Source organism: Pseudomonadota bacterium (genome assembly GCA_016719885.1).
GTDB lineage: Bacteria > Pseudomonadota > Gammaproteobacteria.
On the sequence record JADJYF010000014.1, the window covers coordinates 57,672 to 100,000 of the forward strand.

At 63.4% G+C, this 42,329-nt stretch carries 32 protein-coding genes, 2 rRNA genes and 2 pseudogenes (2 of these 36 cut by a window edge); 5 read left to right on the forward strand and 31 right to left on the reverse strand.

What is annotated here, in order from left to right:
* Positions 1–100: the 3' portion of a GFA family protein gene (locus tag IPM80_15385; protein ID MBK8959760.1), read on the forward strand. It extends 377 nt beyond the left edge of the window; only the last 100 of its 477 coding nucleotides appear in the window; the start codon falls outside the window, past its left edge; it ends in the stop codon at positions 98–100.
* 59 nt (positions 101–159) lie between these two features.
* Here IPM80_15385 and IPM80_15390 read toward each other — a convergent pair whose 3' ends face one another.
* The 7 genes from IPM80_15390 to IPM80_15420 form a co-directional block, all read right to left on the reverse strand.
* Positions 160–765 (reverse strand): class I SAM-dependent methyltransferase, encoded by a 606-nt coding sequence (locus IPM80_15390; GenBank protein MBK8959761.1) that lies wholly within the window; start codon positions 763–765, stop codon positions 160–162.
* Positions 766–796: 31 nt separating this feature from the next.
* Entirely contained in the window at positions 797–1,246 is a 450-nt protein-coding gene (locus IPM80_15395; GenBank protein ID MBK8959762.1) for a hypothetical protein, read from the reverse strand.
* A gap of 152 nt (positions 1,247–1,398) precedes the next feature.
* The gene (locus IPM80_15400; protein MBK8959763.1) at positions 1,399–1,821 is read right to left on the reverse strand and encodes an MAPEG family protein; all 423 of its coding nucleotides are present in this window, start codon (positions 1,819–1,821) and stop codon (positions 1,399–1,401) included.
* 1,296 nt (positions 1,822–3,117) lie between these two features.
* Positions 3,118–4,092, reverse strand: coding sequence for a DUF2034 domain-containing protein (locus IPM80_15405; GenBank protein ID MBK8959764.1), 975 nt, complete (start codon positions 4,090–4,092; stop codon positions 3,118–3,120).
* A gap of 195 nt (positions 4,093–4,287) precedes the next feature.
* Positions 4,288–5,784, reverse strand: coding sequence for a hypothetical protein (locus tag IPM80_15410; GenBank protein ID MBK8959765.1), 1,497 nt, complete (start codon positions 5,782–5,784; stop codon positions 4,288–4,290).
* Between the two features lie 402 nt (positions 5,785–6,186).
* A complete protein-coding gene (locus tag IPM80_15415) occupies positions 6,187–6,714 on the reverse strand; it encodes a hypothetical protein (protein MBK8959766.1) in 528 nt (175 codons plus the stop codon).
* Between the two features lie 62 nt (positions 6,715–6,776).
* Complete coding sequence (locus IPM80_15420; GenBank protein ID MBK8959767.1) at positions 6,777–7,625, reverse strand: LLM class F420-dependent oxidoreductase; 849 nt, start codon at positions 7,623–7,625, stop codon at positions 6,777–6,779.
* 170 nt (positions 7,626–7,795) lie between these two features.
* On the opposite strand from IPM80_15420, the pseudogene IPM80_15425 reads away from it, so the two are divergent.
* Positions 7,796–8,870 (forward strand): annotated as a pseudogene (locus tag IPM80_15425) (NADH:flavin oxidoreductase).
* A gap of 77 nt (positions 8,871–8,947) precedes the next feature.
* Here the strand turns inward: IPM80_15425 and IPM80_15430 are convergent.
* A complete protein-coding gene (locus IPM80_15430; protein MBK8959768.1) occupies positions 8,948–9,349 on the reverse strand; it encodes a DUF4399 domain-containing protein in 402 nt (133 codons plus the stop codon).
* Between the two features lie 185 nt (positions 9,350–9,534).
* Between IPM80_15430 and IPM80_15435 the strand changes: the two genes are divergently transcribed.
* Positions 9,535–10,191, forward strand: coding sequence for a VPLPA-CTERM sorting domain-containing protein (locus IPM80_15435; GenBank protein MBK8959769.1), 657 nt, complete (start codon positions 9,535–9,537; stop codon positions 10,189–10,191).
* A gap of 15 nt (positions 10,192–10,206) precedes the next feature.
* Here IPM80_15435 and IPM80_15440 read toward each other — a convergent pair whose 3' ends face one another.
* From IPM80_15440 to IPM80_15520, 17 genes are all read right to left on the reverse strand, one after another.
* Positions 10,207–11,325, reverse strand: coding sequence for a hypothetical protein (locus IPM80_15440; GenBank protein MBK8959770.1), 1,119 nt, complete (start codon positions 11,323–11,325; stop codon positions 10,207–10,209).
* 1 nt (position 11,326) lies between these two features.
* Entirely contained in the window at positions 11,327–12,937 is a 1,611-nt protein-coding gene (locus IPM80_15445; GenBank protein ID MBK8959771.1) for a secretin N-terminal domain-containing protein, read from the reverse strand.
* Positions 12,938–13,051: 114 nt separating this feature from the next.
* Entirely contained in the window at positions 13,052–13,597 is a 546-nt protein-coding gene (locus IPM80_15450; protein MBK8959772.1) for a hypothetical protein, read from the reverse strand.
* On the reverse strand, positions 13,594–14,352 hold the full coding sequence (locus IPM80_15455) for a hypothetical protein (GenBank protein ID MBK8959773.1): 759 nt from the start codon (positions 14,350–14,352) through the stop codon (positions 13,594–13,596). Before IPM80_15455 ends, IPM80_15450 begins: the two co-directional genes overlap by 4 nt.
* Positions 14,349–15,734, reverse strand: a complete 1,386-nt coding sequence (locus IPM80_15460) for a hypothetical protein (GenBank protein MBK8959774.1) — start codon at positions 15,732–15,734, stop codon at positions 14,349–14,351. The genes IPM80_15455 and IPM80_15460 overlap by 4 nt, the downstream gene beginning before the upstream one ends.
* Positions 15,731–16,537 carry a prepilin-type N-terminal cleavage/methylation domain-containing protein gene (locus tag IPM80_15465; protein ID MBK8959775.1) on the reverse strand — a complete coding sequence of 269 codons (807 nt, stop codon included), beginning with the start codon at positions 16,535–16,537 and terminating at the stop codon, positions 15,731–15,733. The genes IPM80_15460 and IPM80_15465 overlap by 4 nt, the downstream gene beginning before the upstream one ends.
* Positions 16,534–17,736, reverse strand: a complete 1,203-nt coding sequence (locus IPM80_15470) for a type II secretion system F family protein (GenBank protein MBK8959776.1) — start codon at positions 17,734–17,736, stop codon at positions 16,534–16,536. The genes IPM80_15465 and IPM80_15470 overlap by 4 nt, the downstream gene beginning before the upstream one ends.
* A 17-nt stretch (positions 17,737–17,753) precedes the next feature.
* A complete protein-coding gene (gene tadA / locus IPM80_15475) occupies positions 17,754–19,448 on the reverse strand; it encodes a Flp pilus assembly complex ATPase component TadA (GenBank protein MBK8959777.1) in 1,695 nt (564 codons plus the stop codon).
* 19 nt (positions 19,449–19,467) lie between these two features.
* Positions 19,468–20,061 (reverse strand): prepilin-type N-terminal cleavage/methylation domain-containing protein, encoded by a 594-nt coding sequence (locus IPM80_15480; GenBank protein MBK8959778.1) that lies wholly within the window; start codon positions 20,059–20,061, stop codon positions 19,468–19,470.
* A 348-nt stretch (positions 20,062–20,409) separates the two neighbouring features.
* Positions 20,410–21,621, reverse strand: coding sequence for an LLM class flavin-dependent oxidoreductase (locus IPM80_15485; GenBank protein ID MBK8959779.1), 1,212 nt, complete (start codon positions 21,619–21,621; stop codon positions 20,410–20,412).
* Between the two features lie 274 nt (positions 21,622–21,895).
* Entirely contained in the window at positions 21,896–23,413 is a 1,518-nt protein-coding gene (locus IPM80_15490; GenBank protein ID MBK8959780.1) for an AAA family ATPase, read from the reverse strand.
* Between the two features lie 109 nt (positions 23,414–23,522).
* Positions 23,523–24,347 (reverse strand): enoyl-CoA hydratase/isomerase family protein, encoded by an 825-nt coding sequence (locus IPM80_15495; protein MBK8959781.1) that lies wholly within the window; start codon positions 24,345–24,347, stop codon positions 23,523–23,525.
* 77 nt (positions 24,348–24,424) lie between these two features.
* Positions 24,425–27,502, reverse strand: coding sequence for a hypothetical protein (locus IPM80_15500; GenBank protein ID MBK8959782.1), 3,078 nt, complete (start codon positions 27,500–27,502; stop codon positions 24,425–24,427).
* Positions 27,503–27,817: 315 nt separating this feature from the next.
* Positions 27,818–28,969 (reverse strand): enoyl-CoA hydratase/isomerase family protein, encoded by a 1,152-nt coding sequence (locus IPM80_15505; protein MBK8959783.1) that lies wholly within the window; start codon positions 28,967–28,969, stop codon positions 27,818–27,820.
* A 176-nt stretch (positions 28,970–29,145) separates the two neighbouring features.
* Positions 29,146–30,432 carry an MFS transporter gene (locus tag IPM80_15510; protein MBK8959784.1) on the reverse strand — a complete coding sequence of 429 codons (1,287 nt, stop codon included), beginning with the start codon at positions 30,430–30,432 and terminating at the stop codon, positions 29,146–29,148.
* A 94-nt stretch (positions 30,433–30,526) separates the two neighbouring features.
* Complete coding sequence (locus IPM80_15515; protein ID MBK8959785.1) at positions 30,527–31,516, reverse strand: cyclase family protein; 990 nt, start codon at positions 31,514–31,516, stop codon at positions 30,527–30,529.
* Between the two features lie 90 nt (positions 31,517–31,606).
* Positions 31,607–33,598: a DUF3574 domain-containing protein gene (locus IPM80_15520; protein MBK8959786.1), complete on the reverse strand. Its 1,992-nt coding sequence runs from the start codon at positions 33,596–33,598 to the stop codon at positions 31,607–31,609.
* A gap of 126 nt (positions 33,599–33,724) precedes the next feature.
* Between IPM80_15520 and IPM80_15525 the strand changes: the two are divergent.
* Positions 33,725–34,812: pseudogene (locus IPM80_15525) on the forward strand (ionic transporter y4hA).
* Between the two features lie 12 nt (positions 34,813–34,824).
* Here the strand turns inward: IPM80_15525 and IPM80_15530 are convergent.
* The 4 genes from IPM80_15530 to IPM80_15545 all read right to left on the reverse strand — a co-directional run bounded on the left by IPM80_15530 (position 34,825) and on the right by IPM80_15545 (position 38,540).
* Positions 34,825–35,322: a cupin domain-containing protein gene (locus tag IPM80_15530; protein ID MBK8959787.1), complete on the reverse strand. Its 498-nt coding sequence runs from the start codon at positions 35,320–35,322 to the stop codon at positions 34,825–34,827.
* Between the two features lie 49 nt (positions 35,323–35,371).
* Positions 35,372–36,622 (reverse strand): acyl-CoA dehydrogenase family protein, encoded by a 1,251-nt coding sequence (locus IPM80_15535; protein MBK8959788.1) that lies wholly within the window; start codon positions 36,620–36,622, stop codon positions 35,372–35,374.
* 91 nt (positions 36,623–36,713) lie between these two features.
* Entirely contained in the window at positions 36,714–37,394 is a 681-nt protein-coding gene (locus IPM80_15540; protein MBK8959789.1) for an NUDIX hydrolase, read from the reverse strand.
* A gap of 66 nt (positions 37,395–37,460) precedes the next feature.
* Complete coding sequence (locus IPM80_15545; GenBank protein ID MBK8959790.1) at positions 37,461–38,540, reverse strand: radical SAM protein; 1,080 nt, start codon at positions 38,538–38,540, stop codon at positions 37,461–37,463.
* A gap of 215 nt (positions 38,541–38,755) precedes the next feature.
* On the opposite strand from IPM80_15545, the gene IPM80_15550 reads away from it, so the two are divergent.
* Positions 38,756–39,766 (forward strand): NAD(P)-dependent alcohol dehydrogenase, encoded by a 1,011-nt coding sequence (locus IPM80_15550; GenBank protein ID MBK8959791.1) that lies wholly within the window; start codon positions 38,756–38,758, stop codon positions 39,764–39,766.
* A gap of 179 nt (positions 39,767–39,945) precedes the next feature.
* Here IPM80_15550 and rrf read toward each other — a convergent pair.
* Positions 39,946–40,060, reverse strand: a 5S ribosomal RNA gene (gene rrf / locus IPM80_15555).
* 138 nt (positions 40,061–40,198) lie between these two features.
* A 23S ribosomal RNA gene (locus IPM80_15560) occupies positions 40,199–42,329 on the reverse strand (it continues 759 nt past the right edge of the window).

A 42,329-nucleotide genomic window follows, 5' to 3' on the forward strand; every position in this document is an offset into this window, starting at 1 on the left:
GGCGCCGAGCAAGCACATGCATTGCGCGGAGAGCCTGATGGACGTCTCGCTGATCAACGACGGGCTGCCCAAGCTGCCGAAGGGCGGCGACGGCGGCTGAGCTGCATGACTTCAGGATGCTCTGATTAAGCGTAGCGGTGACGGCCGTGCCCCGCTGGTCTAGCCGCCACGCTGGGCGATGACCACGAGGTGCTTCTCCGGCAGCTGGTCGAATTCGAGATGCCGGCAAATGCACTGGCCCTGCGCGATGACCTCGAGCAGGGCCGGAATGCCGAGGGATGCGTAGTAAAGCTCGGGGCCCATGTACACATCGTGATGTTCGGCCGGGCCGTCCAGCCCGCCGGCGGTGAACAGCAGCACGCCACCCGGCGCGAGCGCGCCCATCAGTTTCAACAGCAGTGCCCGCTGCGCGTTTAGGGCGACGTGCCAAATGCTGTCCCACGCGCTGATGAAGGCATAGGGCCGCGGCATCGGCCAGGTGCAGATATCCGCGTGATGAATCGGCACGCTGCTATCAGCGGCCCGCGCGAGCTCCACCATGCGCGCCGAAAGGTCTATGCCTTCCGGGCTCAAGCCATGCTCGCGCAGCAGGGCGTTGAAGCGCGTATTGCACCCGCAGCCGACATTGAGCGCCGCGCCGCCACGCGCGCCGAGCAGGGCCAGCGCCTGGCGGTGATGGGCAATGCCATTGTGTTGAGGGAACTCGCCATCGCGCCACCTTTCGGCAAGCGCGTCGTAGGCGGCGGCGACCTGCGTGTGATCCACGTCGGCGGCCTCGGGCGCCGCCGGCGGGTGTTCAGGCGTCACCAATCTTCAGCCTTCGCACACCGTTGCTCGCAAACTCTTCGGAGTATTTCTCTTCGATAGGCGCGGCCAGTTCCCAAAATTCTTCCGGCGTCGCCGGCTCCTTGGGCAGGTTGGAGATCATCGCCGTCATGTCGCGCTCGACCAGGCGCTCGATGAGCTCTTCCCAGAAGGATTCGGCGTTGTAAACGCCGATGGCTTCGCGAACGCTTTCCAGCTCTTCCAATTTCGGCGTGGGAACGAAGGCGCGCAGGCTCTTGTCGTTCGTGATCAGGCTTTCACAGCCCATGGCCTTGGCGCTTGCGTAGATTTTCTGACACAGGAGGTAGAAGCGCTCCTTGTTCGGATCCGGCGCTTCGTCGTAGGCGGTGAGCATCCATTCGGCGAGGTAGAGGAGCTCAATCAGTGCCCGGTACTCGGGCTTGGAGAATTCAATCTTCATGTCGGGTGGGTCTCAATGGGTCGGAAGTCTTCATCTCGCCGCGCGAGCCGCACGCTCGTTACGGCGAATGGTGTGGTGATCATCGCAAGCAGCGCCGTCGAACGCCAAGGCCCTAAACGCAGAGAACCCCTGGGCGAAGTTGCGACCGCCGCCTAGGCGACGGGCAAATGACGCCAGATCACCACCCACAGCGTCACGAGGATCACGTTGCCGGCGCCGAACAGCAGGCCGCGATGCGCGACCTTGTTATAGCTCAAATGCACAATGCTATGCAGCACCCGCGCCACCACGAACGCCCAGGCGAGCTGCACCATGAGGGGCGTGGGCTGCGTGGCCGTGTAAGCCACGAGACAGCCCACGTAGAACAGCACCGGGAACTCCAACAGGTTCATGTAATTCCGGTTCGGAAGACTGGTCTCGGGCGGCACCGCGCCCGACTCACCGAAGGCAAAATCCTCCACCGTCACCTGCCCCTTCATGGCGGCGCGCACGCGCGCGATGGGAATGAGCACTTGCACGAAGGCCGTCCAGGCCGCGAGGGCGAACATCGGGGTGAGGAGCGCGGTGGCGGGCATGAAATGTTTCCTCTAGTTCGTATTGTCGAGTTCGCTGCATCCCGGGACGACCGTGGGCGATCGTCGCACCCAGCGTGCAGCGCGCTGCCCCGAGATCTCAGGTCTCATTGACGCGCACGTTAACCGGGACGATGGTTGAGCCGTCGGTCGCCGGATTGTACTTGGGGCACGCGCAAGTTGGCACAAATTCGCCAGCTTCGAAGTCACGCCCGCTCAGCCCCCGCGTTCAGCACCGCGCCTGAAATGACGAAAGACCAGTAGTGCAGCGCCACCCACGGCCGCGACGAAGCAGGACAAATTCAACGCATCGATGGAGACGAGCCTCAGCAAAGGGTTGGCCTCGGACAGGGGCGCCCATGGACGCATCGAGGAATACATGAGTGACGGCGACGACGGGCACCCCGCAAATCACGTGGCGGACGCTAACCCGCCGTTGACCGGCACTGAAGCGCGCATCACGGAGGCGCCCCGTCACGGCTGGTTAGGCGTCGATTCGTCTACTCGCTATTTGCCTACGTGAATCATGAGGCCACAATGCGGACAGTAGAACTCATGGTCGCGTGACCGCCCTTGCGTGTCTCGTGGGCCGAGCACAGAAACGTCCCCTTCGGGCGACTCAATCGCATTTAGCGCGCCTCTCAGAATTTCAACGATTGCTTGCGCATCTCGCCGCAGACCGGAGTTCTCCAGCTCAGCGATTTCAGTCGAAATTTCAACGAACGCTTTAATTACAGATTCTTTCATTCTTCCCGTCCATTTTTATTCCGAAATTTCCCACCTTCAATCGATATACGCTTGCCCATCGTTTCTCGCATGCGGACAGGGTCGGTATTTGATGCTCTACCTTTAACGCGAATTCACGGATTAGTCTTGTGACACCGGCCTTATCCAAGAGATCTCGATTAGCAAAGTGTTCCAAATAGCAGAGCGCGATAGTGTCATACCAATCCGCAATTTTTCGCACCCGATTTCTGTGGTGGCCGGCATTCGGTGCCGAATCCTTCATGACATCTGGGTTCTCTAGAATCGCGACTACTTCTGAGATCTCCTTCTGCTTCTCTAGCGTTTCAGAATGAATTTCAAAGATAGGTCGGTACGGTCTTCTCCTTTGCGACCGTCATGTCCCAGACCGCGGTCGCGCCCCGAAAACGGCTCCGAGGATTGCGCTTATTGCGTCGCTCATCCACTTTAGTGCTTCCTTAAAGATAGGCACTGCCTACCGATGAAATAAAACGTGCCGATGAGCGACTGCGAACCGCGCAGCCCGAAGGATTCCGCCACATTGACAAATTAGGCCTAGGGTACGATGTTGCACAGCAAGTCCTCGGGGAGAACGTGCCTTTCAAGGTCTGGGAGAGAAATTGAAACCGCTAGATCCATTCCGTCAACGATAACTATCTCAACGATCATTTCTCCCGGCAGCAAGGCCGTCGGTACTGGCGTCCAATCGCTCGGCAGTTCGCACGGGTCAGCGGTGTCCCAGTCGACTCCGTTGATCATGTACTGATTCTCGCCAGAGCAAGTCGAACGCCCCCTCAAGTAGTCGTATATTCCGAGGGTGGCGTCAAGGCGTATGGTCTGGCGACGCCACTCCGTTCGGTATATGAATCCCACTTCAGCTCCGCTGAGCGTGATTGGATTGGCTCCGCAACAGAAGGCCAAAGGTTTAGTGAATCGAAATGAAGCTCGCAAACGGGTATTGACGGAAGGATTCTCCTTAGCGACGAGAAAGGCGCGATATTGCAGCCAAGCGTCAAGCGATCGGGCGCCGAATTTGACAGAATGCAGGTGATGGCTCTCTAGCGCTTCGGCAATATTGGTTTCGCTATGATAGGTAAAGCGCCAATCCCCAAAGTAGATACAGCGGAGAATTAATTCCTCTTGAATCTCAGCTTTTACGCGATCATCGCCTTCCCGCAAAACAGAAATCATGCCGATACCTTTGCGTTTTGCTTTGCGTAACGCGTCAGCTGTAAACCCTGAGTTACTGCAGATAATTGCAACTGTTGCGCCAAGGTCGTGTCGCTTTGCATCTAACGCATCGACGAATTCTCTTCCGACTTTGCCTGTCGCGCTTAGACTAAAGTCCTTGCATTCGACAACGACGAGGACGGGTCGTGCCTCAATATATCCCCGTATAGCAACATCCATATCGAGGCGGCCATCGGGGCCCGGCACCCATTCGCCTTCAGTAACTACAGCGTCCGAATCGAACGCTCTAGCCACTTCCGAAACAAGCTTCTGGAATGCTCTACCCCGTGCTGTGACCATAGGTGCAGCCACTTGCAGGGGACAGAGTAAAGCCCAACGCGCCCTTGGGCGGCCCCGAAGCGCTAAGCGCGGAGGCGTCCGCTCCAACGGCTGGTTAGGCGCTTGACGTCTGGCGTTCATAGGGATCGGATTTGAGTTCGATTCTCTGCCTCGGGGATTGGCAGGCGCGCGACGATTGGCGGACCCAGTGCGATTTCACGATCGAAACGACTTTAGCCCATTGAAGAACGCACTACGCACTGCCCATTTAACGGCGTCGTCAGTACGTACGCTTTTCCAATGGTCCGGGTGCCGCATTACGTCCCGCACTTCATAGCGGTCGTCCTGTGGGTAGCGCACCTCCAAGAAGCCTATTCTGTACAAAAAGCGGGCGAGGGCGATATCAGGGTCTCCGTACGAAACTCCGTTTTGGAGCTTTACCTGTCCGTTTCCGATCAATCCACGGAGATGCTTATACAAATCCGACGCAATCCATTCAAGAGGCTTTCCAGTAAATGACTGTAAACAGATGTCCAGGCCATCGCACAGCCCACCGAACTCAGTCTTCAAGAATTCCAGTTGGTCAGTTGAATAGGTCCACTCTGCATCTTGAATCACAAGCTCCGGGACAGGCAATCTTTCCGCGCCGTCCAGCGCGAATTTAATCATTGCCCGCAAACTGCGAGGTGTATACATAGAGCGCCGGACAAAGTAGCTGAACGAGTCGCTTGTTGATCTATTCTTTAGCGTTACTTGCGGAGTAATAAATACATGCCACATGTCGTCGAATGGCACACGAATTTGCTTCGGATTGACATCCAGCGCTATTCCAATAGCGAGTCGGAGGCGCTGCGCGGTCCACTCTCGCAGATCCGACACATCCCAATTTAGGTGAACGATTCCGCTGACCTTGTCAGCATAGTGCCAACCTGGGTTAATGTTTAACCACAGGTCCTGACGCATGAACAAATGAACCTCTGCGCTTTTGTTATGGTGGGTAATTCGATCTGCGGCCTCAATAGCATCTCGAATCAGCCGGACATTGGTTGCGCCTCCCTCTTCCTGTAAGTTATCGAAGTCATCTACAAAAAGAGCAAAGCAAGCGGCGTTGGCGACGCGGGCTATCCGAGGTGCGCTTTCTTTTTCTAGATCGCAATTCTCGGCTGCGACGCTCTTTGCCCATGGGACGAGAGTTCTTATAACATCGACGATGCGCTCTCCGAAGTCGCGCTCGGTTATGCCTTTTATCTTGGCCCACGCGCGTAGTGCAATTTCGTCATCATTTGCGATGAGCCTGCCGCTCATTTCCTGAGCAAGTCGTCGGCAAATCAAGTCCGCGTAAATTTGCATCCAATCGGCGACCGCGCCATAGCCGCGCTCTGCCGCCTTTGCCAAGCGTTCGGCATGGAGCGAAGCCAGTTCGTCAGCTGACGCTTCTACGATGAGCGTACGAGAATCCGACTTGCGCCGCTCGATGCTTGTCAGGCGCACGGCCGATTTCCCTGCACCCTTACGGGCGACTGCAACGGTTACGGTCTTCGAAATTGCATTTGAAAACCAATCAGGTTGAACCAGTAGGTTCTCGAACCAGCGGTTTTGCACCGTGTCGCGCTCGGCATCCGGAAATCCAATGAACGATGAGTCATTTTTCCATCGTTCGCGGATTGCCTGAATTTGGGACGAAGTCAAAGACTTGATGGAATCGGAACTCATGAGATTCCCCGAGGACATAGCGGAGCCTAGGTTAGCGGCAAAGACCTGGCGCTGTATATGTTGAATTTGTGGCCACCGCTTGTCGCAGCGGGTGTTACGGGTCGGACGCGATTTTCTCCCCTGAATGGCCGGGGCACGGAAGTAAGCGCGTCAAGCTAACGCGCCGATGGGCGGCGCGCCAGCGCGCAGCGCTGAGGCGTCCGCTCCATTGGCTGGTTAGGTTGCGCGGCCATCGGATTCCCGCTTGATAGTTTCGACCTCGGCCCAGAATTTTTCGAAGAGTTGAAGGTAGTCCGTTACCCCGTCGAATTCATCGGGCACCGCATCCATTGCAAAAGCTTCTTTTCATTTACCTGTTCTAACGGTCTTCAGCGCCGGGACGCCATTTTGCGAAATCGAAAATCACACAATGGAGAGCCGCGCAATATTTGTGGCGTCGTATGGCGTGCCGCTCGGCATGAAGTAAGCGATCGTGAAATGCGCATTCGATGCATCCAAGGTTGCCCGGAACTTGAGTCGATAGAATTCCTCGTTCTCTGCGGCGATAGCGATATGGTCTGCTTCGGTCACTCTTTCAGCCATATGTCTAAATCTAATCAAGAATCGGGCCGTCGTTAGCCACAACAGACGGTCGTTGGGTGGCAGGACCGCTCCATTCGGGACGAAGATGAGGTGGGCGCGCTCAAGTAGCTTTATTGCTTCGTCTAAGTATTTCTCCGACCGATCTCGGCTGTCGTCCATGGCGTGGCGCGTAAGGTTTGACCGATAAGCTCTGTATGCGACGGTAGCGCTTGCCGCGACCGCGACGGAGGCTGCAGCTTGAATTGCCGTTAACAATGCACCGTGGGAGAGGAAGGACAGTACTCCAGCGACAATCATCGTCGTAGCGACAATGCCGAAAAGCACTCCAATGAAAAATTCACCTTTCATAATGGTTTCCGAGCGACCTAACAGCAACTAGACGTCAAACGTTCCATTTACGAGGCCGCCCCCTACCCCCCCCTAACCCTCACCTCCGCAATAAACCCAACATGCTCCTCCACACACCGAAACCCCATCCCCATCGTGCACACCGATAAATGGGTGCCGCCCGCATCCCGCCACACCTTTGCCATCTCCACCACCTCGTCCACACTGCGTGAAGCATTGGTAATGAACTCGAGCCCGAACCCGTCAATCGATCTCCCCGCCTCCGCCAAGTGATGCTTGACCCGCGCAAGATGCTTCAAGGGCTCACTGCCGGCAAACATGAAACCATCGCCCAGTCTCCCTCCTCGCCGGAACGCGGGCTCTTCGAAGCCGCCCACCCAGATCGGGATCGGGCGCTTGGGTAAAGGAATGAGATTGCACTTGTCCACTTCGTCGAAGCGGCCTTTGAAGGTCACCATCGGTTCGGTCCAGTAACGGCGCAGCAGGGCCATCTGTTCGTCGGTGCGTGCGCCGCGGGTGCTGAAGTCCTGGCCCAGGGCCTGGAACTCGGGGTAGTTCCAGCCGACGCCGATGCCGAAGCGCAGGCGTTGGCCGGAGAGCAGGTCCAGGTCCGCCACCTGGCGGGCGACGAGGGCGGTCTGGCGTTGCGGGAGGATGATGACGCCGGTGGCGAATTCCAGCCGGGGCACGAGGCCGGCGAGGTAGGCGAACATGATGAGGGGATCGTGGAAGGGGTCTTTCTCGGTATAGGGGCCCCATAGTTTCGGTTCGCGGTCGTGGCTGGCGCCGAGCACGTGGTCGTAGGCCAGGAGGTGGTCGTAGCCCAGGGCTTCGGTGGCAAGGGCGTAGCGACGCACGGCGTCCGGGTCGCCGTTCAGTTCGATCTGCGGATAGACGGTGCCGATCTTCATGGGGGCGCTCCTGGCGGCTGGCGTGGGTGGGCTTGGCCTGAGTGTACGCAGGGCCATGGGACGCGGCGATAACCCGATAGGCCGGATGGTTAAATTCACGCCCGGTGATTACACTCCCGGCGGCGCTCAACGCGCCCCATTCCAACCGCATCCACGGAGACCCCCGTTCCATGTCCGACATGTTCGACTCGCTCGCCTTCGCGCGCGGCCCGGCCATGAAGAATCGCTTCATGCTCGCGCCCCTGACCAACTGCCAGAGCCACGCCGATGGCAGTCTGTCCGACGATGAATTCAACTGGCTGCGCATGCGCGCCGTGGGTGGTTTCGGCCACACCATGACCTGCGCCGCCCACGTCGATGAAAAGCGGCCAGGGCTTTCCCGGCCAACTCGGTATCTTCGACGATGCGCTGTTGCCCGGCCTTACGCGTCTCGCCGATGCCATCCGCGCCGCCGGCAGCGTGTCCTCGGTGCAGCTCTACCACGGCGGCATGCGTTCGCCGGCCGACATCATCGGCCACCAGCCGTGGTGTCCGTCGGACAACGCCGAGTTCAAGGCGCGCGCCATGACGGTGTCGGAGATCGAGCAGTCGATCGAAGCGTTCATCAAGGGCGCCGAGCGCGCCGAGAAAGCCGGCTTCGACGGCGTGGAACTGCACGGCGCCCATGGCTACCTGTTGTGCCAGTTCCTGAGCGGCGAGACCAATCAGCGCACCGACGGCTACGGCGGCTCGCTGGAGAACCGCTCGCGTCCGTTGTTCGAAGTCATCAAGGGCATTCGCCAGCGTTGCGGCGCCAACTTCCAGGTGGGCGTGCGCCTGTCACCGGAACGCTTCGGCATGAACATCGCCGATGCGCGCGCGGTCGCGCAGCGTCTGATGGATGAAGATCAAATCGACTACATCGACATGTCGCTGTGGGATGTGTTCGCCGAGCCGGAAGACGCGGCGCTCAAGGGCCGCAACCTCATGAGCTATTTCACGGAGTTGAAGCGTGGCCGCACGCGTCTTGGCGTGGCGGGCAAGATCCGTCGCCCGGAACACGTGAAAGCGGTGATGGAATCGAACGTGGACTTCGCGCTGATCGGGCGCGCCGCCATCATCCATCACGACTTCCCCAAGCTCGCCGCCAAGGCCGACTTCCAGCCGCTGGAGCTGCCGGTGTCGCGCGCGCATCTGAAGTCGCAGTTCCTGGGCCAGGCCTTCATCAACTACATGGCTGGCTGGCCGCACTTCGTTTCCGACTGAGTCCTTGTCTCTACCCGGCCGGCGTCGTCGTGACGCCGGCCGCGGCTTGTCCGCGAGTCCTTCTAAAAATCTTTCGACTATTCCACCGTCACCGTGATCGGCTTCGACATCACCGGCGGCTGATGCGGCACGTGGGCGAAGTCGCCCAAGAGCAACTGCAGCGTGTGTTTGCCGGGCGGCAGGGTCACGGTGGTTTCGGTCTGGCCGCCGCCGAAATGGCGATGCTGGTCGTCCTTGGCGATGGGCTGGGTGAGGTCGGGCAGCGGCGTATCGATCAAGAGATGATGATGGCCGGTGTTGTCGAGCTTGGTGCCGGCCGGCGCCACGCCCCACGGATTGCGCAGGCCGAACACCACGGTGAACGGACTCTTGACCGTGGCGCCGTCGGCGGGAGTGACGATGTAAGCAGCCGGTTCCTCGGCATGGGCGGCGGTGGCCATCAGCGCGAACACGATGGCGGAAGACAGGCGCTTCAACATGCAATGAGCCTCGGGGACGAAAGGGGCTTCATGCTAGCAAACCGTGGCAGGCGATGGCGCGCGTCGTGGCGGAGCGCGCGGCAAGGCGCAAAGTGCGGTGTGTTCCCGTTTTTAACCACGCCCCACCCCACGAAGCGAGTGGTAAATTGCGGCCATAGACAATCGTTCTTCCATGGAGGTGCCCCATGTTCCGCAGACTCGCCTTGACCCTGACCCTTGCCTCCCTACCGGCCGTGAGCAGTGCGGCCAACCTCAGCTTCACCTCGGCCACCGACTTCGCCACCGCCGCCGGCAGCACGGTGCTGGAAAGCTTCGAAGCTTCGGCGCCCGGCGTGCGCGCGGTGGCGCCGATAGTCACGCCGCTTTTGACGGTGTCGTCGCCGAGCACGCCCATGGGCGTGCAGAGCGCGGCCAATGTGCCGTCCGACGGTTTCGGTTCATTCGCCACTGACGGCACGCAATACCTCTCGGTCTATCGTGCCAACCAGCCGGTAGGCACCCTCACCTTCTCGCTCGCGGGGCCGGCCACGGCTTTCGGTTTCGATCTCACGGACATCGAAGTGCTGGGCGGCCACATCAGCCTGAGCACCGACGTCGGCGCCTTTGCCGGCGGCATCACGCTGGAAACGGTGGGTTCGAACGCGAACAACGGCAGCCTGCGCTTCTTCGGCATCACGCAAGACCAGGCCTTCAGCACGGTGTTCCTGACCATCGACGGCCTGGACGACGCGGCGGGTATCGACAACATCCGCGTGGCCGCGGTGCCTTTGCCCGCGCCGGCATGGTTGCTCGGTGCGGGCCTGGTGGCCTTGGCCACGCGAGGCCGGCGCCAGCGGGGCTGAGCCGCCCGCCCTGGCTCAGGGCATGAAGGCGCGCGCCGCGAAACCCATGCCGGTCGACAGCGCCGGTGAATTGCGGAACGACTGCGGCGAGACCTTGGGACGCGTATACGGCGCCGGCGTCGGCGCCGTGGTGGTGGCAGTGCCGGCGCCGGAGTTGGTGTCCGGCAGCGGCTGACTGACGAACGCTTCCGGCCCGGGCGTGCCTGGCGCCGCGCGCCCCTGCGGGCGTTCGAGCATGGCCTGCGAGTAGGCGATGCCATTCAGGATCTCGGGCAGCGCCGGGCTGCGCTGCCGTGCCACGATGAACAACTGCAAGGAGCCGGCGTAATTGCCGGCTTCCTGCTCCACCACCGCACGCGCAATCCACGGCTCGGCGCGATCCGCGTCCAGCGAACAGGCGCGCACGAGATAGGCGCGTGCGTTGTCGAGATTGAGCTGCATGAGTTCGGCCACGCCCGCCCAGTAGAACGGCAGCCAGTTGTCATGATCGATTTCCAGCAGCGGCGCCAAGGTCAACAGCGCTGAACCGTAGTCGCCGTTGGCTATCTGCAGGCGCGCGGTGATCTGGCGCAGGTTCTGATGGTTGGGCAGACGCACGAGCGCGTTGCGCGCGGCAGTGAGTGCGCCGCGGATGTCGCCGGCCTTTTCACGTTGCAGGATGCGCGGCACTTCGCGATCGAGATCGCTGCTGGCGGAGAGCTTGCCGTCTTTCTTCATGTGCGCGAAGCGTTGCGCGGCGGCCTTGTGATCGTCGCTGCTGACTTTTTCCTCCGGGCCCAGCACCAGTTCACCGCCGTCTTCGAGCGGGATGCCGGCCACGGCTTTTTCAGACATCGCCGCCACGCCGCCTTGCTCGGGCATGAGCCCCGCTTCCGGCAGCACTTCGGGCATGGGCGGGGCGGGTTCGAGCGGCGCGGCGGCGGGCGCCGCGGGCGAGACGCTGGCGGCATTGGCCGCCGCCGCGACAGTCGCCGCGCTGGCCTGGTTGGGGTTCATGACCGCGCTCGGGCTGACGGCCGTCGCCTGGTTCACCCCGGCGGCGGGCGCGCCGACGTTGTCCAGCGCCCAGGCCTGGCCGGCGATGAATGCCGCGCACAGCGCGACCGTACAAGCAGTGTCCTTACGCGACTTCATGTCAGTTGCCTCCCTGCGCCAGCGGCATGCCTCGCGACAGGTTGGGGCCGACCAGCTTGGGCGTCATGAAGATCACGAGCTCCTGCTTGGCATGCTGGTTGTAGCGGCCCTTGAACAGGTTGCCGGCAATCGGAATGTCGCCGAGGCCCGGCACGCCGCGCGTGGTGTCGCTGCTGGCATCGGAAATGAGGCCACCGATGACGATGGTCTCGCCGCTCTGCGCGCGCACCAGTGAAGTCGACTGGCGGATATCGAGATTCGGCGCGGTGCTCTGCACCAGGCCATTGGCGCCGACCACCTGGGTGACGCTGGATACGCGCGTGATGACGGGATAGACGTCGATCATGATCATGCCGTCGTTGGAGATCTGCGGGGTCAGGCCCAGCACGATGCCTTCGGTGACGATCTGCGGTATGTCGCTGGAGGCGGTGGTGGCGCCGGCCGCCGAGGTATCGGTGACCTGTTCACGACGGAAGAAGGTTCTGTCGGTGCCGACCTTGATCATGCCGGCCTGGTTGTTGAGCGTGCGGATATGCGGCTGCGATACCACGCGCACGTCGCCCTGCTGCTTGAGCGCATCGATCACCGCCGACAGGCGAATCGCGCCGCTGGTGGCGATGTCCAGGAGGCCCAGTGAAAACACGTTGGCCGCGGGCGTCACGCCGCCGGCCGGCTGCCTGACGATGGAAGAGGTTTCGAAATCCACCTGCTTGCCGCTGTGGAACTGCGACATGGCGCGCGTCCAATCGATGCCGAGCGCGAAGTCATTGTTCAAGGTGACTTCGACGATGCGCACTTCGATGTCGACCTGGCGCTGCACCGCTTCGTTGACGTCCCCTAAATAACGCCCGACTTCACGCACGCGCCGCATCTGGTCGGTGACCATGATGGTGCCGGCGGTGCGATTGACCACCAGCCGCGCATTCGGCGAGAGCATGGAACGAAGCTGCGTTTCGAGTTCATCCCAGAACGGCACGCTGCCTTGCTGGCTGACGGACACGCTGCCGCCGCCCTGTTCATTGCCGTTGCCGCCGCCGGTATTGCCGGTGGCGCCGCTGCCGCTACCGCCACTGGTGCCGCCGCCGCTGCCCGCCACCGAGCTGGTGGTGCTGGACGAAGTGGCCTGCGCCTCACCCTGGCGCACCACGCGGATGTAATCGACGGTGAAGGTGCGCGTGGCGGTGGAACGTACCCGCACCAGGCCACCATCCCGCTCCCAGTGATAACCGAGACTGCCGAGCATCGCTTCCATGGCCTGGTCGAAAGGCAGGTCGTGGAATTCGACGTTGATGCTGCCGGTCACGTCCTTGTCGACCACGATGTTGAGCTTGTAGGCGCGTGCGAACAGCGCCAGCACCTGGTCGATGGGAAAGTCGCGCGCGAAAAAGCTGTAGAGCTGTTCGGTGGTCTGGGTCGGCAGCTGATCGGTGTCGCTGGCCGGCATCACCAGGCGCGAGGCAATGGGCGGCGGCAACACCGCCGGCGCGCTAGTCATGGGCGTGGTGGTGGCCACCGGCGCGGCGACCGGCGCGGACTGACGGACGGGCTGGGCGCCGCATCCGCCGAGCAAAAGCGCGGCCACGGCCCAGGCAAGTTTGGTCGGAGAATTCATCAGGTCATCCCTCTCGATATCACGAGTCCCTCTACCCGATAGCGCTATCGGCGCGGGCGGGGACAAGCTTTAGGGCTGACGCTGGCGGGAATGCGGACCGGCGCGGCGGACCAATCAGCGGGCGGGAAGTCTCAGCAGCAGCGGTTCGCCGGCATCGGCGCCACGGCCGAGGGCGACGGAGGTCGGATCGATCTTCAGCACCGGTCGGCCGCTGATCTTGTCGCCGACCCGCACCATGTGGCCGTCGATGACGGCGATCTGGGCCGACGGCGTGCTGAGCACCGCTTCCAGCAGCGGCACGGCCGGTACGGCTGCAACGACCGGTTCGACGACCGGTGCGGGTGCCTCGGGCACGCTCACCACCGGCACATTGAGCGCCGGCGGCCCGAAAGGGTCGCGCACCGGCGCATGCTCCCAGCGCAGTTCGGTGGCGCGGCGTGGCCTGTCGTCGCCAGCTTCGATGGCGAGCAGGTCGGCGCCAGCGGTTGCATCGCCGGGCGACGAGGCATCCGCGGGCGCGGCGCTCACGGCTACGGGCGGCGGTTCGCTGCTGGCCATGTCGGCGGGGAAGAACATCGAGCGCATCTCGACCCACCACAGCGCCGCCATGCCGACCACCAGCGCGCCGACCACCCACGGGTTACGCAGCCACTTGTTCATGGTTGACTGCCGTCCACGGCGGCCTGGGTGCCGGCCAGCGATGGCGGCGCCTGCTCGCCGGCGCCATCCTCGCCGTCTGGATTGGATGCCGGCGTGCTGTCGAAGCCGGCGCGGGTGCGCATCCACACGCGGTATTCGAAATTCATGCGCGTGAGCCCTTTGCCCTCGCTCTCGCCATAGGCCGCCACCAGTTCGCCGGCCCACGGCGCTTCGCTCAATTGACGCAGCAGGGTCAGGCCTTCACCGAACACACGCGCGTCGCTGCCCTCGTGGGCCTGCACGCTCAGCAACAGCGGCACCGCGAGCAGGCCGGGACGTGCCTCCATGCGCTGCTCTTCATTGACGGTATAGGTGAGATCGATGGCGCGCGCCGCGCCGCGCGCCTGCAACTCGTGCAGCCAGGTGGCGAGCGTGCCGTAATCGGGAATGAGCTTGCGCTCGGCGGCGTCGATCTTGTCCTCGAGATGCTGGTATTGCAGGCGCAGCACCGTCGCTTTCAGATCTTCCAGCGACAGGCGCAGGCTCACTTCGCGCTGGATGGCGCTGTTGAATTCATTGGCGGTCTGCAACTGCACCAGCACCGTCCAGCAGGTCAGCGCGATGGCCGCGCACAGCAGCACGCCGAGCAAGGCCTTGGTGTAGAGATTGCGCGCGAACCAGTCGGCCGCTTCGCTGACGCGCTGGGCATTGCGGATGCGCCAGTTGGCGACCGGCGCGGCCCGTCCGTCACGGCGGCGATCGACGGCGGTGGTCATTGCAGTTGTCCGCGCATGGCGAAGCGGATGGGGCCACTGGCGGCCGCGCCGCTGCGCAACTGTTGCAGCCAGGTCTGGCGCCAGGCCGGGTTCACATGCGCATTCCACGGCGCGCGCTCGAGCGTCGCGCTCAAACCTTCGAGCGTCGGCAGCGTCACTTCCAGGCGCGTATCGGCCATGCCTTCCAGGCGGAAATCCCAGGCCTCGTCACCGCGCCGGATGCTGGCCTGGGTCAAGGTCAGGGACGCAGGCAGATCCTGCGCCAACTGGTGCATGAAGCTCGCCGGCAGCGGCGCCAGCGCGGGCGTCAGTTGCTGCAGGCGTTCACGCTGCGCCATGAGATTGGCGTAGTCGGTATCGAGCTGCGCGCTTTCCGCTTCCAGCGCCGGCAAGGCCGCCATCGCCAGCGCGCCACGGCTCGCCACGCGCGCATTGAAGTGCGTGACCCACGCCACGCTGACCAGCGCCACCGCCCACATCACGGCGGCAGCCAGCATCGCGGCGCGCGTCAGCGCACGTTGCGACAACGCGCGTTGCCGGAAGCGCGGCACCAGGTTGCCGAGCGGCGCGAGATCGACACGGGCGGCGGCGCGCGCCCAGGTGAATTCGAGATCGTCCACCGCCACGTCACGCAGCGGCATTTCGAGCGCGGGGCCGACGCGCGCCGGCAGTTCGGCGTCGCCGGCGAAAATGCAGGTGGCGTCGATCGATTTACCAATCTTCTGCTTGGCAAACAGCGCCGTGCGATTGGTTTCGAGCAGCACGCGTTCGTCAGGGGAATCGTGCTCGCCGATCACCACGGTGCGCGCGAACACCACGCAGGCATCGGCACGCACCACGCACAGCATCGCGCGTTCGCGCAGGACCACCGTGGCAATCACCACGTCCTGCGGCGTCTCACAGGCCGGCTGCGCCATGCGTGCCACCAGCTCGGCCAAGGGCAGCACCGAGCGCACCTGCAGGAAATGCTCTTCGCAGATGCGGATCATGGCGTCGACGATGCGCTTGGGCGCGAGATGCAGCAGCACGGTGCGGCCGGTCTGCGCACGCTCGTCGGCGATCGCGCGATAGGTCCACGCCGCCGGCTCACTGAAACTCTTGTCGGCCTCCACGCGCCGCGCCACCATGCGTTCCAGATCGGCCGCCGAGGTCGGCGGCGCTTCGAACGACAGGTGGCCGCTGTCATCGTTGGCAAACACGATGGCTATCGGCCCCGAGGGCAAGGCCAGCGCGGCATGCGCGGTGCTGACCGCCTCGGCGAAGGCGGCCAGCGTATCGACGCTCTCGGCGGCGTGGTAGACCGCCACCACCTTGCCACGCTGCAGTCTTACGGCGCGAAACTCGCCGAACACCCAGCTGATGACGCCGACCAGTTTGCTCATGGCGCGCTCCACGACCACACCGGGGTGGCGCCGCCCGACGACACGTAACTCAATTCACGCGAACCGTTGACCAGCACCGCGCGTTCGAGCGCGCCCGTCGGGAACGGCGGCTTGCGCAGCGACACCTTGCTGCCCTTGATGAGATAACGCGTGACGCCCGTGCCGCCGCCGGCGCCGACCGCCGGCAGCGATATCGCGCCACCCGCCTCGATGCTGTAGCCGACCGCGCTGGTGAACTGGTTGGTGAGCAACACCGGCACGAAAGTGCTGCCGAGATGCATGCGTTGCACGCGCACGCGCGCACCTTCCTTGACGGTCGCGGCGGCGGTCTGGTTCCAGATGGCATTGAAGGCGGCGGCGGTGGTGGGCGCGGCCGGCGCGTTACGCGTCAGGTCAGACACGATCATGATGCGCGGCGAGAATGGCGCGCTGGTGCGCCCGCTGGTCTGGGTATAGCCGGCAAAGGCCGTGGCGGTCGCGGTGAAGAAGCGCGGGTCGACGTAGTAGCCGCGCGTGAAGCCGCGCTCGTTGAGATTGATCTTGTTGCTGCTCATGCTGGTCACGCCGGCCAGCGCCGCGACCCAGCCGGCGGCATTGGGAATGCGCTTGTTGGTGCTGGTATAGGTGTCGAGCGCGCTGGCAAGCGTGGTGAGATCCTTGCCCTCGGCGTCCATCACCGCTTCATCGACGGTCTTGACCACGTTCGGCACCAGCACCGCGGCCAGCGTCGAGATGATGGCCAGCACGCCGATCATTTCGATCAGGGTGAAGCCGCCGTGCCTGCGAGTGATGGCGCGGTTCATCGGCCGAGACCGCCGATCATGCTCATCAGGGGCAGGAAGATGGCCATGGCGACGGTGCCGACCAGGCAGATGAGGGTCAGCATCACCAGCGGCTCGATGATGCCGAACAGCTTCTTGATGCGGCGCGGGATCTCTTCGTCGAGGTGATGGGCGACATGGCCGAGCGCATGTTCCATGCGACCGGTCTCCTCACCCACGGCGATCATTCTTACCAACATGCCGGGGATATCGGCGTGTTCGCGAAATGCCGTACTCAGCACCCCGCCCTGCAGCACCACGTTGAGCGCCGCGCCCACCAGTTCGCCGTACACGCGATTGCCGAGCGAGTGCTGGCACAGGCCGAGGGCGTCGGTGATGGGCACGCCGGATTTCAACAGCAGGCCGAGCTGATGGGTGAGACGCGACAGGCAAATCATGCGATTCAGCCTGCCGAACACCGGCATGCGCAGTTTCAGCCTGTCGAAGGCAAAGGCCAGCGTCGGTACGCGGTGCAGCGCCGTGCGCACGCCGACGAACGCCAGCGCGATGCCTGCCAGCGTGACCAGCCCGTAGTTCTGCGCGAACCCGCCGATGCCGATGACGATGCGAGTGACCAGCGGCAGCTCGAGGCCGAGCTCGGTGAGGATGGCGGCGAACTTCGGCACCACGAAGCCGAACAGCAGCATCATGAAGGCGATGAGCACGCACAGCACCACGATGGGATAGGTGCTGGCCTGCTTGACGTCCGCCATGAGGCGCCCCAGCCATTCGAGATAGCGCGCTATTTCGCGCAGCGACTCGGCGAGGTTGCCGCCGTACTCGCCGGCCGCGATGGTGTTGCGGATCTGTTCGTCGAAGATCTTAGGATGACGCGCCAGGGCTTCACCGAGGCTGGTGCCGGTTTCGACGTTGAGGCGCACGTCGGTCAGCACGCGCTTCAAGCCTTGTTCCTCGCTCTCGCTTTCCAGCGTGCGCAGCGCCGACACGATGCTCAAGCCGGCATCGAGCAGCACCGCGAGATTGGAGAACAGCTCGGCGAGATCGGCGCGCTTGACGCGCGACACTTCGCGAACTTCGTCGGGCTTGCAGGTCTTGGCTTCGATCAGCCAGTAGCCGATGGTTTGCAGCTTCTCCGCCAGCGACTGCTCGTCGACCGCGGTCAGCGTGCCGGCCACTCCATTGCCGTCCCGGTCGATGGCGCGATAGGCGTAGTTGAGCATGGCGCGCGACTCGTCGGTCAGCGCACGACGCGAACCAGTTCATCGAGCGTGGTGAGGCCGGCGCGCGCCTTGGCGAGACCGTCTTCCAACATGCTCTGCATGCCGCTGTCGGCAGCCAGTTGCCGCAACTGCGACAACTCCACGCCCTTCAGGATGGGCGCATGGAAACGCTCGTCGACGACCAGCACTTCGTAGATGGCGACACGTCCGCGATAGCCGCTGTTGCGGCACAGGTTGCAGCCGGCGCCGACCCACAACGGCCCGACTTCGTGCGTGCCTATGACGTTACTCAGGCGCGCGTATTCCTCGGCGGGGTTCTCCACTTCGGTCTTGCAGCCGCTGCAGATGCGTCGCACCAGGCGCTGGCCAACCACCGCCGACAGCGCCGAGGTCAGGAGATAGGGTTCGATGCCCATGTCGACCAGGCGCGGAATGGCGCCGATGGCGTCGTTGGTATGCAGGGTCGACAGCAACAGGTGACCGGTCAGGGCCGCGCGCACCGCGAGCTGGGCGGTTTCGGCGTCGCGAATTTCGCCGAGCAGGATGACGTCCGGATCCTGGCGCAACAAGGCGCGCAGGCCCGAGGCGAAGGTCAGGCCGATATCCGGCTTGACCTGCGTCTGGCGGATCAGCGGCAGGCCGTATTCAATCGGGTCTTCGAGTGTGAACACGCTGAGCTGCATGGCGTCGACCTGGCCGAGCACGGTGTACAAGGTGGTGGTCTTGCCGCTGCCGGTGGGGCCGGTGACCAGCACCATGCCATGCGGGCGCGCCACCGCTTCGAGCAGGCGCTCGGCGCTGGCCGGCGAGAGACCGAGCTGATCGAAATTGACGTGGATGTTGCCCTTCTCGAGGATGCGCATGACCAGGCTTTCGCCGTACTGCGTGGGCAAGGTGGAGACGCGCAGATCGACTTCGCGTCGCCCGAATTTGAAATTGATGCGGCCGTCCTGCGGCACGCGCTTCTCGGACACGTTGAGGCCGGCGATGACTTTCACGCGCGCCGCGAGCGCCGGGCCCAGCGCCACCGGGATCAACACTTCCTGGCGCAGGATGCCGTCGACGCGGATGCGCACGCGGATGATGCGCTCTTCCTGTTCGAGATGGATGTCGGTGGCGCGCGCCTTGACGCCGAGCGCGATGATTTCCTCGACCAGGCGAATCATGCCGCTGGCCTGCGCGTCGTCCTCGTCGCTGTCACCGACGATACCTTCGCGCATGATGGCGTCGATGGTTTCCTCGATGGAACTGCGCTGCGCGTAATGGCGTTCGATGGCGTCGACGAGATCCGCCTCGGGCGCGGTGGCGACATCCAGACGCAGGCCGGTGGCGCGCTCGAGCGCGTCGATGGCGACCACGTTGAGGGCGTTGGAGAGCACCACCGTCAGCACGTCGCCGTCGCGACGCAGCGGCAGGGCGCGGTGGCGCTTGGCGAGTTCGTGCGACACCAATGCCAGCACGGCATCGTCGACCACTGCGCTGGCGACGTCGACGACTTCGGAATTGGCCTCGTCGGCCAGCGAACTGGTGAGCGCCTCGGCGGTGACGAAGCCCAGCGCCACCAGGCTTTCGCCGAGCATCATGCCCTGGCGTCGGCCTTCGCGCAGGGCGAGGTCGAGCTGCGGGCGGGTGATGACGCCCGCGGCCAGCAGGCGTTCACCGAGTGGCCGCTTGCTGCCCGCGGCCGGTACCGCGTGTAGAGGTCCGTTCATCGGGCAGCCCGCGTGGGTCTTAGTTGGACGCGATGTGCACGAACAGCACGACGTTGGTGGCGGTCGCGGCAGGCGCGGCGCCGGTGCTGGTCTTGACGCGGCCGCCGGTGAACCAGGCCTTGCCGCCGGTGGTCACCGAGCCGTCCTTGTCCAGCGCATCGCTGACGCGCATCGCCTGGTCGGCGGTCAGGCCGTCGACCTGGATGAAGGACGAGGTGCCGGTGGTGTCGGCCGTGCCGTTGCCGTCGAAATCGAACTGGTTGGCGGCGGCGGTACCGGTGGTGACCAGCAGGTTGCTGGCGGGCTTGAATTCATTGACCAGTTCCTGGCCGAGGTACGGGCCCTTCCAGCCGGCCACGGCGGTGCCCTGGCGAATGAGCTGGTGCTGGTTGGCATTGGCCGACAGGCCGTTGTGGATCGGGAACTGCCCGGTGTCCTTGTAGTAGGACGTCACCGCGGTGCGGATGGTGGACACGTCTTCGACGAAGGCGCTGACGCGCGATTCGCGAATGGCCTCGAAAATACGCGGCGTGGCAACCGCGGCCAGGATGCCGATGATGGCGAGCACGCCGATCATTTCGACCAGGGTAAAGCCACTCATTTTGGACTTCATCGCGACAATCTCCGTTTCGTGGTGACGGCCCACCGGCCGCCATGCTGGGCTTGGGAACATGCGGAAGGTCTTGGTGTAGCGAGGGCGTTTGCGAGGGTGAATCTTGCGGTCACCACCCAGGAGCGGGGTATTACCTACCTTCCCTGGCGCTCGGCGCGCTGCCTGTGCCGTCCGTGGAAGAAGTAGCGGCCGGATTGGCGGACGACTTTAAGGGGGATTTGACCGGCATCGGCGCCGTGGCGGGGCGGGCGCGCGAGTGAGTAACGGGGATGGGAAACGGGAAACGGGCGGCACGGCGCCGCCGTCGGCAGCAGCCATCGCGCCGTGACGCGATGGCTGCCGGAAGCCTCAGCCGGCCGACTTTTGAGTGGCGTTGAAGTACGCCAGGTAGTCGGGCGAGAGCTTGTCGACGCCCTTGGCCGCCGCGTGCTCGGCGATCTTGGCGCCGACCGCCGCGTTCAGCTCGCCCTTGAACACGTCGTTGTTTTCGCGCAGCCAGTCTTCCGACGCCTGGCGATTGACGTTGAGCTTGTTGATCTTGGGGATCGCGAAGCGCGCGATGAGTTCGTAGGAACGCTTGGTCTCGGCCCAATCCGCCCAATGGTGGTTGAGATCGAGGAAGCAACCGAAACCGCCCGACTGCTGGTTGAGCCTGTCTATCTGGGCGACGAAGTCATCGGGCGTACCGATCACGGCGAAGCCGGTCTCGATCATGTAATCGACCGGGTCGACGCCGGGCGGCGTGCCGAGCGGCAGGGCCGCGACCTTGGACATGTAGTCGATCCAGCGCGCGAGGCCGAAACGCACGTTGGCGCGCGCCTTGTCGCGGGTCTCGGCGACGTGCACCGGCCCGACCAGGCGCCAGCCCGAGCGGTCCATGCTTTGACCGTGTTCGCGCGCGGTTTCCTCGGCGATGTCCCAGTTGGCGCCAAGCGCGTTGAAGGCACCGGTGGAGGTCGCGCCGATCGACAGCAGGCTCAGGCCGAACTTGCCGGCCGCACGCGCGCCGGTCGGCGAAACCTGGTTGGCGACCGCGATCTCGACGCCGCTCGGATTGTAGGACGGCATCATCAGCGACGCGTTCTTGAGTTCGAACCAGTCGGTCTTGCAGTTGACGGTTTCACCGCGCAACAGCTGCACCAGCGGGCCGATGGCCTCTTCCATGCGATCGCGCACACGCGGCGTGGGAATGGCCTGCATGTAGGCGTCCGACGGCAGCGAACCGGGACCGACACCGAACATCGCGCGACCACGGGTCATGTAGTCGAGCTGGCGGATGCGATCGGCCAGGATCAGCGGATGGTGATAAGGCAGCGAGGAGACGCCGGTGCCGAGACGGATGGTGCGCGTGCGCTGCGCGGCGCCGGCGATGAACAGTTCCGGACTCGCGGTGATTTCCCAACCACCGGAATGATGCTCGCCGATCCAGGCCTCGTCGTAGTTGAGCTTGTCCATCCATTCGACGAGTTCCATGTCGTGCTCGAGCGCAAGAATCGGATTCTCGTCGGGGGGCGTGTGGGGCGGAATGAAAGCACCGAATCTCAACCGTGATTGCGCCATGGGGCTACTCCTTGTGTGAGCAGATGGGGATCCACTTCGTCGCGCGGAACATCGCCGGCCACGCACCGGCGTGGTAAGACCGCGCGTTCGCGCGAGGGGAAGTGAAACTGTGGATACAACACCGCAGCGCGGAATGCCCCGCGCATGGGTACATGGCGCGAGAATATCCGGCCCACCGCGTGAAATCGAGAGGACGAGCCCAAGTTGGCGCAAGCCCTGCACGGCGTAGCGCGGCACGCTCCCCTTTCGGGGAGGGGTTTCGGGCGGCGCGCCCTCAGTCCGCGGCGACGGTGCGGCCGTCGGCCCAGGCGCGCAGGGCCGCGACCTGCTCGGCCATGACCGCGGACAGGGGCTGGGTGGCCGCCATCTGCGCGAGCAGCAAGGCCTCGTCGACGGCCACTTCACGCGCCTGCGCGGCGTAGCGCGCCGACACCACCGCCTGTTCGATTTCAGCGCCGGAGAAACCCTCGCTGTGGGCGGCCAGGGTATCGAGATTGAATTGCGCGGGCGGCAGCGCGCGGCGCGCGAGATGGATGGCGAAGATCTCCTTGCGCGCCGCGGCGTTCGGCAGGTCGACGAAGAAGATCTCGTCCATGCGTCCCTTGCGCAGCAGCTCCGGCGGCAGCTCGGCGATGTTGTTGGCGGTCGCCACCACGAACACCGGCCGATGATTTTCCGCCATCCAGGTCAAGAGCGTGCCGAGCACGCGCCGCGAGGTGCCGTTGTCGTTGTCACCGGTGGCGATGCCTTTCTCGATTTCGTCGCACCACAAGACGCAGGGCGCGAGCGTTTCGGCGGTCGCCAGCACCTTGCGCATGTTGGCCTCGGTCTCACCGAAGTACTTGTTGTAGAGCACGCCGAAGTCGAGGCGCAGCAGCGGAATATTCCACACGCCCGCGACCGCCTTGGCGGCGAGACTCTTGCCGCCGCCCTGCACGCCCAGCAGCATGAGACCGCGCGGACGATCGACGGCGGTGCTGTCCTTGAACGCCACGTGGCGTTCACCCAGCCAGTGCTTCAAGCGATGCAGGCCGCCGATGTCGTCGAGGCTGGCGGTATCGAATTCGAATGACAACAGACCGTCGCCGCCCAGGATCGCGTAGCGCGCCGCCGACACCGCGCTGACATCGCTGCGCGTGATTGCGCCGTCATCGCGTATGGCGGTGCGAATGAGGCGACGCGCATCGGTGCGCGTGAGTCCACCGAGATTATCGACCAGCGCGCTGACCGCGGCCGCTTCGGCGCGCACCTTGTTGTTGCCACCGCGTGACGCCCACAGCTCGGCTTCCTCGGCAATCATGCGCGACAACTCGATGCTATTGGGCAGCGACAAATCGAACGCCACCGCGAAGGATTTCAGTTCGTCGGGCAGACTGAGCGCGTGGCTGATGAAGACCAGCTTCTGATGACGCACCTCGTAGTCCTGCGCAATCTCCTTGATCAGGCGCACGTGCACGGGGTTGTCAAAAAAAGGATGGAAGTCGAGCAATAGGATGAGCCCCGCCTGGCGCGAGCCACGGATGGCGCGCAGCGCGGTCTCGGGATCGCTGACGGCCTTGCGCGTGGCGTTCGGCGTGGTGTCGTCGACCAGGCGCAGCTGATCGGCGCTGAAGAAATCGGCGCCGAGCAAGGTGACCAGGCCATCGGTGACCGACCAGCGCGCCAGCGACACGTCGAGACCGTCGGCGAGCGTACGCAACAGCCCGATGACGCGCGGCTCCTCGCAGGTCTCGATGGTGATCAAGGGAAAGCCGCCAGCCACCAGCAGCCTTAAATCGTCCCTGTCGGTCATGGATGAGATCCTATGTTTGGCCCTTCGTGCACTGTAGGTGCGAATTCATTCGCACACTCATCTCATGTGGCTCGCCACTCATGGCCTGCACTGTGCGAATGAATTCGCCCTACTTCTTGGTCCGGTAATCACCGAAACCCTGGTCGCGCTTGGTGAGCGCGGAATTGAGATCGGCGCGCAGCTCCTGCATGTGGGCCTGGGTGGAGGCCGTCATCATGCCCATCTGCTGCAGTTCGGTGCCGGCGCGAATGCCGGCGCGCAGGCCCATGGCCTCCATCTGGCGATGCACCGCGCGCTTGTTGATCTGCTGGATGTCGGCCGGGATGCGCGCCACGCGCTCGGCGATGGCCAGCACTTCCTCTTCGAGCTTGTCGACGGGAAAGGCGCGATTGGCGAAACCGCATTCGACTGCCTCGAGACCGCTGATCGAATCGCCCGTCAGCATCATCTCCATGGCGCGCCGCATGCCGACCAGCCACGGATAGAACTGGTTGTCCGGCGGGCTCATGGAGCGCACCGGCGGATAGCCGATTTGTGCGTCCTCGGCGACGTAGACCAGGTCGCAACCGGTGGCGAGTTCGGTGCCGCCCGCCAGGCAATAGCCGTGCACCTGGGCGATGAGCGGCTTGGACAGGTCCCACATGCGAAAGCAACCTTCCACCACGTGGCGCGGCCAGTTGCCGAGCCCACCGGCGGTATGCCAGGGCTGCCCTTGGTGCACGTCGGTCTTCAGATCGTAGCCGGCGCTGAAGCTGGTGCCCGCGCCGCGCAGCACGATGACGGCCACGCTGTCGTCGCGGTCGGCCTGCTCCAGCGCGTCGAACAGTTCGCCACGCAGGGCGTTCGACAGCGGGTTACGCTTGTCGGGGCGGTTGAGAGTGATGCGACGGATGCGCGGGCGCGGTTCGTCGCAAAGAATGAATTCGTAGGCCATGGCGGGCTCCCCCTGTCTGGCCTCGAATTAGAACCGTCGCGGAGTCTCCTGCGCAAGGCGTGCCGACATCGGCACGCCTACGCCGCGCGGCGGCGGCGCGAACCGACAGCCAGCGTCGCCAGTCCGCCCAGCAACAACCAGGCCCCGCCCGGCAGCGGCACCGCCGAGGTCACCGCTTCGGTCACCCGCAGCAGCACGCGGTCGTTCAGTGCGTCGTACACCACGTCAAAGGCGCCGCTGCCGAAACCGGTCATCACCACGCTGGCGAAACTGCCCGTCAGTTGTCCGACCGCGTCGAGGATCAGGATCTCCTCGCCCACCGCGTAGCTGCAGGCGGCGAAACACGACAGCCCCAATGTGCCGCCCAGGCTGGCGTTACCGCTGACCAGCAACAGGTCATTGCTGAAGGCATTCTCGAGTTCGATATCGAGCGTGCCTAGCGCCGACTGTTGCAGCGAACCGTTGATGTTCAGCGTGCCGGGTGACGCCCCCGGCGCGAGATGGCCGTTGTTGAACAAGGTGCCGCTGACACTGAAGGTCGCGGTTCCCCCGAGCGTGCCGTCGTTGACGAAGTTCGCCGGCAGTTCCAAGGCGCCGGCATGCACCTCGATGGTACCGGTGTTGGTCAGCGCCAGGGTGGCAAGTGAACTGGTACCGGCGCCCGCCGATTTGACCAGCAGCCCGCCATTGTCGAAGCGCGCCTGGCCACCGAAGTTCCAGGTCAAGTCCGCATCACCCATGATTTCGAAACGTCCGTTGTTCACCAGGCGCGATCCATTGCCGCCTTGCAAGGACGCAGCGCTGTTCCAGGCGATGGTGCCATTGTTCACCAGCAGCGAGCCGACCTGGCGCTTGGCGCTGACCGTGGTGGCATCGAAAGTCGCACCGGCGCGGATCTCGAATTGACCGGTCAAGTCACCGGCCAGCCAGTGGACTTGGCCGCCGAGACGAGCGAAGGACGCCGGCGAGCCATCACCACCGGTCTGGGTACCCGCAACCAGGTGCAGGTCGTCGGCACTGATGTTGTCGACGAATCGTGCATTGCCGGTGACGCGGTTGAGACCGGCAAAGCGCGTACCGTCGTTGAAGCGATTGCTGGCACCGGCGTACTCGATGGCGCTGCCGGCGACGGCCTCGAACAGGCCACCATTACTGGTGAGCGCAATGTTGCCGATGCTGAGCGTCGCGCCATTGGCGGCGCGCACCGTGCCGCTCGCGGCATTGATGAGCTGGTGCTGGCCGCCGAAGTTCCAGTTGAACAGGGCACTCGCGGTCGCCTCGATCAGCGCGTTGTTGGTCATCAGCGAACCATTGCCGCCCTGCCACTGCTGCGTGTTGGCCCAGCGAAACGTGCCGTTGTTGAGGATGTCGGAACCGACCTGGCGTTTGCCGGCAGCGCCGCTGGCGGTGAAGGTCGTGCCCGACATGATTTCCCACGCGCCGGCCAGGTCACCGCCTTCAAAACCGACCGCTCCAGCCAAACGACCACGCGACCCGACCGTGACACCATCGCCGCCCGTCTGCGTGCCGCTGATCCAACGCAGATCGTCGGCAGTGATGAGATCAACGAAGCGGGCGTTGCCGGTTACGCGATTGAGCCCCAGGAAGCGCGTGCCGCCATTGAAGCGGTTCGAGGAGCCCGAGTATTCGATGGCGCTACCAGCGCTTGCTTCGAACAAGCCGCCGTCGCTGGTCAGCGCCAGGTTGCCGATGTTGAGACTGGCGTTGTCGGTCGCGCGTACAGTGCCCGAGGCGGCATTGCGCAATTGGTGCTGGCCGCCGAAATTCCAGTTGAACAGCGCGCTCTCGGTCACTTCGATCAAGCCGTTGTTCGTCAATTGCGAGCCATTGCCTCCTTGCAACTGCTGCGTGGAAGCCCAGCGTAAAGTACCGTTATTGATGATGTCCGAGCCCACCTGGCGTTTGACCGTCGCACCACTGCTGGTGACGGTCGCGCCCGACTTGATCTCCCAGGCGCCCGCCAGGTCGCCCCCTTCGAACAGCACCGCGCCGGACAGTCGCGCGCGCGAACCTGGCGTCACACCGTCACCGCCGGTCTGGGTGCCGCTCGCGAAGCGCAGCTCGTTGGCGCTGATGTCGTCGACGAAGCGCGCATTGCCGGTGACACGATTGAAGCCGACGAAGCGGGTGCCGTCGTTGAAGCGGTTGCTTGACCCTGCATAGTGAATAGCACTGCCGACGCCGGCCTCGAACAAGCCGCCATCACTGACCAGTGCAATCTCACCGATGGTCAGGGATGCATTGTTGACCGCGCGCAGCGTGCCGCTGGCCGCATTGAGCAATTGGTGTTGGCCGCCGAAATTCCAGTTGAACGTCGCAGTCTCGGTCGCCTCGAGCAGGCCATTGTTGGTGAAACGAGAACCGTTGCCGGCCTGCCACTGCTGCGCGCTCGCCCAGCGAAACGTGCCGTTGTTGACGATCGTTGCCCCCACCTGGCGCTTTACCGCGGCGCCGGTCGCGGTGGTCGTGGTGCCGGCGGCGAGTGTCCAATCGCCGGTCAAATCGCCGCCGCTCCAACCCAGTTGTCCGGCGGACAATCCCGCGCCACCGGCAAACACCGCGGCAGTGCCGTTGTTCGAACCACCGGTGAAGGTGAGATTGTCGGACTGAAAACTGCCGCTGAAAGCGGAGTTACCTGATATCTGCACCTGACCGGCACCACTGAAGCGGGAGCCATCGTTGAAGATGTTGTTGCTGCCATTGAACACGATGGTGCCGGTCTGGGCATCGATGAGGCCGCCATTGTTCTGGAACTGCCACGTACCGACATTGGTGGTGGTACCCGCGGACTTGGAAAATGTGCCGGCATTGACGAACACCGCTTGACCACCAAAGGCCCACACCAGCGTGTTGCCGTCGGACGCCGAGCGCCACTCGCCATGGTTGGTGACGACCGCGCCATTGCCGCCCTGCAGGGCATCCGCCTGCCATTGCACCAGGCTGAGGTTGGTGAATGTACTGCCGACGAAACGTTTGGCGCTGCCCGCGTTGATTTGCAAATCGTCGAGCGCCGTCATCGGTTCCGGCGCGGTGACACCGGTAATGAAATCGCCCCCGTTCCAGTTGAACGTGACCGCCAACGTGAGCGCCGGGAACAGTGCGCTGGCGACAGCGGCGGCGAGGTGGAAAGTCATTCGTTTGTCTTGCCAGGTCTGCATACATCCCTCCCGCACTATCCATCAGTGTCACTCTGACGCGCGGCGACGCCACGCTCGGCAAGTGTCGACCGCATTGAACATGAGCGTAGGTGAGAAAGTGCCGGCGTGCCGCAGGCGGCGCCGGCCGGATTGTTAAATTCCATGGCGGCGCGCCGCGCGAGCACACGGGCCTCGCGCCCGAGTTGGCAGCAAAAACCGGCACATAGATAGACTTGAACAGGACGCCGGCCGTTGCCCGACAAAAGTCGGGCCGGCGCCGATGCAGCGATTGCGTGAACTACTTAACGCAATTCAAGTGCCTAGGTCGGCCAATGGATGTTCCGCGGCCGGCCATGGACTGGCGAAGAAACCGTCTATCCAGTCGTCGGTGACGTCGGCGATTTTCGCCGGCCGCCACTTGGGCTGCTTGTCCTTGTCGATCAAGAGCGCGCGGATGCCTTCGGCGAGATCGGGCCGCGCCGCACAGGCCAGCGACGCCACCAACTCGGCACGGAAGACCTCGGCCAGCGAGGCCAACTTCAAGCGTCGTTGCAGGGCAATGGACAACACCGCGGTGGTCGGCGACCCGGCGGCCAGGGTCGCGCTTGCGCGTTGCAGCCATTCATTGTCGGTGGCGAGGCTGGTGATGCGATGGATGATGTCCGCCGGCTCATCGCCGCGGCACAGCGCGTTGATCAGATCAAGATTTTCGCGCAGAGGGCCCGGCGCGCCCGGCGCTTCGCTGAACGATTGCAGCAGGCGCGACAGGTCGCGCCGATTGCTTGCCACCTCACCGTGCCAGGCGTGAGCGACGAGGGTTTCCATCAACACCGCCTTGCGCGCGTGGTTGACGTGGTAGTCGGCGAGGCCAGCGAAGATGGCATCGCCGGGGCCGAGCTGCGCGGCGGTCAGCGCCAGGAACAGGCCGGTGCGCCCCGGCGCGCGCGCCAGGAACCAGCTGCCGGCGACGTCGGCGTACAGGCCGATGTTGATCTCCGGCATGGCAATGCGCACTTCGCCGGTCACCACGCGATGACTCGCGCCCACCATCAAACCCATGCCACCGCCCATCACCACGCCATGGCCCCAGCACAGCACCGGCTTGGGATAGGTGTGGATGAGATAGTCGAGGCGGTATTCGCGCGCGAAGAAATCGAGCGCGTAGTCGTTGGCGCGAATGTCGGCGCGACGCGGAGAGTCGCGATGCGCAAGACACGCGGCATGCAGGCGCGTGAGATCGGCGCCGGCACAGAACGCGCGCTCACCGGCGCCTTCCAGCATCACCAGCACGATACCCGGGTCCGCCGCCCACGCCGGCAGACGTTCGGCCAGGAGGTCGATCATGTCGAGCGTCAGGGAATTGAGCGACTTCTCGGCATTCAGGCGCGCGACGCCGATGCGTTGACCACCGGCGGTCGGGATCTCTTCGAACAGGACGGCAGAGGAAACGGGTACGGACACGATGGCGGACCTTTCACATGCGTTGGGGAATGGGAATTCTATGGCGAAGCTCGGGGGTGAGTGAATGATCGTGAGGGTGGGGATGGAAGGCGTGGGCCGCTTTTGAATGTCAGGCTGAAGCCTGACCCACAAGGATGGCTTGCCGGTTGCGCTGTTGGTCGTGGGTCAGGCTTCAGGCTTCAGCCTGACCGTGCGCCACGCGCTGCCGGCGCCGGCGCAATCGCCAGCACCGCGAATGCCGCCAGCAGGCAGGCCGCACCCGCCGCCAACAAAGCCGGCGTGTAGGTGAGCAACAGCGTGCGCGTCAAACCGGCGCCATAGGCGGCGGTGGCGGCGCCGAGTTGATGGGCGGCGAATACCCAGCCGAACACCATGCCGGAGCGTTCGCTGCTGAAGTGTTGCCCGACCAGCTTGACGGTCGGCGGCACGGTGGCTATCCAGTCGAGTCCATAGAACAGCGCGAACAGCGACAGGCCGTACAAGGTGAAGCTCGAATGGGGCAACCAGAACAAGGACAGGCCGCGCAGGCCGTAATACCAGAACAGGAGTTTGCGATTGTCGACGCGGTCCGAGAGGTAGCCCGACAGCGTGGTGCCGACCAGGTCGAACAGGCCCATCATCGATAACACCGAGGCGGCCGGCACCGCGGCCAGACCGTAGTCGCCGCACAGCGAAATGAAGTGGGTCTGCACGAGGCCATTGGTGCTGAGCCCGCATACGAAGAAGCTGCCGGCCAGCAGCCAGAAGCTCGGCACGCGGCACGCATCGTCGAGCGCGGTGAACGGCGCATGCCAGGGTGGCGGCGTGCCGGCCGGCGCGATGCCGGCGCCGGGTGCATCGCCATAGGCATCGAGGCCGAGCTCGTGCGGATGATCGCGCAGCAGCAGGGTCACCAGCGTCGCCACCACCACGCAGGCGATGAACACCGGGATCACCGCGTAACGCCAGCCGTGGTGCTCAATCAACCAGGCGGCGATCGGCAGAAACAGCAACTGGCCGGTGGCGGTGGCGGCGGCCAGCACGCCCAGCACCAGCCCGCGCCGTGCCGCGAACCAACGATTGGCGACCATCGCGCCGAGCACCATCGCCGTGAGCCCGGTGCCGCAGCCGAGCACCACGCCCCACAGCCAGAACAACTGCCACAGCGTGCCGATGCGCGTGGCCAGCACCATCGCGATGGCAATCAGCATCGATGCCGTCACCATCACGCGGCGCAAACCGAAGCGCAGGATGAAGGACGCGGCGAACGGCCCGAGCAGGCCGAAAAGCGCGAAACGCACCGCGAACACCGACGAGATCTGCTCGACGTTCCAGCCGAATTCGTTGCTCAAGGGCCGCAGCATCGCACCCGGCAGACCGAGAGCGGCGGACGTGGTCATCATGGCGCAGAAAGTGACGGCGGCAACCACCCACGCGTAGTGAATGCGGTGGCGCGCCAGGGTTCGGGACAGTGACAGTGCAAACATGACGGCGCGCAGTGTGCACCGCCGCGCGCGACGACTGAAATGGATAATCGAGAAGGCGGATATTCAGTGCGCGAATACCCGCCCCTGTGCGCCCCTAAAGGAGCGCGATGATGCGCACCGGCGAGCCGGTCGCGCCGCGGAACTTGGTGGGAAGGATGACGATGGTCGACTGCCACAGCTTGCGCTCGACGATTTCGTCGGTCTTGACGTTCTCGATGATGTAAATGCCCTGGCGCGTGATGAGATGCTGATGCACGGGGAAGATGACCTTCGGGTCTTCACAGGGGAAGACTTCGAGCGCCATGTTGTCGGCGCCGACCGCCACCACTTCGTGCGCTGCCAGCCATTTCGAGGCTGCCAGGCCGATGCCCGGATAGCCGTGCGCGTAGGTCACCGGGTCGCTCCAGAACTTGTGTCCCCAGCCGGTATGGATGATGACGATCGAGCCCTTCTCGATGCTGACCTTCTGGCGCTTGAGCGCGCCTTCGAGATCGGCGGGCGTGATGGCGTAACCAGGTTTCAGGAACTTGGTCTTCTTGTAGCCAGCGACGTCGATGATCACGCCGCGCGCGATGAAGGGCGGCGCCTTCTCGATGCCGGCGTGACACAGGCCGAAATCATCCGCGCCTACCGGCGCCGGAATGCCGCCATAGAGTTCGGCATGGATGGTGGCGTGTCCGAGCGCATCGATATGGGTGCTGACGTGGGTCGTCATTTCGATGCGTTCGAGATAGAAGCCGATGCCGTTCTCGGCGCCGAAGCCGTTGCGGATCATGCGTTCGCTGTTGGCCGAGGTGCTGGAGAGCGTCATGACATAGGGCAACTGGATGGGCGGAATGCTGGGGTTGCCCATCGCCACGTCGTGGGAGAGATCGATGATCTCGCCCTTCTTCACCTGTTCGAGCGCGGCGAGGATGCTGTCCGGCGTCATGAGATTGCCGGCGCCAATCTCGTCGCCCTCGCCCCACACCCAGTGATCGGGACCGAGGTCGACCGGGCCGGCGAAGGTGGACGTGGCTTTGCGCCGCGCTTTGGGCGCGGGCTTGGTTTTGGCTTTGTTGGGAGATTGCTTGCGGGTGGCCATGCGGGTCTTTTGGTCCTGTGCGGGATGAAGATGGCGCGATTGTCCCATTGATCGGGACGTTTTCGCAGGTGCGAATTTTTGGCGCGGCGCTCAGAACGATACGCAGTCCACGCCGTCGACGCGCATCACCGACTGCTGCTTGAAGCGCGCCTTGTAGGCGGCGCGCACCGCCTCGATGTCGGCGTCGCGGCTGCGGGCGGGCGAATACCACAGCATCAGCACGCGTGAGGGCTCGCGACTGATGGCGCCATCGGGCCGTCGCCATTGGCCGCGCCCGGACAGTTCGGTCAGGCCTTCGGGAAAGCGCGGCGTCACTTCATCGTCTATGAATTTCGACCACTCGGCATCGGGCAGCGGCTGACCGTCGGCGAGCGCGGCGCCGAAGAACAACTGCACGCGCGCCATCAGGCGCGCCGGCTTGGCGCATTCGGCGGCCTGGCTTGCGTTGCCGAAGCCGATGGCCGCGAGCGTGACGATGGCGAGCATGGTTTCACGCTGCAAGGACAACAGGCCGACGAGCATCGCCAACACGGCATAGGCGGCGGCGAACTGGTAGCACAGCGTCCGTGCCACGCCGTCGAGGTGCCAGGGCAGGTACATGCCACCGCCCGCCTCCACCGAGTGGATGATGCCGAACAGCGTGAGCAGGGCCGCGACCACCAAAGTCATGACCGCGGCGACGTGGCGCCGGTCGATGAGCGCGACGAGAAATCCGCCCCACAGCATCGAGGTGATGATGAAGCCATTACCGAGGGCAACGATCAGCGCGAGTTCCGGCAACCCATGGGACTGGTCGTGCATGAGTTCATCGAAACGCGCGGGCGACACGTAGTTCGGATCGCCGAGCTTGATGGCGAGCAGGCGCGCAATGGCCGGAAAGAAACTGAAAGCAACCGCCGTGGCATGCTGCGGCGGACTCGCTTCGAACGCCTGGCTGGTCATCTCGATGGACACGAACACCAGGATCGGCGCGAGCACCGCCAGCGGCAGTACTTCGACCAGGGTGGAGAGGTAGCCGACCACGCCGCCGACACCGATGAAAACACCGGTCAGCAAGGTGTAGCCGGCCCGCGCGCCCATCTTCTTGTAGGCTGGATGACCGATGTAAGGCGTGGTCTGCGCGACGCCGCCACACAGGCCGGCGACCAGTGTCGAGATCGCTTCGACCAATAGAATGTCGCGGGTGTTGAAGTCGTCGCCCGCGGCGCGTGCGCTCTCGGCATTGTTGATCCCGCCTATCACCATCAAGAGGCCAAAGGGTAGGTAGAGCGGCAGGTAGGGCACGGTGGAAGCGATTCCATCCATGAAAGCGAGGGTTGGCACGGGCAAGGCGAAGCGCAACTCGAGCGCGGCCGGCGCGTGGAAGCCGGGGCCGATGAGACCGAGCGGGCCGAGCGTGTAATAGAGTGCGGTGCCGAGCAGGAAGGCCGCGAACACGCCGGGCACCTTGCCCGGCAGGCGGCCGCGCGCCACCACCACGTAGAGGATGACGCCGAGCGTGGCCATGCCGACTATCGGCGCGCTCAGCACTTCGAGCATGGGCAGGAAACCGATGAGCATGAGCGCGATGGCGGCGATCGCGCCGAGCAGGCCGGCGCGCGGCACCGCACGGCCGATGGTCGCGCCCACGAAGGCCAACACGAATTTGAACACGCCCATCACCATCATGCCGGCCATGCCCAAGTGCCAGGTGGCGATGGCGGCGGCGTGTTCATCGAGCCCCTGCTGTTTGAAGGCAACGAAGGCCGGCCCCAACAACAGGAATGCGAGAACGATGGTGGTGGGCGTAGCGATGCCGAGCGGCATGGCGGTGACGCTGGCATTGCCGCTGCGCCGCGCGAGACGCACCGCCATCCAGGTGTAGAGCAGATCGCCCACCAGCACGCCGAGCGCGGTGCCGGGGAACATGCGGCCGAACACCACGTCGGCCGGCATCTGGTAGACGCCGACCAGCACCGCGGCGAGAAATCCCATGACCGCGAGATTGTCGACCATGAGACCGAAGAAGCCGTTGATGTCACCGGCGCTGAACCAGCGCGGTGCGTCGGCGACAGAACGGGAGGCTTTCACGGGCTGCGTCATCACGCGCTTCCAGGACGGGACGAGGCAAACATGCCACGCCCTCCGCGGATTGGCCATGGGCGGATGTGGGCCGGCGGCGGCGCTGACATAATCACAGTCCTTGCAACGATGGCCCTCGACTTTCCGATGAGCACAACTTCTCATCCCGCCGCGTTCTGGACGCAGGTCTTGGTGCCGGGCCTGGCTTGCCTGCTACTGGCGCTGGTGTGGGGCCAGGCGCTGGACGGGCTGCGCATCGCGCTGGTGACGGTGACCTTGCTGGCGACGGTGCTGGTGGCGGTCCACCATGCCGAAGTGATCGCGCTGCGGGTCGGCGAACCCATGGGCACGCTGGTGCTGGCGCTGGCGGTGACGGTCATCGAAGTCGCGCTGGTGGTGGCGCTGATGATGTCGGGGGGAGAGGCGGCGGCGGCGCTACCGCGCGACACGGTGTTCGCCACCGTCATGATCATCTGCAACGGCGTGATTGGCCTGTGCCTGTTGCTGGGCGCGTTACGCCATCACGCACTCGAATTTCGCGTGGAAGGCACGACGCCGGCCCTGTCGGTGCTGGCCACGCTCACCACGCTGACGCTGGTGCTGCCGTCGCTGACCTCGACCACGCCGGGGCCCACCTTGTCGCCCTCGCAGATGGTGTTCGCGGGCTTGGTGTCCCTGACGCTCTACGCGGTTTTCATCTTCGTGCAGACGGTGCGCCACCGCGATTATTTCCTGCCGCTCGACGGCGGCAATGAAGACACGGCTCGCCGCCGCCCGGCAATGCCATGACGGCGGCCAGCTTCGTGTTGCTGGTGATGGCGCTGGTGGCCGTGGTCGGCCTCGCCAAGCTGCTCGCGCCGACCATCGAGTCGCAGGTGGAACAGGCCGGTGTGCCGCACGGCGTGGTCGGCATCAGCGTCGCGCTGATCGTGCTGCTGCCCGAGACCTGGGCGGCAGTGCGCGCGGCCCTCGGCAATCGCATGCAGACCAGCTTCAACCTCGCGCTGGGCTCGGCGCTGGCGACCATCGGCCTGTCCATCCCGGCCGTGGTGGTGACGGCCATGGTGTTGGACATGCCGCTGACCCTCGGTCTCGGCAGCAAGGAGACGGTGCTGCTGGCGCTGACGCTACTGATCTCGACCATGACCTTGTCGCCGGGGCGTGCGACGGTGCTGCAGGGCGCGGTGCACCTGGTGTTGTTCGCGGTCTTCCTGTTTTTGTCGGTGGTGCCGTAGCGCGCGGCTGGCTCAGGCGCGGTGGATGGGGTCCACCCACAATACCTGTTCGGGCTTTTCGACCGCGTCGATTTCGAGATTGACCACCACCGCTTCGTTGTCGCTGCGTACCAGCACGCATTCCAGGGTCTCGTCGGTGGACGCATTGATTTCCTGGTGCGGCACGTAGGGCGGCACGAAAATGAAGTCGCCGGGCCCCGCTTCGGCGGTGAACTCGAGATGCTCGCCCCAACGCATGCGCGCACGCCCCTTCAACACATAGATCACGCTTTCGAGCGCACCGTGATGATGCGCGCCGGTCTTGGCATTGGCGTGGATGTGCACGGTGCCGGCCCAGATCTTCTGTGCGCCGACGCGCGCGAGGTTGATGGCCGCCGCGCGATTCATGCCAGGCGTCTGCGCGGTATTGGTATCGAGCTGGTCGCCGGGGATGACTTTCACACCATGCAGTTTCCAATCGACGGGACCGTGATCGTGTTCATGGCTGTGGTCGTGATGATCGTGGGACATGGATGTTCTCCGGCGAATGAGTGGCTATCGGTATCGTTGGCGCAAAGGCTCAGCCGCGCGCTTCGGCGCTGGCCATGGGGTCGTAATCGGGCTGCTTGAACTTGCCATGTAGTTGGCGACGGCGCACGCCCATGTTGCCGCCGTCGTAGAGCGGGAAGCACAGCGCGTCCTGCATGAGGCCGGCAAGCGGCGTGAGATCGGTGTAACTGTCGACGCCGACCAGGCGCATGGCGTCGTACACCACCTGCACGCACAGTTCCGACGTATGGACCTTGGTCATGATCGCCAGCTCGTCGCTGCGCCGCTCGGTGATGTCGAGCTGGTGACAGGCTTTCCAGGTCAGGTAGCGCGCCGCTTCGAGTCGCATCTTGAGATCGGCCAGCATGTAGCCGACGTTCTGGTACTCGATGACCGGCGCGCTGCCGGAACGCTTGTCGTGCCTGGCGAATTCGTAGGCGACATCGAAGGCGGCGCGCATGACGCCGGTGCAGGCGGCGCCGATCAAGGCTGCCGTCCACGAGAAAGCGTATTCGCAGATCCTGGCCCCGTCGCCCGGCTGGCCCAGCAGGTTGCCGACCGGCACCCGCACCTCGTTGAAGTGGATGCGCGGCGAGACCGCGGCACGGTGCCCGACGGTATCGAGGTAATCGACCACCTCGATACCGGGCGCATCGCCGGGCACGACGATCACCGACAAGGATTCCTGCGGCGGCTTGGTCGGATCGGTGCGACACACCAGTGAATAGAGGTGCGCGCCGCGCCCGTCCCAGCCGCTGCCATTGGTGGTGTAGTGTTTCTTGCCGGTGATGACCCATTCGTCGCCATCGCGACGCGCGATGGTCTGCACGCCAGCCTGCGGATCAGGATCGTTGTAATTGGCGCCGCCGGTCACTTCGGTGAAGGCGAACGCCGCCAGGCGATCGGCCGGCGCCGCAAGGATCTCGCCCAGCCAGTGACGCTTTTGTTCTTCGCTGCCAAAACCGATGATGGGCTGCAGACCCAGCCCGGTGGCGAGCACCGTGGTCGGCACATTGATGTCGACCGCGGCCAATTCCTCGGCCGCGAGCGCGAAGTCGAGGGTCGACAATCCCGTGCCACCGTAGGCCTGCGGCACCAGCGCATGCACGAAGCCGTTGTTGGCCATCGCGGCGTAGAAGGGTCGCGTAGCGAAGAAGCGATCTTCCGGTCGGGCGATGGGCGCGATGGTGGGCCGCACCTGCGTGAGGATGTCACGCGCGAACGTGCGCGCTGTTTGTTGCAGGGCTTGCTGGGCGGGGCTCAGGGAAAAATCAATCGCCATGCTGGAGGTCGCTCTCGGTTGAGCGCGATGCCGATACCGCGCGTGGTTAAGCCGCGATGCCGAAGTCCGATGGGCGACGGCGTGGGCCGCCTCAGAATTCGCGAATGTAGCGCCAATCACCCGGTTTCATGACCAGGCGGTGACGCGGCCCGGGCGCATCGAAATCCAGTGATTCATAGCCGGCATCCTCGCCGTAGAGCGTGCAACGTCCATGGTCTATCGGTACCAGGCGCGGCACGAAGTGTTGCACCGGTGCGCGGCGCAAATGGGAAACCAAGGCCTCGATATTGCTCAATACGCTGAAACCGAGCAGCGTGACGTAGGTCGGCGCCGGCAGCTCCAATTCTCCTGCCGCCTGCAGTTGGAGCGCGGCGGCCGGCGTCAGCCAGCGGTAATCAATGATTTCCGAATTATCGATGCGTACTTCGTCGACGCCGACCACGGGCGCGGCAAAGAACCAGGTGGCGAAACGCTTAGGCAAATCGACCGGCGTCGTCCAATGGGCAAACGGCAACATGACGTCTGCCGTGACGGCCAGCCCCGTTTCCTCGAGCGTTTCGCGCACCGCCGCGCGTTTGGCCACTTCCAGCTCCGCGCCATTGGCGTAATCACCGTCTTCGGCATCGACGCGCCCGCCCGGAAATACCCAGGCGCCGCCGTGAAAGGCGATCTTTTCGTTGCGACGAAGCATCAGGACTTCGATGGTATCGGCGCCGTCGCGAACGACGACCACCGAGGCTGACGGCTTGGCGGGTGCAGGCGTGGTGTTCATGGCCGGAGTATATCGCAGGCCAGGGGCCTCGCCAGCCACGTCGGCCGGCGCGCCGTCGGTCGGCCGTCAGATGAAGTTGCGCGTGTAGAGCTCTCCGAGTCGCACGAAATAGCGGTTGAACTTGGTGATGCGGCATACCTCGCAGCCGCGTTGCGCACACGGATCGAGCAGGCGGCGACTGACGTCCTTACGCAGGGCGCCGCGCCAGATATCGGTGAAGCGCTGCGTGTTGATGTTGCCGAACACCACCGGGTCGTGGCGACGTTTTTCGCACATCGCGACGTTGCCGTCGGCCTGAATCACGCAGGACAAGGCGTGGGCGATGCAGGGCAGGCCTTCGTTGTCCTTCTGAATGCGGTCGTCGAGATTCATCAGCACCTTGATGCGTCGCTGTGACGCGCGGGTGGTCTCCCACAGCGATTTCAGCTCGTAGAGCATGGCGAGGTCGGGGCTGAGATCCGGCATTTCCTCGACTGGCCGCAGGTAGATGTAGTCGACGCCGGCGGCGTCCATTTCTTCGATGAACTCGAGCAGGCGGCCGGTATTGCGTCGGGTCATGACGTATCCGACGCCCAACAGGAATCGTTTGTCAGGTAAGGCGCCGAGGGTAGCGATGTTGGCGCGCACCTTGTCATAACGCTGCACGCCCTTTTCCGCGACATATTCCTCTGCGGAAGACGCGTCCATCGAGATGCGAATCCATTTGAACTGGTTGGCGAACGACGCCAGCGGGCGAATACCGTTGGTGATAAGACCGATGTCCAGCTTGTGACGCGCTGCGAGCGCCACCACTTCCGCGAAGTGCTTGTACACGGTGGGCTCGCCGCCGCCCTCGATGGTCACGCCAACCTGGTGTTGCGCGAATTCATCGAACAACGACTCGATGGTGGCGAGGGGCAGTGACGCGAGATTGCGGCGCAGTTCGAGGTCAGTGCACCAACCGCAGCGCAGGTTGCAGACGTCGGTCAGATGCAACTCAACGCTCAAGGGAAACAGGGGATCGTAGTCACGCGTTCCATCACGCACCTCGAACATGGACGCAACTTTCTGCGGTTTGTTGAGCAGCTTGATGGGGTCGTATTCGAGCAGCGTGAAGGGGTTGCGCGCGGCTTCGGATGTCGGTGTGGCGGACGCGGGGTGCTTCATGGGCAAATTCGGGCCTGGCGCCCGCCTGGACAAAGGGCGGCATCGCCCGATGCGCTACGTTCGCACGAAGGACAGCAAGTGGATTTGAGCCACCGCAAGTGACGTCGAATCGGGTGTCGCTGGCAAAGACGGAGCACGCTCGCTCATGGACGCCCCTTCCGCGATACCGCGCCGGCGGACTATATTCACCGGCCACAATTAAACGGAGCTCCTCGATGAACGCCTGGCAAATCACCTCTGATGGGGGCATCGACGCCCTTCGCGCCGTTACGCTTCCGGTCGGTGAACCGGCCCATGGGGAGATTCTCGTGCGTGTACGCGCGGTTTCCCTGAACTACCGCGACCTTCTGCATGTGCTCGGATACGTCGACCAGGACCGTTGGCCCTTGGTGCCGTGTTCCGATGGCGCAGGCGACGTGGTTGCGGTCGGTCCGGGCGTATCGCGCTTCAAGGTGGGAGACAAGGTCGCCGGAACCTTCTTCCAGCGCTGGAACTCGGGCAACGTGAATCCCGCCGTCATGGAATCCGCGCTGGGCGGGCGCCAACCTGGCATGCTCGCGGAACATGTGGTCTTAAGAGAAGAAGGAGCGGTCACCATACCCAACGGCTGGACTTACGCCCAAGCGTCCACGCTCCCTTGCGCGGCACTCACGGCGTGGCACGCCCTGGTGAGTAAGGGCCGCGTAAGCGCCGGTGAAACGGTACTTATCCTCGGCACCGGCGGTGTATCGCTGTTCGCATTGCAAATCGCCAAGATGCACGGCGCACGCGTCATCTTGACGTCCAGCAGTGATGAAAAGCTTGCCCGGGCACGCGACATGGGGGCAGACGAGACCATCAACTACCGCCAGTTTGGCAATTGGGAACAGCGCGTGCTGGACTTGACTGGCGGTCTTGGCGTTGATCACGTCGTGGAAGTCGGCGGTGCGGGCACATTTGAAAAATCCTGTGCCAGCGCCCGCTTCGGCGGCAATGTCTGGTTGATTGGCGTCTTGACCGGATTTGAGTCCACCATCAATCCGCTTAGCGTATTGTTCAAGAGCCTGTGCGTGCAGGGCATCTACGTGGGCAGCCGCGACATGTTCGAAGCCATGAACGCAGCGTTCAGCATCAACGGCTTGCAACCGGTGATCGATAAGGAATTTTCATTCGCCGACGCTCAAGCAGCATTCCGCTGCATGCAGGAGGCGGGGCATTTCGGCAAGATTGTGATCAACATCGACTGAGGCATCTCCAACGTCCGAGTCGTGGATGTTGAATCCGCAGCATGGCTCGGAGTGTTCGCGTAGGGAAGGCCGCGCTAGGATCGCGGCCACGCCCGCGCAGCAACCTCAAGGTTTACGTACCAGCTTCTAGCTTCAGCAGACCAAAAAACCCGGCGCGAGGCCGGGTTCTTAGGTTTAATGCTTGGCGATGACCTACTTTCGCATGGTGAATTCCACACTATCATCGGCGCTGAGCAGTTTCACTTCTGAGTTCGGGATGGGGTCAGGTGGTTCCTACTCGCTATTGTCGCCAAGCAATTCTGTATTCAGCCACACAGCTACGTTGAGCTAACGACGGCAGCACCCAGTGCTCACCCATCGCGTGACTGACAAAATCGGGAAAGTCGAAAGAGGTTGGTACACACGCACCATGACCAAACGCTTGAGCGTTATATGGTCAAGCCGCACGGGCAATTAGTACTGGTTAGCTTCACACATTACTGCGCTTCCACACCCAGCCTATCAACGTTGTAGTCTTCAACGGCCCTTTAGAGACCTCGAGGGTCTAGGGAGATCTAATCTTAGGGGAGGCTTCCCGCTTAGATGCTTTCAGCGGTTATCCCGTCCGTACTTAGCTACCCGGCGGTGCCACTGGCGTGACAACCGGAACACCAGAGGTACGTCCACTCCGGTCCTCTCGTACTAGGAGCAGCTCCCTTCAAATCTCCAACGCCCACGGCAGATAGGGACCGAACTGTCTCACGACGTTCTAAACCCAGCTCGCGTACCACTTTAAATGGCGAACAGCCATACCCTTGGGACCGGCTACAGCCCCAGGATGTGATGAGCCGACATCGAGGTGCCAAACTCCCCCGTCGATGTGAACTCTTGGGAGGAATCAGCCTGTTATCCCCGGAGTACCTTTTATCCGTTGAGCGATGGCCCTTCCATACAGAACCACCGGATCACTAAGACCGGCTTTCGCCCCTGCTCGACATGTCTGTCTCGCAGTCAAGCACCCTTATGCCTTTGCACTCATTGCGCGATTTCCGACCGCGCTGAGGGTACCTTTGTGCTCCTCCGTTACTCTTTGGGAGGAGACCGCCCCAGTCAAACTACCCACCATACACTGTCCCCGACCCGGATAACGGGCCTAGGTTAGAACCTCAAATGTGCCAGGGTGGTATTTCAAGGTTGGCTCCACGCAATCTAGCGATCACGCTTCAAAGCCTCCCACCTATCCTACACAAACAAATTCAAAGTCCAGTGCAAAGCTATAGTAAAGGTTCACGGGGTCTTTCCGTCTTGCCGCGGGTACACTGCATCTTAACAGCAAATTCAATTTCGCTGAGTCTCTGGTGGAGACAGCGTGGCCGTCGTTACGCCATTCGTGCAGGTCGGAACTTACCCGACAAGGAATTTCGCTACCTTAGGACCGTTATAGTTACGGCCGCCGTTTACCGGGGCTTCGATCAAGAGCTTCGCCTTGCGGCTAACCCCATCAATTAACCTTCCGGCACCGGGCAGGCGTCACACCCTATACGTCCACTTTCGTGTTTGCAGAGTGCTGTGTTTTTAGTAAACAGTCGCGGCCACCTGGTCACTGCGACCCTCTTCTGCTCCGAGCGCAGGCTCTTCACATACAAAGGGCACACCTTCTCCCGAAGTTACGGTGCTATTTTGCCTAGTTCCTTCACCAGAGTTCTCTCAAGCGCCTTGGGATACTCTCCCTGCCCACCTGTGTTGGTTTCGGGTACGGTTTCAATTCATCTGAAGCTTAGAGGCTTTTCCTGGAAGCAGGGTATCAACCACTTCGGTCCACATGGGACCTCGTCATCACACCTCAGGATTGCCCCCCCGGATTTTCCTAAGGGAGCTCCCTACATGCTTAAACCGGGACATCCAACACCCGGCCGGTTTAACCTTCTCCGTCCCCCCATCGCAATGAATCAAAGTGCAGGAATATTAACCTGCTTCCCATCGACTACGCATTTCTGCCTCGCCTTAGGGGCCGACTCACCCCACGCCGATTAGCGTTGCGTGGGAAACCTTGGGCTTTCGGCGTGCGGGTTTTTCACCCGCATTATCGCTACTCATGTCAGCATTCGCACTTCTGATACCTCCAGCAAGCTTTACAACTCACCTTCGCAGGCTTACAGAACGCTCCTCTACCACGCAGATTGCTCTGCATCCGCAGCTTCGGTACACAGCTTAGCCCCGTTACATCTTCCGCGCAGGCCGACTCGACCAGTGAGCTATTACGCTTTCTTTAAAGGATGGCTGCTTCTAAGCCAACCTCCTGGCTGTCTTAGCCTTCCCACATCGTTCACCACTGAGCTGTGATTTTGGGACCTTAGCTGGCGGTCTGGGCTGTTTCCCTTTCCACGACGAACCTTATCACCCGCCGTGTGTCTCCCGTGATTGCACTTCTTGGTATTCGGAGTTTGCAATGGTTTGGTAAGTCCCTGGGGACCCCCTAGCCATAACAGTGCTCTACCCCCAAGAGTGATACACGAGGCGCTACCTAAATAGCTTTCGAGGAGAACCAGCTATCTCCGAGCTTGATTAGCCTTTCACTCCTATC

Bases quoted from the DNA above. Each gene is read 5' to 3' on its own strand.
- IPM80_15545 (MBK8959790.1), bottom strand. From the start codon at position 38,540: ATGAAGCACCCCGCGTCCGCCACACCGACATCCGAAGCCGCGCGCAAC.
- IPM80_15400 (MBK8959763.1), bottom strand. From the start codon at position 1,821: ATGCCCGCCACCGCGCTCCTCACCCCGATGTTCGCCCTCGCGGCCTGG.
- IPM80_15470 (MBK8959776.1), bottom strand. From the start codon at position 17,736: ATGCTCAACTACGCCTATCGCGCCATCGACCGGGACGGCAATGGAGTG.
- IPM80_15540 (MBK8959789.1), bottom strand. From the start codon at position 37,394: ATGAACACCACGCCTGCACCCGCCAAGCCGTCAGCCTCGGTGGTCGTC.
- IPM80_15455 (MBK8959773.1), bottom strand. From the start codon at position 14,352: ATGACCACCGCCGTCGATCGCCGCCGTGACGGACGGGCCGCGCCGGTC.
- IPM80_15490 (MBK8959780.1), bottom strand. From the start codon at position 23,413: ATGACCGACAGGGACGATTTAAGGCTGCTGGTGGCTGGCGGCTTTCCC.
- IPM80_15450 (MBK8959772.1), bottom strand. From the start codon at position 13,597: ATGAACAAGTGGCTGCGTAACCCGTGGGTGGTCGGCGCGCTGGTGGTC.
- IPM80_15510 (MBK8959784.1), bottom strand. From the start codon at position 30,432: ATGTTTGCACTGTCACTGTCCCGAACCCTGGCGCGCCACCGCATTCAC.
- IPM80_15550 (MBK8959791.1), top strand. From the start codon at position 38,756: ATGAACGCCTGGCAAATCACCTCTGATGGGGGCATCGACGCCCTTCGC.
- IPM80_15420 (MBK8959767.1), bottom strand. From the start codon at position 7,625: ATGAAGATCGGCACCGTCTATCCGCAGATCGAACTGAACGGCGACCCG.
- IPM80_15480 (MBK8959778.1), bottom strand. From the start codon at position 20,061: ATGAAGTCCAAAATGAGTGGCTTTACCCTGGTCGAAATGATCGGCGTG.
- IPM80_15520 (MBK8959786.1), bottom strand. From the start codon at position 33,598: ATGACGCAGCCCGTGAAAGCCTCCCGTTCTGTCGCCGACGCACCGCGC.
- IPM80_15410 (MBK8959765.1), bottom strand. From the start codon at position 5,784: ATGAGTTCCGATTCCATCAAGTCTTTGACTTCGTCCCAAATTCAGGCA.
- IPM80_15395 (MBK8959762.1), bottom strand. From the start codon at position 1,246: ATGAAGATTGAATTCTCCAAGCCCGAGTACCGGGCACTGATTGAGCTC.
- IPM80_15465 (MBK8959775.1), bottom strand. From the start codon at position 16,537: ATGAACCGCGCCATCACTCGCAGGCACGGCGGCTTCACCCTGATCGAA.
- IPM80_15440 (MBK8959770.1), bottom strand. From the start codon at position 11,325: ATGAAGTCGCGTAAGGACACTGCTTGTACGGTCGCGCTGTGCGCGGCA.
- tadA (MBK8959777.1), bottom strand. From the start codon at position 19,448: ATGAACGGACCTCTACACGCGGTACCGGCCGCGGGCAGCAAGCGGCCA.
- IPM80_15485 (MBK8959779.1), bottom strand. From the start codon at position 21,621: ATGGCGCAATCACGGTTGAGATTCGGTGCTTTCATTCCGCCCCACACG.
- IPM80_15495 (MBK8959781.1), bottom strand. From the start codon at position 24,347: ATGGCCTACGAATTCATTCTTTGCGACGAACCGCGCCCGCGCATCCGT.
- IPM80_15500 (MBK8959782.1), bottom strand. From the start codon at position 27,502: ATGACTTTCCACCTCGCCGCCGCTGTCGCCAGCGCACTGTTCCCGGCG.
- IPM80_15515 (MBK8959785.1), bottom strand. From the start codon at position 31,516: ATGGCCACCCGCAAGCAATCTCCCAACAAAGCCAAAACCAAGCCCGCG.
- IPM80_15460 (MBK8959774.1), bottom strand. From the start codon at position 15,734: ATGAGCAAACTGGTCGGCGTCATCAGCTGGGTGTTCGGCGAGTTTCGC.
- IPM80_15405 (MBK8959764.1), bottom strand. From the start codon at position 4,092: ATGGTCACAGCACGGGGTAGAGCATTCCAGAAGCTTGTTTCGGAAGTG.
- IPM80_15415 (MBK8959766.1), bottom strand. From the start codon at position 6,714: ATGAAAGGTGAATTTTTCATTGGAGTGCTTTTCGGCATTGTCGCTACG.
- IPM80_15530 (MBK8959787.1), bottom strand. From the start codon at position 35,322: ATGTCCCACGATCATCACGACCACAGCCATGAACACGATCACGGTCCC.
- IPM80_15535 (MBK8959788.1), bottom strand. From the start codon at position 36,622: ATGGCGATTGATTTTTCCCTGAGCCCCGCCCAGCAAGCCCTGCAACAA.
- IPM80_15435 (MBK8959769.1), top strand. From the start codon at position 9,535: ATGTTCCGCAGACTCGCCTTGACCCTGACCCTTGCCTCCCTACCGGCC.
- IPM80_15445 (MBK8959771.1), bottom strand. From the start codon at position 12,937: ATGAATTCTCCGACCAAACTTGCCTGGGCCGTGGCCGCGCTTTTGCTC.
- IPM80_15430 (MBK8959768.1), bottom strand. From the start codon at position 9,349: ATGTTGAAGCGCCTGTCTTCCGCCATCGTGTTCGCGCTGATGGCCACC.